This window comes from Streptococcus sp. HSISS3 (genome assembly GCF_000448605.1).
In the GTDB taxonomy this organism is placed as follows: domain Bacteria; phylum Bacillota; class Bacilli; order Lactobacillales; family Streptococcaceae; genus Streptococcus; species Streptococcus raffinosi.
Genome location: NZ_CM002130.1, coordinates 1,458,647 through 1,516,317, shown reverse-complemented (window position 1 = coordinate 1,516,317; position 57,671 = coordinate 1,458,647). Strand labels below are relative to the sequence as shown.

The 57,671-nt window shown below is 41.5% G+C and carries 50 protein-coding genes, 2 pseudogenes, 1 riboswitch and 1 other annotated feature (2 of these 54 running past the window's edge); of the genes and pseudogenes, 45 read left to right on the top strand and 7 right to left on the bottom strand.

Features of this window, described 5'->3' with window-relative positions; genetic code table 11:
• The 7 genes and pseudogenes from HSISS3_RS07135 to HSISS3_RS07105 all read left to right on the top strand — a co-directional run.
• A protein-coding gene (locus tag HSISS3_RS07135; RefSeq protein ID WP_021152220.1) for a Na/Pi cotransporter family protein crosses the window boundary here: on the top strand, positions 1-664 show its final stretch. The gene continues 968 nt to the left of window position 1, outside the view; only the last 664 of its 1,632 coding nucleotides appear in the window; its start codon lies beyond the left edge, outside the window; it ends in the stop codon at positions 662-664.
• A gap of 85 nt (positions 665-749) precedes the next feature.
• Positions 750-1,898, top strand: a complete 1,149-nt coding sequence (nagA, locus tag HSISS3_RS07130; protein ID WP_021152219.1) for an N-acetylglucosamine-6-phosphate deacetylase — start codon at positions 750-752, stop codon at positions 1,896-1,898.
• Between the two features lie 109 nt (positions 1,899-2,007).
• The gene (locus tag HSISS3_RS07125; RefSeq protein WP_021152218.1) at positions 2,008-3,249 is read left to right on the top strand and encodes a YkvI family membrane protein; all 1,242 of its coding nucleotides are present in this window, start codon (positions 2,008-2,010) and stop codon (positions 3,247-3,249) included.
• A 458-nt stretch (positions 3,250-3,707) separates the two neighbouring features.
• Entirely contained in the window at positions 3,708-4,625 is a 918-nt protein-coding gene (gene glyQ, locus HSISS3_RS07120; protein ID WP_002886077.1) for a glycine--tRNA ligase subunit alpha, read from the top strand.
• Positions 4,626-4,906: 281 nt separating this feature from the next.
• Positions 4,907-6,943: a glycine--tRNA ligase subunit beta gene (glyS, locus tag HSISS3_RS07115; protein ID WP_021152217.1), complete on the top strand. Its 2,037-nt coding sequence runs from the start codon at positions 4,907-4,909 to the stop codon at positions 6,941-6,943.
• A 33-nt stretch (positions 6,944-6,976) separates the two neighbouring features.
• Positions 6,977-7,233: pseudogene (locus HSISS3_RS07110) on the top strand (DUF896 family protein).
• A 166-nt stretch (positions 7,234-7,399) separates the two neighbouring features.
• Positions 7,400-8,791, top strand: a complete 1,392-nt coding sequence (locus HSISS3_RS07105) for an amino acid permease (RefSeq protein ID WP_021152216.1) — start codon at positions 7,400-7,402, stop codon at positions 8,789-8,791.
• Between the two features lie 70 nt (positions 8,792-8,861).
• Here HSISS3_RS07105 and HSISS3_RS07100 read toward each other — a convergent pair whose 3' ends face one another.
• Together HSISS3_RS07100 and HSISS3_RS07095 are read right to left on the bottom strand one after the other, a co-directional pair.
• The gene (locus tag HSISS3_RS07100; RefSeq protein WP_021152215.1) at positions 8,862-9,497 is read right to left on the bottom strand and encodes a hypothetical protein; all 636 of its coding nucleotides are present in this window, start codon (positions 9,495-9,497) and stop codon (positions 8,862-8,864) included.
• Positions 9,498-9,636: 139 nt separating this feature from the next.
• Positions 9,637-10,392, bottom strand: coding sequence for a peptidylprolyl isomerase (locus HSISS3_RS07095; protein ID WP_021152214.1), 756 nt, complete (start codon positions 10,390-10,392; stop codon positions 9,637-9,639).
• Between the two features lie 287 nt (positions 10,393-10,679).
• Here HSISS3_RS07095 and HSISS3_RS12110 point away from each other — a divergent pair, with 287 nt between their 5' ends.
• From HSISS3_RS12110 to HSISS3_RS06980, 23 genes are all read left to right on the top strand, one after another.
• Complete coding sequence (locus HSISS3_RS12110; RefSeq protein ID WP_021152213.1) at positions 10,680-12,086, top strand: MFS transporter; 1,407 nt, start codon at positions 10,680-10,682, stop codon at positions 12,084-12,086.
• Positions 12,087-12,151: 65 nt separating this feature from the next.
• Positions 12,152-12,937 (top strand): hypothetical protein, encoded by a 786-nt coding sequence (locus HSISS3_RS07085; protein WP_021152212.1) that lies wholly within the window; start codon positions 12,152-12,154, stop codon positions 12,935-12,937.
• Between the two features lie 95 nt (positions 12,938-13,032).
• Entirely contained in the window at positions 13,033-13,476 is a 444-nt protein-coding gene (locus HSISS3_RS07080) for a hypothetical protein (protein ID WP_021145863.1), read from the top strand.
• Positions 13,477-13,651: 175 nt separating this feature from the next.
• Positions 13,652-14,701, top strand: a complete 1,050-nt coding sequence (locus HSISS3_RS12335; RefSeq protein ID WP_021145862.1) for a hypothetical protein — start codon at positions 13,652-13,654, stop codon at positions 14,699-14,701.
• 5 nt (positions 14,702-14,706) lie between these two features.
• Positions 14,707-15,405, top strand: a complete 699-nt coding sequence (locus tag HSISS3_RS07070) for a PoNe immunity protein domain-containing protein (protein WP_240472082.1) — start codon at positions 14,707-14,709, stop codon at positions 15,403-15,405.
• Between the two features lie 172 nt (positions 15,406-15,577).
• On the top strand, positions 15,578-16,801 hold the full coding sequence (locus HSISS3_RS07065) for a hypothetical protein (RefSeq protein ID WP_021145860.1): 1,224 nt from the start codon (positions 15,578-15,580) through the stop codon (positions 16,799-16,801).
• A 116-nt stretch (positions 16,802-16,917) separates the two neighbouring features.
• A complete protein-coding gene (locus HSISS3_RS07060) occupies positions 16,918-17,823 on the top strand; it encodes a LysR family transcriptional regulator (protein WP_002886225.1) in 906 nt (301 codons plus the stop codon).
• Positions 17,824-17,831: 8 nt separating this feature from the next.
• Complete coding sequence (gene lspA / locus HSISS3_RS07055) at positions 17,832-18,305, top strand: signal peptidase II (RefSeq protein ID WP_021152209.1); 474 nt, start codon at positions 17,832-17,834, stop codon at positions 18,303-18,305.
• Positions 18,277-19,167 (top strand): RluA family pseudouridine synthase, encoded by an 891-nt coding sequence (locus HSISS3_RS07050; protein ID WP_021152208.1) that lies wholly within the window; start codon positions 18,277-18,279, stop codon positions 19,165-19,167. The genes lspA and HSISS3_RS07050 overlap by 29 nt, the downstream gene beginning before the upstream one ends.
• Before the next feature lie 218 nt (positions 19,168-19,385).
• The gene (pyrR, locus tag HSISS3_RS07045) at positions 19,386-19,907 is read left to right on the top strand and encodes a bifunctional pyr operon transcriptional regulator/uracil phosphoribosyltransferase PyrR (protein ID WP_008533999.1); all 522 of its coding nucleotides are present in this window, start codon (positions 19,386-19,388) and stop codon (positions 19,905-19,907) included.
• Between the two features lie 189 nt (positions 19,908-20,096).
• Entirely contained in the window at positions 20,097-21,374 is a 1,278-nt protein-coding gene (locus HSISS3_RS07040; RefSeq protein WP_002889465.1) for a solute carrier family 23 protein, read from the top strand.
• A gap of 24 nt (positions 21,375-21,398) precedes the next feature.
• Complete coding sequence (locus HSISS3_RS07035; protein ID WP_008534002.1) at positions 21,399-22,325, top strand: aspartate carbamoyltransferase catalytic subunit; 927 nt, start codon at positions 21,399-21,401, stop codon at positions 22,323-22,325.
• Positions 22,326-22,489: 164 nt separating this feature from the next.
• Positions 22,490-23,578: a carbamoyl phosphate synthase small subunit gene (locus HSISS3_RS07030; RefSeq protein ID WP_002889463.1), complete on the top strand. Its 1,089-nt coding sequence runs from the start codon at positions 22,490-22,492 to the stop codon at positions 23,576-23,578.
• A 230-nt stretch (positions 23,579-23,808) separates the two neighbouring features.
• Positions 23,809-26,988, top strand: coding sequence for a carbamoyl-phosphate synthase large subunit (carB, locus tag HSISS3_RS07025; RefSeq protein ID WP_021152207.1), 3,180 nt, complete (start codon positions 23,809-23,811; stop codon positions 26,986-26,988).
• Between the two features lie 310 nt (positions 26,989-27,298).
• The gene (locus HSISS3_RS07020; protein WP_021145854.1) at positions 27,299-28,057 is read left to right on the top strand and encodes a class I SAM-dependent methyltransferase; all 759 of its coding nucleotides are present in this window, start codon (positions 27,299-27,301) and stop codon (positions 28,055-28,057) included.
• Between the two features lie 49 nt (positions 28,058-28,106).
• On the top strand, positions 28,107-29,360 hold the full coding sequence (locus HSISS3_RS07015; RefSeq protein WP_021152206.1) for an efflux RND transporter periplasmic adaptor subunit: 1,254 nt from the start codon (positions 28,107-28,109) through the stop codon (positions 29,358-29,360).
• Positions 29,353-30,057, top strand: a complete 705-nt coding sequence (locus HSISS3_RS07010) for an ABC transporter ATP-binding protein (protein WP_002889458.1) — start codon at positions 29,353-29,355, stop codon at positions 30,055-30,057. The genes HSISS3_RS07015 and HSISS3_RS07010 overlap by 8 nt, the downstream gene beginning before the upstream one ends.
• Positions 30,058-30,066: 9 nt before the next feature.
• On the top strand, positions 30,067-31,275 hold the full coding sequence (locus tag HSISS3_RS07005; protein ID WP_021152204.1) for an ABC transporter permease: 1,209 nt from the start codon (positions 30,067-30,069) through the stop codon (positions 31,273-31,275).
• Between the two features lie 112 nt (positions 31,276-31,387).
• Positions 31,388-31,524, top strand: a sequence feature (ribosomal protein L10 leader region).
• A 31-nt stretch (positions 31,525-31,555) separates the two neighbouring features.
• The gene (rplJ, locus tag HSISS3_RS07000) at positions 31,556-32,059 is read left to right on the top strand and encodes a 50S ribosomal protein L10 (RefSeq protein ID WP_021152203.1); all 504 of its coding nucleotides are present in this window, start codon (positions 31,556-31,558) and stop codon (positions 32,057-32,059) included.
• 75 nt (positions 32,060-32,134) lie between these two features.
• The gene (gene rplL, locus HSISS3_RS06995) at positions 32,135-32,503 is read left to right on the top strand and encodes a 50S ribosomal protein L7/L12 (RefSeq protein WP_021145847.1); all 369 of its coding nucleotides are present in this window, start codon (positions 32,135-32,137) and stop codon (positions 32,501-32,503) included.
• A gap of 290 nt (positions 32,504-32,793) precedes the next feature.
• Positions 32,794-33,051, top strand: a complete 258-nt coding sequence (locus HSISS3_RS06990; protein WP_021152202.1) for a type II toxin-antitoxin system Phd/YefM family antitoxin — start codon at positions 32,794-32,796, stop codon at positions 33,049-33,051.
• Between the two features lie 218 nt (positions 33,052-33,269).
• Positions 33,270-35,006 (top strand): ABC transporter ATP-binding protein, encoded by a 1,737-nt coding sequence (locus HSISS3_RS06985; protein ID WP_021152201.1) that lies wholly within the window; start codon positions 33,270-33,272, stop codon positions 35,004-35,006.
• A gap of 71 nt (positions 35,007-35,077) precedes the next feature.
• Positions 35,078-36,805: an ABC transporter ATP-binding protein gene (locus HSISS3_RS06980; protein WP_021152200.1), complete on the top strand. Its 1,728-nt coding sequence runs from the start codon at positions 35,078-35,080 to the stop codon at positions 36,803-36,805.
• Positions 36,806-36,844: 39 nt separating this feature from the next.
• Here the strand turns inward: HSISS3_RS06980 and HSISS3_RS06975 are convergent, their stop codons facing one another.
• Together HSISS3_RS06975 and queA are read right to left on the bottom strand one after the other, a co-directional pair.
• Positions 36,845-37,309: a YcxB family protein gene (locus HSISS3_RS06975; protein WP_042771920.1), complete on the bottom strand. Its 465-nt coding sequence runs from the start codon at positions 37,307-37,309 to the stop codon at positions 36,845-36,847.
• Positions 37,310-37,405: 96 nt separating this feature from the next.
• Complete coding sequence (gene queA / locus HSISS3_RS06970) at positions 37,406-38,449, bottom strand: tRNA preQ1(34) S-adenosylmethionine ribosyltransferase-isomerase QueA (RefSeq protein ID WP_021152198.1); 1,044 nt, start codon at positions 38,447-38,449, stop codon at positions 37,406-37,408.
• A gap of 151 nt (positions 38,450-38,600) precedes the next feature.
• Here queA and HSISS3_RS06965 point away from each other — a divergent pair, with 151 nt between their 5' ends.
• Positions 38,601-39,302, top strand: a complete 702-nt coding sequence (locus HSISS3_RS06965; RefSeq protein ID WP_021152197.1) for a glucosamine-6-phosphate deaminase — start codon at positions 38,601-38,603, stop codon at positions 39,300-39,302.
• A gap of 165 nt (positions 39,303-39,467) precedes the next feature.
• Here HSISS3_RS06965 and HSISS3_RS06960 read toward each other — a convergent pair.
• Positions 39,468-40,761 (bottom strand): annotated as a pseudogene (locus tag HSISS3_RS06960) (GHKL domain-containing protein).
• Positions 40,761-41,471: a LytR/AlgR family response regulator transcription factor gene (locus tag HSISS3_RS06955; protein WP_021152194.1), complete on the bottom strand. Its 711-nt coding sequence runs from the start codon at positions 41,469-41,471 to the stop codon at positions 40,761-40,763. Before HSISS3_RS06955 ends, HSISS3_RS06960 begins: the two are co-directional and overlap by 1 nt.
• Positions 41,472-41,623: 152 nt before the next feature.
• Between HSISS3_RS06955 and HSISS3_RS06950 the strand changes: the two genes are divergently transcribed.
• From HSISS3_RS06950 to HSISS3_RS06910, 9 genes are all read left to right on the top strand, one after another.
• Positions 41,624-42,535, top strand: a complete 912-nt coding sequence (locus HSISS3_RS06950; protein WP_021152193.1) for an ABC transporter ATP-binding protein — start codon at positions 41,624-41,626, stop codon at positions 42,533-42,535.
• A 9-nt stretch (positions 42,536-42,544) separates the two neighbouring features.
• Positions 42,545-43,258: an ABC transporter permease gene (locus HSISS3_RS06945; protein ID WP_042771918.1), complete on the top strand. Its 714-nt coding sequence runs from the start codon at positions 42,545-42,547 to the stop codon at positions 43,256-43,258.
• A 190-nt stretch (positions 43,259-43,448) separates the two neighbouring features.
• A complete protein-coding gene (locus HSISS3_RS06940; RefSeq protein ID WP_021152191.1) occupies positions 43,449-44,432 on the top strand; it encodes an oxygen-dependent tRNA uridine(34) hydroxylase TrhO in 984 nt (327 codons plus the stop codon).
• Positions 44,433-44,549: 117 nt separating this feature from the next.
• Positions 44,550-45,233 carry a VIT1/CCC1 transporter family protein gene (locus HSISS3_RS06935; RefSeq protein ID WP_008534034.1) on the top strand — a complete coding sequence of 228 codons (684 nt, stop codon included), beginning with the start codon at positions 44,550-44,552 and terminating at the stop codon, positions 45,231-45,233.
• Between the two features lie 84 nt (positions 45,234-45,317).
• On the top strand, positions 45,318-46,037 hold the full coding sequence (locus HSISS3_RS06930; protein WP_021152190.1) for a 16S rRNA pseudouridine(516) synthase: 720 nt from the start codon (positions 45,318-45,320) through the stop codon (positions 46,035-46,037).
• A 195-nt stretch (positions 46,038-46,232) separates the two neighbouring features.
• Positions 46,233-47,375 (top strand): amidohydrolase, encoded by a 1,143-nt coding sequence (locus tag HSISS3_RS06925; protein ID WP_021152189.1) that lies wholly within the window; start codon positions 46,233-46,235, stop codon positions 47,373-47,375.
• 279 nt (positions 47,376-47,654) lie between these two features.
• Complete coding sequence (locus tag HSISS3_RS06920) at positions 47,655-48,020, top strand: hypothetical protein (RefSeq protein WP_021145825.1); 366 nt, start codon at positions 47,655-47,657, stop codon at positions 48,018-48,020.
• A 39-nt stretch (positions 48,021-48,059) separates the two neighbouring features.
• The gene (locus HSISS3_RS06915; protein ID WP_021152188.1) at positions 48,060-48,851 is read left to right on the top strand and encodes an alpha/beta fold hydrolase; all 792 of its coding nucleotides are present in this window, start codon (positions 48,060-48,062) and stop codon (positions 48,849-48,851) included.
• Positions 48,852-49,011: 160 nt separating this feature from the next.
• Positions 49,012-50,328 (top strand): FAD-containing oxidoreductase, encoded by a 1,317-nt coding sequence (locus HSISS3_RS06910; RefSeq protein ID WP_021152187.1) that lies wholly within the window; start codon positions 49,012-49,014, stop codon positions 50,326-50,328.
• A 270-nt stretch (positions 50,329-50,598) separates the two neighbouring features.
• On the opposite strand, the gene HSISS3_RS06905 is transcribed toward HSISS3_RS06910, so the two are convergent.
• Positions 50,599-51,162, bottom strand: a complete 564-nt coding sequence (locus HSISS3_RS06905; RefSeq protein ID WP_021152186.1) for a nucleotidyltransferase family protein — start codon at positions 51,160-51,162, stop codon at positions 50,599-50,601.
• Between the two features lie 262 nt (positions 51,163-51,424).
• Here HSISS3_RS06905 and mvk point away from each other — a divergent pair, with 262 nt between their 5' ends.
• The 5 genes from mvk to mgtA all read left to right on the top strand — a co-directional run.
• Positions 51,425-52,303 carry a mevalonate kinase gene (gene mvk / locus HSISS3_RS06900; RefSeq protein ID WP_008534042.1) on the top strand — a complete coding sequence of 293 codons (879 nt, stop codon included), beginning with the start codon at positions 51,425-51,427 and terminating at the stop codon, positions 52,301-52,303.
• Positions 52,285-53,229 carry a diphosphomevalonate decarboxylase gene (mvaD, locus tag HSISS3_RS06895; RefSeq protein WP_021152185.1) on the top strand — a complete coding sequence of 315 codons (945 nt, stop codon included), beginning with the start codon at positions 52,285-52,287 and terminating at the stop codon, positions 53,227-53,229. Before mvk ends, mvaD begins: the two co-directional genes overlap by 19 nt.
• Entirely contained in the window at positions 53,222-54,217 is a 996-nt protein-coding gene (locus HSISS3_RS06890) for a phosphomevalonate kinase (protein ID WP_021152184.1), read from the top strand. Before mvaD ends, HSISS3_RS06890 begins: the two co-directional genes overlap by 8 nt.
• Before the next feature lie 48 nt (positions 54,218-54,265).
• Positions 54,266-55,270, top strand: a complete 1,005-nt coding sequence (fni, locus tag HSISS3_RS06885) for a type 2 isopentenyl-diphosphate Delta-isomerase (protein ID WP_021152183.1) — start codon at positions 54,266-54,268, stop codon at positions 55,268-55,270.
• Between the two features lie 576 nt (positions 55,271-55,846).
• Positions 55,847-56,002, top strand: a riboswitch (M-box (ykoK) riboswitch).
• Between the two features lie 224 nt (positions 56,003-56,226).
• Positions 56,227-57,671, top strand: the 5' portion of a protein-coding gene (mgtA, locus tag HSISS3_RS06880) for a magnesium-translocating P-type ATPase (RefSeq protein WP_021152182.1). 1,216 nt of this gene lie beyond the right edge of the window; only the first 1,445 of its 2,661 coding nucleotides appear in the window; its start codon is at positions 56,227-56,229; its stop codon lies off the right edge, out of view.

Below are 57,671 nucleotides of genomic sequence, written 5' to 3'. Positions count from 1 at the left end.
CAAAGCACTTTATTTGGACCGTTTGCTCATCACGCAAGCACCAGCCATTGCCCTTGGTAATGCCAAGAAAGAATTGGTGCATTTGGCGTCATATGCTATCCAGTCTTTGGAAGCTTCATATGCTTTCTTTGATAAGGGAGATGAAAAATACTTTGACAAGGTTGAAAAATATGAAACAGCTGTTAATAGTATTGACGAAGAGTTGACAACTTACTTGATTGATATTTCTAACGAGTCACTTAGTGTTTCTGAAAATGAAATCTTGGCAAGTGTCCTTGATTCTGTTCGTGACTTGGAACGTATTGGTGACCTTGCAGTCGCTAGTGCTAGTCTTTCACAACACATTCATAGCAAGGGAATTGAATTCTCTGAAACAGCCAAGGCGGAACTTGCGGATGTCTATAACCGCACTCATCGTATTATACTTGACAGTATTCGTGTCGTTGTGGACGATGATAAGGTGCTTGCTGGTCAAGTTATCCTCCGTCATGAAGAGTTGGAAAAACTTGCAAAACAATTGCGTAAGATTCATACCAAACGCCTTAATAATGGTGAATGTACTGCGCAGGCAGGTATCAACTATGTTGATTACTTATCGCATTACACACGTATCGCAGACCATGCCATTAACCTTGTTGAAAAGGTTACAGAAGGTGTGATTTAATATGGAAAGTCGAGAACATTTCTCGGCTTTTTTTGATATAATGAAGGCGTATTGAGAACATAGAAAATTGATGAGAGGTAGTCCTATGACTTATTATATTGCAGCCAAACGATTTTATTTTGATCATAAGGTCAAAGAAGGTGGCTACTTAGCAGTCACAGATGGTCGTTTTGCTGAGTGGACAAAAAAGGCACCAGAAGGTGCAGAGGTGCTAGATTACAGTGACTATCAAATTGCTCCTGGTCTTGTGGACACCCACATTCACGGATTTGCGGGTTATGATGTTATGGACAATTCGGCGGAAAGTCTCTTAGGTATGAGTCAGGCCTTGCCTTCAGCAGGTGTGACCTCTTTCTTGCCGACAGCCTTGACCGCACCATTTGAGGAGTTGAAGGCTATTTGTCAAACGACAGCTGAGACGGCTGGTAAGGAAAGAGGCGCAAAAATTCAAGGACTCTTCTTTGAAGGGCCTTATTTCACTGAAACCTACAAGGGTGCTCAAAATCCAAAATACATGGGCAATCCAAGCCTTGAACAGTTGCAAGCCTGGCAAGAAGCGGCTCAAGGAAAGTTAATCAAATTGGCCTTGGCTCCTGAGCGTGAAGGAGTGGCTGATTTTATTAAAGAAGCGACTAAACAAGGTGTGACAATTGCCTTGGGACATTCCAATGCGACTTATGAAGAAGCCGTGGCAGCAGTGGAAGCTGGTGCTTCGGTCTGGGTTCACGTTTATAATGGGATGCGTGGCTTTAGTCACCGTGAGCCTGGTATGGTTGGTGCAGCCTTTGATAGTCCAGATACCATTGGTGAATTGATTGCGGATGGGCACCATGTTTTACCAGCTGCCTGTAGCGTCCTTATCAAGCAGAAGACGCCTCAAAATGTTGCCCTGATTACAGACTGTATGTCTGCAGGAGGACGTCCCGATGGCGACTATATGCTGGGTGAGCTTCCTGTTATTGTGGAAAATGGCACGGCTCGCCTTAAGGAAGGTGGTAACCTGGCTGGTTCTATCCTGCAACTTAAAGATGGTGTCAAGCACGTCGTTGATTGGGGTCTGGTGACGGTTGCTCAATCTTTACAAATGGCGAGTCATGTTCCAGCTAAATCTGTTGGTCTTGAAAATGTTTGTGGTAGTCTTAAAGCTGGTCTAGCAGCCGATTTCATCGTTTTAGATGACTCTTTGGAGTTACAAGCAACTTTTATCGATGGTCGTAAAGCTTGGGAAAAGTAATGGTCTAAGCAGTGCTTTTATATAAAGGTGCTGTTTTTTCTTATTTTTTACAGAATTGTAACAGTAAAGGTGTAAAATAGAAATACTTTTTATTTTTACAGGAGGTAATATGTCAAAACGTATTTGGAGCATTGCTCTGGCCTATGTCGGTGTAATGATTGGCGCAGGAGTATCTTCAGGACAGGACCTCTTGCAGTATTTTGTCAGCTTTGGAGCCTGGGGTCTGATAGGTGTTATTGTCTTAGGAGTTCTACATGTTGGTTTTGGCCGTTTGATGATTGCTCTGGGAAGCTATTATCAATCGGACGATCATTCGGTCGTTCTTGCTGAAATTAGTCATCCTGTTATATATCGCATTTTGGATATTGCGCTCATTATCACCTGCTTTATCTTTGGTTTTGTGATGACGGCTGGTGCAGGAGCCAATTTGAATCAACAATTTGGCATGCCATTTTGGGTAGGAGCTTTTCTCTGTACGGCCTTGACTATTGTGGTCAGCTTTTTAGATTTCAAAAAAATCATCGGAGTTATCGGAGTCTTTACCCCTATGATTTTGGTAATGATTGCTGTTATCTTTATGACCAATGTTTTAGGGCGCCACTGGGATTTTGAGGAGATGAATAGGATTTCACAAACTATTCAATCCCCCTTTTCAAGCGTTTGGATGTCTGTCGTCAATTATTTTGCTGTTTGTGTCATGTCTGCCATCGCTATGGCCTTCGTTATGGGGGGCTCCATTTTCAAAATTAATGAAGCTGAAAAGAGTGGTGCCTGGGGTGGCTTCATGGTTGGTGTGATTTTCTTTATCACGACCCTGATTCTTTTTGCTAATAGTGACAAGGTTGTCAAGTCAGATGTGCCTATGTTGGCTATTGCTAAGGAAGTTAATCCTGTCTTTGCAACCCTCTATGCTTTCGTGATTTTTGGTTTGATTTTCAATACTGTTTTTAGTCTCTATTATGCTCTAGGCAAACGCTTTGCAGCTGGTAGTGAAAAACGGTTCAAGTTTTTTGTGACTGCTTTTTCTCTCAGTGGTTTCCTTGTATCCTTTATGGGTTTTCGTCAATTGGTCGCAGTCATGTATCCCATTATCGGTTATATGGGATTACTGATGTTGGTTGTCTTGGTTGTCGCAAGTTATCGTAAAAAAGCAAAGATTCGCAAGGAAAAAGAAATCCGAAATCATCTTTTAGCTATTGTCGAGAAAGCTTATGATCCTGATCAAGATTTAACGCCTCAGGACAAGGAAAAGGCAGAACAACTTCGAGATGCTTCAATCATTGACAATCAAACACTCCGTGAGGATTCCCATGCTCATGTTCGTCAGGAATTGGGGATTGATGAGAAGTAGAATTAGAATTCTATTTTACAAGTTTATCTATTTCTGCTATAATACTGACAAGAAAGAAAGGCTTATGGCGTTTTTCTAGCGAGCTTGGGATAGTGAAAGCCAAGTAGGGCAAAGTAAGCAAGTGGCGCTTTCTCTTAGCGAAGAGCTGAGTAAAGTAAAATAAAATGAAGTAATAAATTAGGGTGGAACCGCGTTTCTGACGCCCCTAGGTCATATGACTTGGGAGCAGAGACACGGTTCTTTTTGTATTCCAAGTCACAAAGATAAAATTAAGGAGTATTCAATGTCTAAAAAACTAACCTTCCACTGCGTCAGTGGCAGATACCTCCTTACAGTCGGACTGCCCCACTCTCAGCGCTAGGGTGCCTGGGCTAGACGCAGTACTAACTCGTCTTGCCTCGTATAATCGACGAGGCAAACTCGTGTCGCAAGAATCATTTTTAATCAAGGAGTATTCAATGTCTAAGAAATTAACATTTCAAGAAATTATTTTGACTTTGCAACAATACTGGAATGACCAGGGTTGTATGCTCATGCAGGCTTATGATAATGAAAAAGGTGCGGGAACTATGAGTCCTTACACTTTCCTTCGTGCCATTGGTCCTGAGCCATGGAATGCGGCTTATGTGGAGCCATCTCGTCGTCCAGCTGATGGTCGTTATGGGGAAAACCCAAATCGTCTCTACCAACACCACCAATTCCAAGTAGTTATGAAGCCATCTCCATCAAACATCCAAGAGCTTTACCTTGAGTCTTTGGAAAAATTGGGGATTAATCCTTTGGAACACGATATCCGTTTCGTTGAAGATAACTGGGAAAACCCATCAACTGGTTCGGCTGGTCTTGGTTGGGAAGTTTGGCTTGACGGTATGGAAATCACTCAGTTCACCTACTTCCAACAAGTTGGTGGATTGGCAACTGGTCCGGTAACTTCTGAAGTTACGTACGGATTGGAACGTTTGGCTTCTTACATCCAAGAAGTAGATTCAGTTTATGATATTGAGTGGGCTCCAGGCGTTAAATACGGAGAAATCTTCCTTCAACCAGAATACGAACACTCAAAATACAGCTTTGAAGTTTCTGACCAAGATATGCTTCTTGAAAACTTCGAGAAATTTGAAAAAGAAGCAGGACGTGCTTTGGAATTGGGCCTTGTTCACCCAGCCTATGACTACGTTTTGAAATGTTCACACACCTTCAACTTGCTAGATGCACGTGGAGCAGTATCCGTTACAGAACGTGCCGGCTACATTGCCCGTATCCGTAACTTGGCCCGTGTCGTAGCCAAAACTTTCGTCGCAGAACGTAAGAAACTTGGTTACCCACTTCTTGACGAAGCCACACGCGCCAAACTCCTAGCAGAAGAGGAAGAATAAAAAGAGTTACAAGAATGGAAAATGGGCAAACAAAGTGAGCCCACATGGCTACCCAGAGGCAAGTCGAAGACTTGCTAAAGGGATAGGCACCGCCGTACTGGTATATGGGGATTTTCGAAACGTTAGGTTCAAAAATCAGTTGGCTAAATCCACTTTGATGGACTGTTGGAAATCGATGCCAAGGAGACATAAGATTTCCCTACAGCCTCACAAAGTTAGTTAGCAACGTCCCCAGTACCTAAGGTGCCTATCAACAAGAAGAATTTTGTAAAGGAAAAAACATGACAAAAAACTTATTAGTAGAACTTGGACTTGAAGAGTTGCCAGCCTACGTTGTCACACCAAGTGAAAAACAACTCGGTGAGAAAATGGCAGCCTTCTTGGATGACAACCGTCTTTCATACGAAAGCATTCAAACCTTCTCAACACCACGCCGTTTGGCCGTCCGTGTGATTGGTTTGGCTGATCAACAATCTGATTTGACCGAAGATTTTAAAGGACCTTCTAAGAAAATCGCCTTGGATGCAGATGGAAACTTCTCAAAAGCGGCTCAAGGATTCGTCCGTGGGAAAGGTTTGACTGTTGATGATATCGAATTCCGTGAAGTCAAAGGTGAAGAGTACGTTTATGTCACTAAGCACGAAGCTGGAAAACCAGCTAAAGAAGTCTTGGCTGGCGTTCCAGAGGTGCTTGCTTCATTGACTTTCCCTGTCAGCATGCACTGGGCTAACAATACATTTGAATACATTCGCCCAGTTCACACCTTGACAGTTCTTTTGGGCGACGAAGCGCTCGACCTTGATTTCTTGGATATCAAGTCAGGTCGTGTGAGTCGTGGACACCGATTCCTTGGACATGAAGTGGAAATTACTAATGCGGATTCTTATGAAGAAGACCTTCGTACCGTTTACGTGATTGCGGATAGCAAAGAACGTGAAAATATGATTCGTGAGCAAATCAAAGCCATCGAAGCAGAACAAGGTGTTCAAGTTCAAATCGAAGAAGGGCTTTTGAATGAAGTCTTGAACTTGGTCGAATACCCAACTGCCTTCATGGGAAGTTTTGATACTAAGTATTTGGATGTTCCAGAAGAAGTTTTGGTGACCTCAATGGAAACGCACCAACGTTACTTTGTTGTACGTGACCTTGATGGTAAACTTAAACCAAACTTCATCTCAGTCCGTAATGGTAACGCTGAGCACTTGGAAAATGTTATCCGAGGAAATGAAAAAGTATTGGTTGCACGTCTTGAAGATGGTGAATTCTTCTGGCGTGAAGACCAAAAACTTAAGATTGAAGACCTCGTTGCTAAATTGGCGAACGTAACCTTCCATGAAAAAATTGGTTCTCTTTCAGAACACATGGCGCGCGCTGGTGTCATTGCAGCGTCACTAGCTGAGCAAGCTGGTTTGACTGCTGAAGAAACGGCAGCCGTCGCTCGTGCAGCTGAAATCTACAAATTTGACCTCTTGACTGGTATGGTCGGAGAGTTCGATGAATTGCAAGGAATCATGGGTGAAAAATACGCTCTCCTTGCTGGTGAAGATGCTGCGGTTGCTACAGCTATCCGTGAGCACTACCTTCCTGATTCAGCAGACGGAGCCCTTCCAGAGACTAAGGTTGGTGCTATCCTTGCGCTTGCAGATAAATTGGATACCCTCCTTTCATTCTTCTCAGTAGGCTTGATTCCATCAGGTTCCAATGACCCATATGCGCTTCGTCGTGCAACACAAGGGATTGTTCGTATCTTGGATGCCTTTGGTTGGCATATCCCTATGGATGAGTTGATTGACAGCCTTTACGGACTTTCATTTGATAGTCTTTCATATGACAATCAAGCAGAAGTCATCAACTTCATCAAAGCGCGTGTGGACAAGATGATGGGACGCACTTCAAAAGATATCAAAGAAGCCGTTCTTGCTGGTTCAAACTTTGTCGTGGCTGATATGCTTGAAGCAGCTGACGCCCTCTCAGAAGCTGCTAAGGCTGATGGTTACAAAGCAGCTGTTGAATCACTTTCTCGTGCCTTCAACTTGGCAGAAAAAGCAGGTGCTTCAGTAGCAGTCGATGCCAGTCTCTTTGAAAATGATCAAGAAAAAGCTCTTGCTAAAGCGATTGAAGAGCTTGAATTGACTGGTTCAGCTAGCGACAAATTGGCTCAACTCTTTGCTCTTAGCCCAGTCATTGATGCTTTCTTTGACAATACTATGGTTATGGCAGAGGATGAGGCTGTTAAAAACAACCGTTTGGCCCTTCTTGCAGGTCTTGTAGCTAAAGCTAACGCTGTTGCAGCTTTCAACCAATTGAACACAAAATAATGACCTGATGACAGGTAGAAAGTAGGTCTTATTATGACACCTGAAAAAATCGCTCGTATCAATGAGCTTGCTAAAAAGAAAAAACCGAAGGTTTGACTCCAGAAGAAGAAGTGGAGCAAGCAAAACTTCGTGAAGAGTACATTGAAGGCTATCGTCGTTCAGTTCGTCACCATATCGAAGGAATTAAAGTGGTTGACGAAGAAGGTAACGATGTGACACCTGAAAAACTACGTCAAGTACAACGTGAAAAAGGTTTGCATGGCCGTAGCCTTGATGATCCTGAATCATAATAACCATTAACAAGGGTTTGGAGATTTCCAAGCCCTTGTTTTGGAGTGTAAAATTCTGAATATTCTGTATAAAATTGACCGGTTATGCAAAAAATGGTAAAATATAAGTTATGTTAAAAATGGTAGGACTCAATGAGTCTTGCTTAATAGAATTGGAGTGAAAAAAATGTCGCAAAAGCAACATCATAAAGACGACGACAACCAGACTGAGAATGGGATGGTGCGTGGTCTTCAAAACCGTCACGTCCAGCTGATTGCCATCGCTGGTACAATCGGTACAGGTCTCTTCCTCGGGGCGGGGCGTTCCCTTTCCCTAACAGGACCTTCAATCATCTTAGTATATATACTAACTGGTATCTTCATGTATCTTATGATGCGAGCTATCGGTGAGATGCTCTATATGGATCCTGACCAACACACCTTTATCAACTTTATTACCAAATACCTTGGTAAAGGTTGGGGATTCTTCTCGGGTTGGTCTTACTGGGTATCACTGATTTTCCTTGGAATGGCAGAAATTACGGCCGTCTCGACCTATGTGCAATATTGGTTCCCAAGTTGGCCTGCCTGGCAGATTCAGATTATCTTCCTGATTATCTTAAGTTCGGTTAACCTGATTGCAGTTAAGATTTTCGGGGAAGTTGAGTTTTGGTTTGGAATGATCAAGATTATCACCATTCTTGCTCTTATCGCAACAGGTATCTTCATGGTAGCAACCAACTTTGAAACGCCTGCTGGACATGCTAGTCTTTCCAATATTACACAAGGCTTCCAGATGTTCCCTAAAGGTTGGGTAAGCTTTGTCATGACCTTCCAAATGGTCTTCTTTGCCTATCAAGCCATCGAATTTGTAGGGATTACAACTTCTGAGACAGCGAATCCACGTAAGGTCTTACCAAAGGCAATCAAGGAGATTCCGATTCGTATTGTCATCTTCTATGTGGGTGCCCTCATTGCCCTCATGGCTATCTTCCCATGGCAAAAACTTCCAGTTAATGAATCACCGTTCGTAACGGTCTTCCAAATGGCTGGTATCAAGTGGGCAGCAGCCTTCATTAACTTTGTTGTCTTGACAGCAGCGGCTTCATCATTGAACTCAACACTTTACTCTACAGGTCGTCACCTCTTCCAAATTGCTAAGGAAACACCAAATAGTAAAGTCATGAAAGCTTTGAAGCTAGATACTTTGTCACGTAATGGTATTCCTTCACGTGCCATCATTGTTTCAGCCATTGTGGTATGTGTTTCAGCCTTCATCAATGTCTTGCCTGGTGTATCTGATGCCTTTGCTTTGATTACCGCATCATCATCAGGGGTCTACATCGCTATCTATATCTTGACTATGCTTGCTCATCTCAAGTACCGTAAATCTCAAGAGTTCATGGCAGATGGCTTCCTTATGCCAGCCTATAAGATTCTTAATCCATTGACTATCCTTTTCTTCATCTTTGTTTTTGTTTGTCTCTTCTTGCAAAAGTCAACAGTTGTCGGAGCTATTGGAGCAACCATCTGGATTGTCGTATTTAGTATCTATAGTAACTGGAAACACAGTAAATAAATCATTTAGCTCACCTTTATGGTGAGTTTTTTGTTGTCAAAAAAAGGACACAAGGTGTCCCAGTTATTAGTTATGCAATACTTTCTTGGTTTCCATGGTGAAAGAATCCACCTAAGAGGCCCTTGCTACGATGGAAAATAGCAGGCTTATGATCGTTGTGTGAACGACCATTAACATCAAGTTTAGCCCATTCAAGAGCCTGGTAGGCATTTCGGTCTGAAACTGTAGATGTCCCGATATAGCTATAGATACCTGCTTGAGCAAGAATAAAACCTTGCAGTTGGCGAATATGCTCATCATTGAGGACTTCAGAAAAATGAATCATAACTGTCTTATAAGTTAAAGCTTGGACAGACTCGACGATTGGTGACTCTGCTAAGAGGTGCAAAAGTTCTTGATGCTTAGTAAAGTACTTATCATAGTCCATTGGAAGAATGATAGTATGGGCAATCCAATCTTCCAAGTTGGCTTTGGCTTTTTTACTGAGACCTTTTGCTGTGATACTGAGGTCATCTATATTGAAAGGAAGTTGGTCGATGTGAGCAGTGTTTGAACCATAAGCCTTCCTGAAAAGCGGTGTACTTGATAGAATATGTCCAGTGGGAGAAATAATAGCCAAGGCAGTTTCCTTGGTTTGGTAACCAAGCTCGTGGCATTCCATGCTAGCGTATGTGTCTTTAAATTCAATAATTGCTCTTGTTTTCATCGTGTAACTCTCTTTCTGTTAGTTTATAAACTAACAATAGTTTATCACGAGTCCTTAACGAGGTCAAGAATTAACCTCCAAAAATAAAAAATTTCAAGTCATCAAAAAACTTCGAGAATCAATTCCCGAAGTTTTTTTACTAGAATTTGTAGTCTTTCACAATTTTGATGGCGTTAACCGTTACCGTTTCTTTTGGTTTGTTGTTTTGATCGACTTCAAGATTGGCAATGGTATCAACGACATCCATCCCTTTGATGACTTGTCCAAAGACGGTATATTTGGTATCACCGGCTGGGTATCCACCTTTTTTGTAGGCGTCAATAATAGGTTTTGGATAACCAGCACTTGAAAGTTGTTTACTTTGGTTATCCTTGTTTTGAACGATGAAGAATTGGCTACCATTTGAATCCTTAGCACCAGTATTTGCCATGGCAAGCGCTCCTCGAATGTTGTAGAGGAATGGTGTTGGCTCAAGAGCGAAGCCTTTCTTCCAGATAGATTCGCCACCAGTACCGTCACCTTTAGGATCACCACTTTGAATCATAAAGTCTTGGATGACACGGTGGAAGGTAAGACCGTCGTAGTATTTATCCTTGGCATGCTTCAAGAAGTTTTCAGAAGCCTTAGGAGCCAGAGTAGGGAAAAGCTTAACAGTTATATCGCCCTTCGATGTCTGGAGGATAACTTCGGCCTCGTCCTTTCCAACCTTGTCTGACAATTGAGGAAAGGCGTCTTTACCAGATTTTTGAGCTTTTTCTAATTGTTTCGTGTATATCTTATTGTCAACGTAGGCATCTCCACGAATGGCACGTGCAATATTTTCACGGTAGACAAATCCTAAGCAAGCAATAACAAGTACAAGGACTAAAAGAATGTACTTTTTAATGTTTTTCATATATAACTCCTTTGATGCATTATACCTATTATTGTAGCAGAAAAAACCTTTTGGGAAACGGTTAACAGAGGTTTGTAATTATGGTAAAATAGAAACATCAACAAGAAAATGAACAGGGACTAGATATAGGGAAAGGTTGTTTCACTCAAACAGCGAGCGAGGCATAACTTTTGAAAGACGTAGGATGCTCACGGATAAGCAAGCTGTGTGTCTATGTTTTACTTATGGAAAACGTCACTAAGCTGAGGGGTCCATTTGTTTTCATTTCTTGAAAAAAGGAGATTTTTATGTCAACTAAAGCAGAATGGGCTGAACTCTTTGAGTCGGTTCATGGGCGTAAACCTAGCCCCCAAGAATTTTTGTACGCTAAAGCAGCTGATTTTGATACTAGCGCTTTGATTGCTCAAGCGGCATCTGTAGATGCCCCAGCTAAGGAGCCTGCTACTGAAGAAGCACCTGCAGCACAAGTCGTTTCAGATACTGAGGAAGTCGCTCAAGAAGACGATATCGCTGATGTTGCTGAAACAGTTGAAGATGCTGTCGCTGAACAAGCAAGCAATGAATCACCATTTGGAACAGCAGCCTTCTCAGAAGCGCCTGCTCAACAACCAACACCACAATTTGATTCAAGCATGTTTGAAAAGGCTTCTATTCCGACAACTCAAGGATTTGGAGCAGTTCCTAATCCAGCACCTAGCTCAGCAGACAAACCTGTCTTCAACCTTATCTTGCCGATTGTTGCGATTGCCCTTTCAGTAATCTTTGCCATCTTGTCATGGTTTGTTAGTCCTGCTTGGCTCTTCATCATCTTGACAGTCCTTGCCCTAGCTTTGGCGGTGGTTTCACTTATCTTTAGCCTTAAATCAAGCAAGAAATTGCTCTCTATCATTGCAACGGCAGTAGCTGGAGTCATGCTCTTTGTCTCTATTGGTGGTTTGATTTTCCAAATTTCTCAAAACTCAAATGACAATGCAGGCTCAAGCAAAACATCAAAAGTTGCTGACAAAGATGATGAAGATGATGACAGCGATTCAAAATCTGATTCAAAATCTAATTCAAAATCTAATTCAAAAGGTGACTCAAAATCTGATTCAAAATCTGACTCAAAAGGTGATAGCACTGACGTCAACGATTACATTGACAAAAATGCTAAATTTGACTGGAATGAATCTAAGTTCAAGAAATTGAAAGCTGGAAAAGACTCTGCTAAGTCAATTATGAAGACTTATGGTAAAGCATCAGATGCCCAAATGTCAGGTGATGACTTGAGCATGACTTATTCTGGCAAAGACTATAGTGAACATGTTTACCTAACCTTTAAGAAACAGTATGATGGTACCTTTATCTTGTCACATGCTTCAGGAAACTTCCCTACAGATGCTGTACAAACTGATGACTCATACAAATCTGACTGGACGAAAGAACAGTTTGATGCTCTTAATAAGGGAGATTACAGTAATCCATCAAACGGAACAAAACTCGAAGATATCCTTAAGGATCACCCTAAAGCTTCAAACGCTGAGTACACCATCTCAACCGTTCGTGAAGGTGAGTTCAAGAAAGAATTGAGCGTTTCTTATAACGACTTTAAAGCTGAAGATGGTAAACTTAAGAGTGTTTACTTGTCATTTGACACTACAGAAGATGGTGATACATTCTACCTTACTTATAAATCAGGTCCAGATGGCGATTAATTAAGCTGATTAAGGAAACAGGAGGGGAGACCTTCCTGTTTTTTCGTAATAAAAGGAGAAAACTTTTGAAATTCTTGAATTACACATATGAGCAAAGTCAGTCTATTGTCACTAAGGAGACTGTAGAAAAACTCAATCAAAAAGGTAGCTGGAAACGTTTTATTGGTTTATTTATCACTTCAATCCTTCTTTACTTTTCTTCTATTGCCACACCGATGTTTATAAAGGGCTTGACCGTTGAACAAGATCCTACATTTTCTTGGATTCAGTGGCCCATGATTATCTTGTATGTAGTCATGTATCTGGTCTATCTGCTCTTTTCAATAAGGCACAGAAAAAGCCCGATGAAGCTGAAATTTTGCACCTACTTTTATATGGTGATTTTACTTGCTATCTTTACGGTATGTGCTGGTATAATGATGATGACACGACGAAATATTGTCAGTATATTATCGGGTGCCATGTTTCTTCTTTCCATTTATTATTTGATTCGAACGGTTCCCCGTAAACTGAAAGAAGCCGTTCAAAATCAGACAGAGTTTAGCCCCATGGTAGCACTTGTGACTGAAAAGATTTCGGATGGCTTGGTCTTTTTAGGTGGAACGGGGATTACAGCCGGACTTGTGCTGTTTGACCGCTCCACTGGGAGTAATTTAAGAGGGAGCATTGATGCGGTGTTGTTGCCTATCATGCCTGCCATATTTGTCTTTGCGACTTATGTCTTTTCCATTGATTTGCTACGAGGGTATTACCTCTTTAAATATTCTGAACAATATAGAGAGCAGTTTGGCTACTCAGCTAAGGACTGGTATGGAGAGAAGTCGAAGGAGTATAGGAGGATGCTGGGTTAGGGTGCTTCGAGAAGACCAACAGGTTTTGAAGTGAATTATAAGATTGATGGGGAAGAATTTTCTAAAAAATTACCTAATATAAATGGAGAATAAAAATGAAACAATTTGAAGATAAATTTATGGAAGTTCAGGCTAGTATGATTTCGCTTGCATCGGAATATGTTCGTGCTCAAGCTGAAAAGATATTTATCTATGCAATAGCTGATAGCTTATACAGTTTCAATGTGTTTTATAAAGTTAATGGACATGTTGTCCATAAACATGAAGTGAACGAATATTTACAAGAAGGTTTAAAAATAGATACCACCTTACAGACTTCATTGTTAAGGGAAGGAGTGAAAGATGTAAAAAACATGGTTAAAGTTTGCGGTGAATATCATCGTGAACATCCCACAGAAATGTGGCTCGTCTACGATGCTGAAACGAATAGTTTGAAATCGAAGTATAGTTATGAGGGACGATACGATAAGGATGAAGAGTTGTTGCCTCGAAAAGAATTTGAAAAATGGTTTGAGGAAGTTAAAGAGAGTCAAGAATAGGTAGTAGCATTAGAATTTAACCACCTCTGAGGTGGTTTTCTTGTGGCCTGGAGATGGTATAATTGAATAGTTGGCTATTGTCTAAAAGCTAGACGACTTTGCTCGTGGTTTGGCTCGTGTTGGGACTTGAGGTGCTGGTCTTAGCAAGGATATCGCTCTGAGTGTCAAGAACAAGTTGACTCACCTCGGTGCGAACGTTTCTGATGACCTTGCCCGTCTGTCAGGAAAGGTTGAGGATGCCTTTGCCTATGCGGATGGTGCTGTCTCAAAGAATATCGGTAAGCACAATGCTCGTGTCTATCAGTCAAATGGTGGCAACTGGGATGAAGTGGCGTCTGGAATCCTTGGTGGTTCAGGTGCAGGACGTAAAGCAGCCGCAGAGTTTAGCGACGATGCTAACCAGGCCCTTGCCAAACATGGTGATGAAGTCAGCCAAGCCCTCAAAGAAACTGGCGAACAATCAGGCAAACGTGCAAGTGCAGAATTTGGTGGCGAAGCAAGTCAAGCTCTTGCCAAACATGGCGATGAAGTCAGCCAAGCTCTCAAAGAAACTGGCGAACAAGCTGGTAAGCATGCAAGTGCTGAGTTTGGTGGTGAAGCTGTGGAGAACAGTATTGGGCACAACAATACTGTTTCAGACGCTTTTCAAAATAGTCCTGAGGTTCATTGGGATGGTACTAAGTGGGAAAGTCATACCGATGACATTCATCGAAAGATGCTTGAAGATAATGTGCCATTGACTTCTGAAGTGCACACTATTGATGAAATTGCCAAGCAACAGGCAGAAATCTTAAAAGTTCAGAATGGTGAAGAAGCCCTATCAACAAATCTTAAGAAGGGTAACTTCGGTGAAATGGTTCAGGATGAGTACTATCGTCAGTTTGGTTACGACCGTATAAGCAAAGATATGGTAACTGATCTTGGTGAGGGAGGTCACCAAGGAATTGACGGTGTTTATTACAATCCTAATGGTCATCCACCGTATATCATCGCTGAAGCGAAGTATAATACATCAAGATTGAGCAAAGGATTAGCAGACGGAACTGATCAGATGGATTATGAATGGATTGATAAACGCTTAGAACAAGCGGTTGGTGAGGAACATGTAGCAGCTATTCAAGATGCTGTGGAATTTGGTGATGTCCAAAGTCATCTGTTTAATCTTAAACAAGGCGGGCATATCATTATTAATCAGTTGGATGATATGGCTAAGAAAATAAAATGAGGAATATGATGTTTAGAGATAAATATAAAGATGTAGAGTATTTTGAAAAAAGACTAAATTTTAATTTGAAAACATTTGAGAGGAGAGAAGGAAAAGAACACAAAGAACGTGTCTTACCGCAATATATAAATAAATATTATTTAACTCAGTCGGGTTATGCTGAAAAATTATTACGAATAAATTATTCTCTAGGACATTCCCTAGATGAAGTATTTAAATGGTTTAAAATTAGTCTCAATTATTATCAGAAATACTATCAAACTAGAGGGAGTATTTACACATTAATTGATTACCTATCTCTTGCTGTTCTGTTCGAAGACCGCAAAGAAGAATTTATCGAAGATGTTGAGAAAATCTTTAGTAAGTATCTGTCTTTCGTAGATTCGAGCGAGCAGTATGAGGACGGCTTTATCGAAACACTTGCCCTCTACTTGTTAAAGGGCGATGTTGAGAATTTCCATTCTCATTTGGAATACCTGAATATGATTGGAGACGATGCGGATAGTGTCATCGAGGCGCAGAAGTTCTGGTATTATGCTCACTCTGAGGCATCGTGGTACGGTACACATAAGACAGAGGATGCTTACTACGGTTACTGGAGTTTTGATACAGCCGCACTCTGTAAAATCCGTGGCATCTATGACCAACGCTTCAAAGACTTGGATTTTTTCCCTTATGACTTGCTAGTTCAAGAAGAACAGTAACATTGACTAAACCACCCTCGAGGTGGTTTTCTTTCATCCATTTTCTATGAGATAGCTTGTCACTTAAGCACTTCAGGCAGTCTCAAAAAATTCTCTCTTATATCCGACCTTATTTTCATAAGACCAGATTAAAGTATGATAAAATAAAGAAAAAGAGATAAAGGAGTCAGCTATGGCAACTAGAGAAGAATGGGTGCGTCACTTTGAGGACGTAAATGGTCGTAAACCAAGTCCTGAGGAGTTTATGGAGGCCAAGAAAGAGGATTTTGTCATCGCTACTGAGGAGGAAGTTGCCCAAGTGTCTGAGCAAGTTGAAGCTCAGCAGGTGGATAGTTCTGCAGCTACTGAAGAGGTGTCTGCTGACTCAGAAGCGCAACCAGCTGAAGGTCCAGTGGTACTTGAGGAGGAAGCTCCTAATCACATGCCTGAGTTGAATCTGGAGAAAGAGCAAGAAATAGAGGCTCCAAAGGCAAGTCAGATACCTCTGGAAAACCCTTATTACAAATCTAAAGAAGTCAAAAATAATACTTTTGTCAACATCGTTCTTCCGATTATTATCCTAGTCTTGGGGCTTATATTTGCCGTTTTGGCTTGGACACTTCCAATCGGTTTCATCTTTACCTTCTTTGCTTTCTTCCTTATCATTTTGGCGATTGTGACTATGGCGCTGAGTGTGAAGTCAACACGCAAGACCTTATCTATCATCGCTCTGGTTATGTCAATCATCTTCTTTACGACGTCACTTAGTGGAACAGGCTATCAAGTGGTCAAGTATATCATTAAACATGCCGATCAGTTTGAGGCTGATAGTCGTTACAGAGCAAATGAATACATTGATAAAGATTATAAATTTGACTGGACAGAGGATCAGTTTAAGGAGTTGAAGGTTGATTCTTTGACTTTGGATGAGGTCCTAGATGCTCACGGTAAGGCTACGGATGCCGAGTGGGGCAATGATGGTGAGACACAGACACTAGATCTTACTTATGCAAAAGAGGGAAGGGGTAGTGATAACTTTGTCCGTTTGACCTTCAAGTCTAAAGATGGTACTTACATCCTAGAGCATGCTTCTGCAGACTTTGGCTATGATAAAGTTAAGGAAGTTAGTGACTATCAAAGCAACTGGACAAAAGAGGATTATGATAAGCTAACGGTGGGTACGCAAGCAGACTTGCTTAAGGGAACACGCCTCTCAGATGTTGTCTCAAACCACTCTGAGGCTAGCTTTAGTACGCATGAGCTGACTCAGACTGATGAGGGAGACCTCACTCAAAAAGTATCGCTTAGCTTCTACGATTATAGTCCCGACAGTGGTAAACTTAAGACAGTTCACTTAACGTTTGACTACGACAAACGTGAAAACGAGTACTTCTTAACAGATAAATCAGATGAATAAGGCTACTTTCTTAGCCACTCAAGCCCGGGGTCGCCTGGGCTTTTTTAGTCTCAACAAAAGAAGATAAAATTTGGTATAATAAAAATGATTGATTTTTCAAGAAAGAAGTGTCACACATGAACATACAACAACTACGTTATGTGGTAGCTATTGCCAACAGCGGTACCTTCCGTGAGGCTGCCAGCAAGCTCTTTGTGAGTCAACCTAGCCTTTCGGTAGCAATTAAGGATTTGGAGCAAGAGCTGAATTTTCAAATTTTCACCCGTACAACGACGGGGGCTGTCTTGACCAGTCAGGGAATGACTTTTTACGAGCGTGCGCTTGAAGTGGTGCGCAGTTTTGATAGTTTTGAAAATCGCTATCTCAATGCTTCTGAGAAGGGCAATCAGTTTTCGATTGCCAGCCAGCACTATGACTTTTTGCCGCCTTTGATTACGACTTTTTCAGAGCGTTATCCTGATTACAAGGATTTCCGTATCTTTGAGTCTACGACCATTCAGATTTTGGATGAGGTAGCCAAGGGACACAGTGAGATTGGGATTATCTATTTGAATCGTCAAAATAGCAAGGGAATCCATCAAAATATGGACAAGCTTGGTCTTGAGGCTATTGATTTGATTCCGTTTAAGACGCATATTTATCTCCGTAAGGGGCATCCTCTGGCTAAAAAAGAAAGTCTTGTCATGGAGGACTTGGCGGCCTTGCCTACAGTGCGTTTCACTCAGGAGAAGGACGAGTATCTTTACTATTCTGAAAACTTCGTGGATACGTCAGATTCTTCTCTGATGTTTAACGTGACAGACCGTGCGACTTTGAACGGTATCTTGGAACGTACGGATGCCTATGCGACGGGATCTGGTTTCTTGGATGCACAAAGTGTGAACGGGATTACGGTTATTCCGCTTGAGGATAATTTGGATAATAAGATGGTTTATGTCCGTCGTAAAGGGATTAACTTGTCATCTTGTGCTCTCAAGTTTGTCAATGTTATGTTTGACTACTTTGACACTTATAAACCATAGGAGGACTTATGCGTAAGGTTGTGATTCCTTTGGCTATTCTGGCCCTGATTGGTTTGGATCAGTGGGTCAAGCATTGGGTTGTGGCAAATATTGCTCTAAACCAAGTCATCAAGGCTATACCGGGACTTTTTAGTTTGACCTATCTACAGAACCGTGGTGCCGCCTTTTCGATTTTACAGGATCAGAAATTTTTCTTTGTGATTTTGACGGTTCTGGTGATTGGTGCGGCTCTGGTTTATCTGGTTAAGAATTATCAGAAGAGTCTTTGGCTGGTCCTATCTTTGGTTTTGATTATCTCAGGTGGTATTGGAAACTTTATTGACCGTGTGCATCTAGGGTATGTGGTTGATATGGTTCAGCTAGATTTTATTGATTTTGCAATATTTAACGTGGCAGACTCCTATCTAACGGTGGGCGTGTTGCTCTTGATTTTAATCTTATGGAAAGAGGAAAATGGAAGTCATCATAAAAGAGGCGGGTAATCGTCTGGATAAGGCCTTGGCAGATTTGACAGAATTGTCACGCAGTCAGGCCAATGAAGCCATCAAGGCTGGAACGGTCTTGGTTAATGGTAAGTCGGCAAAGGCTAAGTATGCGGTTAAAGAGGGTGATGTCATCACCTATGAATTGCCAGAAGAAGAGGTCTTGGAGTACAAGGCTGAAGATATTCCTTTGGATATTATCTACGAAGATGCGGATGTGGCAGTCGTTAACAAGCCTCAAGGCATGGTGGTCCATCCATCAGCTGGTCACACATCTGGGACCTTGGTTAATGCACTCATGTATCATGTCAAGGACCTCTCGTCTATCAATGGTGTGGTTCGTCCAGGAATTGTCCACCGTATCGACAAGGATACGTCTGGTCTTCTTATGGTTGCTAAGAATGATAAGGCCCACAATGCTTTGGCGGCTGAGCTTAAGGACAAGAAGTCTCTGCGCAAGTATGTGGCTATCGTGCATGGCAATCTGCCTAACGACCGAGGCGTGATTGAAGCTCCGATTGGGCGTTCAGACAAGGACCGCAAGAAGCAAGCGGTAACGGCCAAAGGGAAGCCTGCGGTAACTCGCTTTACTGTTTTGGAACGTTATGGCAACTATACTTTGGTGGAGCTGCAGCTAGAAACAGGTCGTACCCACCAAATCCGTGTGCACATGGCTTATATCGGTCATCCAGTGGCGGGGGATCCTCTATATGGGCCTCGTAAGACCCTCAAGGGCCACGGACAATTTCTACATGCCAAGACCCTTGGTTTCACGCATCCTACGACTGGAGAATTGGTCGAATTTACAGCGGAAGAACCTGCTATTTTCAAGGAAACCTTGGAGAAGTTGAGAGAAGCTTAACAGTTATTAAACGGATAGTCTTTCTTGGGAGAGGCGTCCGTTTTTTTCTTGTAAAAGAGTCTGAAATTTGCTATAATTTACCTAATTAAATAAGTCCTTTAATCACTGTCCAGAGAGGCAGGCAAGGAGCCATGAGAAGTGTACGGGTGAACTGTACTCATATTTTTGTGTATCTCCTTGTTTCAAGGGGATTTTTTTGTATTTAGAAAGGTTCTTTTATGAAGAAAAAAGAAATCGTCGATGACGTAACCATGAAGCGTGCTATTACACGTATCACTTATGAGATTATTGAGCGAAACAAGAATCTCGACAAGATTGTCTTGGCTGGTATTAAGACACGTGGTGTTTATATTGCTCAGCGTATTCAAGAGCGCTTGAAACAGTTGGAAAACCTTGATGTGCCGTTGATTGAGCTTGATACTAAGGCATACCGTGATGATGTTAAATCTGAACAGGACACATCCCTTATTCCTATCGAAATTGATGGTACGGATGTTATCCTTGTAGATGATGTGCTCTACACAGGTCGTACGATTCGTGCTGCGATTGATAATATCGTTAGTCATGGACGTCCGGCACGTGTCGGTTTGGCTGTCTTGGTTGACCGTGGTCACCGTGAATTGCCAATCCGTGCAGATTATGTTGGTAAGAATATCCCAACAAGTGAGTCAGAACAGATTGAAGTTTTGGTTTCTGAAGTTGATGGCAAAGATAGTGTCAACATTATCGATCCAAGCTAAGTTGGCTGACAGATAGGGTGAAACGCCTTTGTATCTTGTTTAATTGAACACGGGACTCATTTCTTAGGAAAAAAGATAAGTCTCCTAGCACTCTTTGGAGTGCCTTGTCGACTTCCTATTTTTCTGCAGAAATGTTTGGCTACGCCAAAACGTCCCTTTGTATCTTGTTTTAAGGAGTCCTTTGATATCGTGAATAACGTAAAATATGATGTGAATGATATGCCGAAACCTGGTTTGTTGGTTGGTTTGTCATTCCAGCACTTGTTTGCCATGTTTGGTGCTACGGTGCTTGTGCCGATTTTGGTTGGGATTGATCCTGCCATTGCTCTTTTCTCATCTGGCTTGGGAACTTTGGCTCACTTGACGGTGACTAAGTATAAGATTCCAGCTTATATGGGGTCTAGTTTTGCCTACATTGCGGCTATGCAGATGCTTATGAAGTCTGATGGTATTGCGGCGGTGGCTCAAGGTGCCATGGCTGGTGGTTTGGTCTACTTGATTGTTGCCTTGATTGTTAAGTACGCAGGAAATAACTGGATTGATAAGGTCCTTCCGCCAATCGTGGTCGGTCCTATTATCATTGTTATCGGTTTAAGTCTTGCGGCTAATGCTGTTAAGGATGCGACAATGGTTAATGACACCTATAGTGTCTTCAGCCTTGTAATTTCTATGGTGACTCTCTTTGCGGTTATCCTCTTTAACATGTATGGCAAGAAAATTGTTGGTGTTATTCCAATTTTGTTGGGCTTGATAGTTGGTTATATTTTCTCAGTGGTTTTTGGTTGGTTAACGGGACATGAGTTTGTTCAATTTTCAAAAGTTGCGGCTGCTCATTGGTTCCAAGTTCCAAGCTTTGATATTCCGTTTGTGAATTACGACTTCAAGTTTTATCCAAGTGCGATTTTAACTATGGCTCCGATTGCCTTTGTGACAATGACGGAACATTTTGGCCATGTCATGGTTCTAAACAGTTTGACTGGTCGTGATTACTTCAAAGATCCAGGTCTTGACCATACCTTGTCTGGAGATGGTTTGGCACAAATCATTGCTGGTTTCTTTGGAGCTCCTCCGGTAACTTCTTATGGTGAAAATATTGGGGTTATGGCCCTCAGTAAGGTCTACTCAGTTTACGTTATTGCAGGTGCAGCAGTGATTGCGGTCTTGATGAGCTTTATCGGTAAGGTATCTGCTCTCTTGAGTTCCATCCCAACGGCTGTTTTGGGTGGTATTTCCATTGCCCTCTTTGGGGTTATCGCTGCTAGCGGTATGAAAATTTTAGTTGAACATAAGATTGATTTTGATAATAAAAAGAATCTCTTGATTGCTAGTGTTATCTTGGTATCAGGTATTGGTGGTTTGATGATTGACCTTGGTGGTCTTCAAATTACTGGTGTGGCAAGTTCGACTATTCTCGGTATCTTGCTTTACCAAATCTTGCCAGACCCTAATAAAGGTAGCAAGGATTAGTTAATCATTTTAAAAGGAAAAACTATGGCGATTGCAGATGGAAAAGTGTCACTCAAGCATTTGGTGACCATGGAAACCCTCACGAATGAAGAGGTCTTGGGCCTGATTCGTCGAGGTGGAGATTTTAAAAATGGCAGAGCTGATTTCCAGCTGGATCGACAGTATTTCGCTGCCAATCTCTTTTTTGAAAATTCAACTCGAACCCACAAGTCCTTCGAAGTGGCTGAGAAGAAACTTGGTTTGGATGTGATTGAGTTCGATGCTGGAACAAGCTCAGTGAATAAGGGTGAAACCCTATATGATACGATTTTGACCATGTCTGCTTTGGGTGTGGACATCTGTGTGGTTCGTCACTCGGAAGTTGATTACTATAAGCAGTTGATTGATAGTAGAACCATTCAGACCTCTATTGTCAATGGGGGTGATGGTTCTGGGCAACACCCAAGTCAGTGTTTGCTTGATTTGATGACCATTTACGAAGAGTTTGGAACTTTTGAAAATCTTAAGGTTTGTATTGCCGGTGACATCACTTATTCTCGTGTGGCTAAGTCAAATATGCAGATTCTCAAGCGTTTGGGTGCTCAGCTGTATTTTGCTGGTCCTGAAGTTTGGTACTCTAATGAATTTGATGTCTATGGTCAGCATGTCGCCATTGACGATGTGATTGAGGACCTGGATGTGCTCATGTTGCTTCGTGTTCAGCACGAGCGTCATGGGGATGACAAGGGATTTTCAAAAGAAGAATACCATGCTCTCTATGGTTTGACTGAAGAACGTTATGCCAAGTTAGCAGACCATGCTATCATCATGCACCCTGCTCCGGTTAATCGTGATGTGGAGATTGCTGATAGCTTGGTGGAAGCGCCTAAGGCTCGTATCGTTGCTCAGATGCAAAATGGGGTCTTTGTCCGTATGGCAATTATTGAAGCTATTTTAAATGGCAAAGCGTAAACAACGTTAACAGATTCCAGAGAGAATCAGACGAAAATGAACACGGGCTAAATCTTCGAAAAATAGCTAAATCTTTCTAGAAGCTAGAGCTTCTCTGTCAGATTTGCTTTTCATTCAGATTTTTAACGCCCTTTGTATCTTAGTGAAAGGAACAATTTACTATAATGGCAAAACGTTTACTTATTTTGGAAGACGGCACAATTTTTGAAGGTCAGGCCTTCGGTGCTGATGTGGATGTGACGGGTGAAATCGTCTTTAATACTGGTATGACAGGTTATCAAGAATCTATCACTGACCAGTCTTACAATGGTCAAATCTTGACCTTTACCTATCCACTTGTTGGTAATTATGGGGTTAACCGTGATGACTATGAATCAATCACACCTACAACTAAGGGTGTGGTGGTATCAGAGGCTAGCCGTCGTGCCAGCAACTGGCGTAACCAAATGACTTTGGATGAGTTTTTGAAGGCTAAAAACATCCCTGGTATTTCTGGTATTGATACACGTGCCTTGACTAAGATTATCCGTCAACACGGTACCATGAAGGCAACTATGGCTGATCCTGGTGACAGTATTGAGCACTTGCAAGATCAATTACGTGCCACTGTTTTGCCTACAAATAATATTGAACAGGTCTCTACTAAAACAGCTTACCCTGCACCTGGTGTTGGTAAAAACATTGTTTTGGTTGACTTTGGTCTTAAACACTCTATCTTGCGTGAATTTTCAAAACGTGACTGTAATGTGACGGTTGTCCCTCACAATATTACGGCTGAAGAAATTCTCCATCTTAATCCCGATGGTGTGATGTTGTCAAATGGTCCTGGTAACCCTGAAGATGTGCCATATGCACTTGATATGATTCGTGGCATCCAAGGTAAAATTCCAATTTTCGGGATTTGTATGGGTCACCAGTTGTTTAGTTTGGCGAATGGTGCCAAGGCTTACAAGATGAAGTTTGGTCACCGTGGCTTTAACCATGCGGTTCGTGAAATTGCGACTGGTCGTGTTGATTTTACCAGCCAAAACCATGGTTATGCTATTGACCGTGACACGCTTCCAGATTGCCTCATGGTAACACACGAAGAGATTAACGATAAGTCAGTTGAAGGTGTTCGTCACCGTGACTTCCCTGCCTTTTCAGTGCAATTCCACCCAGATGCAGCACCTGGTCCACACGATGCTAGCTATCTCTTTGATGAGTTCTTGGAATTGATTGATGCTTTCCAAGCTGAAAAAGCACGTCGTTAATTGCAACTGTCTAGTGACTATAATGGGGTGCGATTCTTGTTTGCCCCAGTCTACTACCTTATTTAATGACAACCAGAGAGTTGTCAAATAGAAAGGAGAAGATACAAGTTCACGAAAGTGAACACGCCCTAAGGACGGTGTGAAAAAGAGAAACGGTGACTAGACGCTTAGGCGTCGTCGTCACGTTTCCTATTTTCACTGGGTCCTTAACGGGCTTTGTATCATAAATTATGCCTAAACGTTCTGATATTAAAAAAATTATGGTTATCGGGTCTGGTCCTATCATCATTGGTCAGGCTGCTGAGTTTGACTATGCTGGTACGCAAGCCTGCTTGGCCTTGAAAGAAGAAGGCTACAGTGTTGTTCTTGTCAACTCTAACCCTGCGACTATCATGACTGATAAAGAAATCGCAGACAAGGTTTACATTGAACCTATCACACTGGAGTTTGTGACACGTATTCTTCGTAAAGAACGTCCTGATGCTCTCTTGCCAACACTTGGTGGACAAACTGGTTTGAATATGGCCATGGAATTGTCTAAAGCTGGTATTCTTGATGAGCTTGGCGTTGAATTATTGGGGACAAAATTGTCTGCCATTGACCAAGCCGAAGACCGTGATCTCTTTAAACAATTGATGGAAGATTTGCATCAGCCAATTCCTGAATCTGAAATTGTTAATACGGTGGAAGAAGCAGTGGCTTTTGCTTCAAAAATTGGTTATCCAGTTATTGTCCGTCCTGCCTTTACCCTTGGTGGTACCGGTGGTGGTATGTGTGCCAATGAAGAAGAACTTCGTGAAATCGCTGAAAATGGTTTGAAGTTGTCACCAGTAACCCAATGTTTGATTGAACGTTCTATCGCTGGTTTCAAAGAAATCGAATACGAAGTAATGCGTGATGCTGCTGACAACGCTCTTGTGGTTTGTAACATGGAAAACTTCGACCCAGTTGGTATTCACACAGGGGACTCAATCGTATTTGCCCCAACGCAAACCTTGTCAGATATTGAAAACCAAATGCTTCGTGATGCCAGCTTGAAGATTATCCGTGCCCTTAAGATTGAGGGTGGCTGTAACGTGCAGTTGGCGCTTGATCCTAATAGCTTCAAGTACTATGTTATCGAAGTAAACCCACGTGTGTCTCGTTCATCAGCTCTTGCTTCAAAAGCAACAGGTTACCCAATCGCTAAATTGGCGGCTAAAATCGCTGTTGGTTTGACACTTGATGAGATGATTAACCCAGTCACTGGTACAACCTACTCAATGTTTGAACCAGCCCTTGACTACGTGGTTGCCAAAATCCCACGTTTCCCATTTGATAAGTTTGAACATGGGGAACGTCGTCTTGGTACTCAGATGAAAGCGACTGGTGAAGTTATGGCCATTGGTCGTAACATTGAAGAGTCTCTTCTTAAAGCTTGTCGTTCGCTTGAAATCGGTGTTCACCACAATGAAATGCCTGAACTTGCCGAAGTAACAGATGATGCCTTGGTGGAAAAGGTTGTTAAAGCGCAAGACGACCGTCTCTTCTACCTTTCTGAAGCTATCCGTCGTGGTTATACTGTCGAAGAATTGTCAGAGTTGACTAAGATTGATATTTTCTTCCTTGACAAATTGCTCCATATCTTCGAATTGGAACAAGAATTGGCTACTCACGTAGGCGACATTGCTGTTTTGAAAGAAGCCAAACGCAATGGTTTCTCTGACCGTAAGATTGCGGAACTTTGGAACCAAACAGCTGACCAAGTCCGTGCCACTCGTTTGGAAAATCATATCGTTCCTGTTTACAAGATGGTTGATACTTGTGCAGCCGAGTTTGAATCTTCAACACCATATTTCTACTCAACTTACGAGTGGGAAAATGAATCTATCAAGTCTGATAAAGAATCTGTTATCGTTCTTGGTTCAGGTCCTATCCGTATCGGACAAGGGGTTGAGTTTGACTATGCAACGGTTCACTCTGTTAAAGCTATCCAAGCTGCAGGTTACGAAGCTATCATTATGAACTCTAACCCTGAAACAGTTTCAACAGACTTCTCAGTTTCAGATAAATTGTACTTTGAGCCATTGACCTTTGAAGACGTGATGAACGTCATCGAATTGGAACAACCTAAGGGTGTTGTGGTGCAGTTTGGTGGTCAAACAGCTATCAACTTGGCTGAGCCATTGTCTAAAGCAGGTGTGAAAATCTTGGGTACTCAGGTTGCTGATTTGGACCGTGCCGAAGACCGTGACCTCTTTGAACAAGCTCTTATTGACCTCAACATCCCACAACCACCAGGTCAAACAGCGACAAATGAAGAAGAAGCGGTTGAAGCAGCTCGTAAGATTGGCTTCCCAGTCCTTGTTCGTCCGTCATACGTTTTGGGTGGACGTGCCATGGAAATCGTGGAAAATGAAGACGACCTTCGCTCTTACATGCGTACAGCCGTTAAGGCGAGTCCTGACCACCCAGTCCTTGTCGATAGTTATATCATTGGACGTGAGTGTGAAGTAGATGCCATTTCTGATGGTAAGGATGTCTTGATTCCTGGTATCATGGAACACATCGAACGTGCAGGAGTTCACTCAGGGGATTCAATGGCAGTTTACCCACCACAAACCCTTTCTAAGAAAATCCAAGAAACGATTGCTGATTACACTAAACGTTTGGCTATCGGTCTTAACTGTATTGGTATGATGAATATTCAGTTCGTTATCAAGGGCGAAACGGTTTATGTAATCGAGGTGAATCCACGTGCCAGCCGTACCGTGCCATTCTTGTCTAAGGTAACGGATATTCCAATGGCTCAGGTGGCTACAAACTTGATTCTTGGTAAATCTTTGGCAGAGCAAGGTTACAAAGATGGCCTTTATCCTGAAAGCAAACACGTTCATGTCAAGGCTCCAGTCTTCTCATTCACAAAATTGGCTAAGGTAGATAGCCTCCTTGGACCTGAAATGAAATCAACTGGTGAAGTTATGGGTACAGATGCAACGCTTGAGAAGGCCCTCTACAAAGCCTTTGAAGCTTCTTACCTTCACTTGCCAACCTTTGGTAATGTTATCTTTACGATTCATGACGATACCAAAGAAGAAGCCCTTGGTTTGGCCCGTCGTTTCGATGCTATCGGTTACGGCATCTATGCTACTGCAGGCACAGCTAAGTTCTTGAATGAACATGGTGTTCAGGCAACACTTGTGCACAAGTTGGGTGAAAATGATGACAACGACATCCCAGCCCTTGTTCGTTCAGGTAAAGCGCAAGCTATTGTCAATACTGTTGGTAACAAACGTACTTATGACGAAGATGGTGCAGCTATCCGTAGCTCAGCTATTGAAGCAGGTATCCCACTCTTCACAGCGCTTGATACAGCAGATGCTATGGTGCGTGTGCTTGAAAGCCGTAGCTTTACAACAGAAGCTATCTAATTATGAAAGAGAGTCTCAGCTTTGCTGGGGCTTTTTTAGTGAAGATAAAACTTCCGAACGTCTGAGACTAATCGCTTCAGGCGTTTTAATCACTGCCAGAAGTCTCGGTTTAAGCTGATGAGGTTTGCAAAAAAACTCTTTCATATTCCCTACAGAGTTTTATCTTTCGTGTCATATTTAAACCTAGTTGATTGCTGTAATGAGTCTCAGCCTTGCTGGGGCTTTTTTCTTACACAAATGTAAGCTAGAAAGTTAAAAATGAAAGCTAAGACCATGGTTTAGGCTACTTAAATTCTGCTATACTAGAAACATGATTATTACGACATCTTTACGTGAAAATGAGGAATTGATTGCCCGTGCCCAAGCCTTAGCTCTCGACCTCGGAGCTGACTACCAGCCTCGGCGCAAGCTATCTTTGGCGAAATGTTTAGAGCGCTTTGGACCGTTCTATCTTCTATACAAAGACAGACTATCTTTTATCAATGCGGATGCTAGTGAATTGACCTTCCATCCAGATACGGCTGCCCTAAGGATTACGGCCCCCCATGACGCTTTAGTCAGTCTTTTAGGCAAGTCTCCCAAGACTATTCTTGACACGACCATGGGTTTGGCTTCTGATAGCTTAGTGATGGCAGCAGTGGGAAATCAGGTGATTGCCCTTGAGAGTCAAGATGTGATTTTTCAGGTGGTTTCTCGTGGTCTTGCCTCTTATCAGACGGATGATAAGCAGCTTGAAAAGGCCATGAGTTCTATTAAGGCTATTAAGAGCGATAGTTTGTCTTTTTTGAAGGCTCAAGCTGACAATTCTTTTGACATCATCTATGCTGATCCTATGTTTTCAGAGACCATTAAGGAATCGGAAAATCTTGAGGCTATCAAGCCTCTGGCCAATGGCAGTCGTCTGACAGAAGAATGGCTAAATGAGGCTAAGCGTGTTGCACGGGAAAAAATTATCATCAAGGCGCATTTTCGTGATACCGTTTTTGAAGAACTTGGGTTTGAACGTCAGGTTCGTCCCAATCAAAAGCTACACTATGGTGTACTGGAACTCATTGACAGGGAATCTTAAAAATATTACAATTGTTACATCTATACAATACAATTAGAAAGAGAGACGTATGCGAAAGAGAATCAGTCCAAAGCTATTTAAAAATAAGAAAAGAGTTTGGATCATTGGAGGCATAGGGATTCTTGTCCTATTGATCCTGATTTTTAACCTTTTGGGAGGAGGTGGCCAAGGGAACAAGGCTGCTGAAGGTCCTACAGCAAGTAAGGTCATCAAGGGACAGCTGGCCTCCTCGACCCTCCTAACGGGTATGGTCAAGGCTCAGTCAGAGCAGTACGTTTATTTTGACAATACCATTGGTCGTAACGCCACTGTAACTGTTTCTGCAGGTGAAGAAGTGAGTGCTGGTCAGCAGTTGGTTCAATATGATAGCACATCTGCCCAAGCAGCCTACGATATTGCAAGTCGTGCCTATAACAAGGCTGTTCGTGATCGTAATTATTTCCAACAGTATGGAACAGCTCCTGCAGCTTCAGCGCAAACTAGCGAGGATACAGACGAAGATGATTCGACAGCTGCAGTGACAGCTCAACAGCGTCAGCAAACCGAAGCCAGTAATTACCAAACCTTGCAAGATTATAATGATGCCGTTGCTAATGCAGCCTCAGAACTCGAAAAGGCTCAGGATGTACTTAATCAAACGGTCATTGTTTCCGATGTGAATGGAACAGTCGTAGAAGTGGCAGACTCTGTGGACCCTGCTTCCAAAGAGAGCCAGACCCTTGTTCACGTGACTAGTGAAGGTCAATTCGAAATTCAGGGAACCTTAACCGAGTATGATATGCCAAATATTTCAGTGGGGCAAAAGGTCAAGATTACGTCAAAAGTATACCCAGACCAAACCTGGACAGGTAAAGTCAATTATATCTCCAATTATCCGAAGCAAAATGCCAGCCAGTCAGCTAATGCTTCGGGAAATTCAGGTCAAACGGGTTCTCAATATGAATACAAGGTTCAATTGACCAGTCCTATCGGTAAGCTCAAACAAGGCTTCAATGTGTCTCTTGAGGTTACTAAGGACGAAGATGCTTTATTGGTTCCTGTAACTGCTGTGACTAAGAAAGGTTCTGACAACTATGTCTGGGTTTACGACGAAGACAGTCAGAAGATTAAGCAAGTCAAAGTCAAGCTTGGCAATGCGGATGCTAAACAACAAGAGATTGCATCAGGGCTTAAAGAAGGCCAAAAGGTTATCACCAAGGCCGATAAATCCTTTAAGGATGGTGAGACTCTAAAGGACGTGACAGATGCTAAGGGTAAAAAGTCCAAAGACACCAGTGGAGAAGAGGTGAGGTCTAGTGACTAAGCCAGCGCTTATGGTTTTAAAAGGCATTACCAAGTCCTTCAAAAATGGACCTGAAACTCTGCAAGTCCTTAAAGGCATTGATTTATCAGTTGAGGAAGGGGACTTTGTGGCTATCATGGGCCCTTCTGGTTCAGGAAAGTCAACGCTTATGAATATTATTGGACTCCTTGATCGACCGACATCTGGTTCCTATCAACTCGAGGATGAGGATGTGGCTGAACTCTCCGAAAACCGCTTGGCTAAGGTGCGAAATAATCAGATTGGCTTTATCTTTCAACAGTTTTTTCTCCTACCAAAGCTAAGCGCCCAAAAGAATGTGGAGCTTCCCTTAATTTATGCTGGAAAATCTCCGAGTGAACGTAAGCAAAAAGCGCAACAATTCTTGGAAAAAGTCGGTTTGTCTGACCGTAGCCATCACCTACCATCAGAGCTATCGGGTGGACAAAAGCAGAGAGTGGCTATTGCGCGTGCACTGTCTAATAATCCAGCAATCATTTTAGCAGATGAACCAACGGGTGCCCTAGATACCAAGACGGGAATGCAGATTATGGAGCTTTTAACCCAGCTGAATCGTGAGGGGAAAACCATTATTATGGTTACCCACGAGCCAGAGATTGCAGACTATGCCCGACGTAAGATTGTCATCCGTGATGGGGAAATTACCCAGGACACGACGGATAGCGTTCGAATTGACTAGGAGGTAAGTATGGAAAATTGGAAATTTGCTCTTAGTTCTATTCGGTCACACAAGATGAGGTCCTTTTTGACCATGTTGGGTATTATTATTGGTGTTGCTGCTGTCGTGCTCATCATGGGTCTAGGAAACGGAATGCGTCAGAGTGTAACTGATAGCGTGACAGGTGATAAGGATATTGTCCAAGTCTACTATGAGGCTAAAGGGGAGGAACTAGACCCTGCCTATGCTGATTTGGCAAAGCCAACCAAACCAGTCAAAGAAGTTTGGTTGGAGCAGGTGGTGAGACAGACGCCAGGTGTGGATAGTTATTTTGTGACCAACAACCTGACAACCTCTATCTCTCTTCAGAAAAAGACCGTGAAGAATGTTAATATCACAGGTGCCAGTCAGGGCTACTTTAAAGCTAAAAAGTTAGAAATGTTGACAGGACGATCTCTGCAAGACAATGACTATAAAACCTTTTCACGCGTTGTTGTCATCGATCAGCTGGTAGCTAAAAAACTCTTTGAAACGACTGACGATGCCCTTAACCAAGTCATTACTATAGGAAATAATGATTATCGAGTGGTTGGTGTCTACAAAAATAAAGACACTGCAATCGGTGCCTATGGTGAAATTGGAACAGCTCTTGTGGCTAATACCCAGTTAGCGGCTGAAAATAACACTGATGCTATTGGCCAAATTTTTTTCCATGTGACCGATGTGCAAAATAGTAGTGCCATTGCCAAGGAGGCTGCCAAGCAATTGACGCAGTTATCTCAGGATGACAATGGGCAGTATAAGGCGGCAGATATGAGTGCGACCTTAAATCAGGTGAACACAATCTTTGGAACCATTACTACCGTTGTCGGAGCAATTGCTGGCATTTCACTCTTAGTCGGTGGCATCGGCGTTATGAATATCATGTTGGTTTCGGTAACTGAGCGGACTAGAGAGATTGGTCTGCGCAAGGCGCTTGGAGCTACCCGTCGCAAGATTCTGACCCAGTTTTTAATTGAGTCCATGGTTCTGACAATCTTAGGAGGTCTGATTGGACTTGGTTTTGCAGCCCTAGTCGTTGGACCAATTGGAAGTGCTATGGATCTGAAAGCAAGTGTCTCTATCGGTGTGGCTATAGGAAGCATTGCCTTTTCAGCAGCTGTGGGGATTATTTTTGGGCTTCTCCCAGCCAATAAAGCTTCAAAACTCGATCCTATCGAAGCGCTTAGATATGATTAGAAATAACCTCTTGGAATCTTTGGATTTTAAGAGGTTTTATGTTCTTTAAACATAAAATATAAAAAATGACATTTTTTTCTTGACGTCTGATTTAGGTCATGATATTATATATAAGGTTTGAAAAAACTGACCTAAGACAGTTGGGGAGTTAAACTCATAAACATCCAACCGAGGCACAAAACGTAACTATTTTTTTGTAACGTATTGTACTTTCGTGTCTAGGTTTAGGTGCGATTTTTTTGTACCTAGCCCAAAAATAAAAACGGAGGTAAAACTACTAATGAGTGAAGCTATTATTGCTAAAAAAGCTGAACAAGTTGCCATCGTCGCTGAGAAAATGAAAGCAGCATCATCTATCGTTGTTGTTGACTCTCGTGGACTTACAGTTGACCAAGATACAGTTCTTCGTCGTAATCTTCGTGAATCAGGCGTTGAATTTAAAGTTATCAAAAACTCAATCTTGACTCGTGCAGCTGAAGAAGCAGGTCTTGAAGACCTTAAAGAACTTTTCGTTGGACCATCTGCAGTAGCATTCTCAAACGAAGATGTTATCGCACCAGCAAAAGTTATTAGCGAATTTGCTAAAGACGCAGAAGCTCTTGAAATCAAAGGTGGTGTTGTTGACGGTGCGTTCACTTCAGTCGAAGAAATCAACGCTCTTGCATCACTTCCAAACAAAGAAGGTATGCTTTCTATGCTTCTTTCTGTACTTCAAGCGCCAGTGCGCAACGTTGCATACGCTGTCAAAGCGGTTGCAGAAAGCAAAGAAGACGGTGCTGCATAAGCCCATCTTCACAACTCGTAGCCTAAGCTACGTTTAAAACATTATATTTTAAAAACACATTTGGAGGAAATCACAATGGCATTGAACATTGAAAACATTATTGCTGAAATTAAAGAAGCTTCAATCCTTGAATTGAACGACCTTGTAAAAGCTATCGAAGAAGAATTTGGTGTAACAGCTGCTGCTCCTGTAGCTGCTGCTGCTGGTGGTGCTGCTGACGCTGGTGCTGCTAAAGATTCATTCGACGTTGAATTGACATCTGCAGGCGACAAGAAAGTTGCTGTTATTAAAGTTGTTCGTGAAATCACAGGCGAAGGTCTTAAAGAAGCTAAAGCTATCGTTGACGGTGCACCATCAGTTCTTAAAGAAGGTGTTGCTGCAGCTGAAGCTGAAGAACTTAAAGCTAAACTTGAAGAAGCTGGAGCTTCAGTTACTCTTAAATAATAAGGTAACGACTCAAGTCGCTTAATAAAGAAAACCAGGGCATAAGCTCTGGTTTTTTATTGCGATAAACGATTATGTGAAACTGATAAATTGATTCGGTTTCCTGCCAAAAATCCTGCCAAAAATTCTTTGGTAGTTTTTTGTTTTTCTATTTTAGACTGGTTTTGTTTATCATGTCCTCTACAAGGATGTACTTTAATTGTCTTAGAATCGCTTTCTAGGACAACTATATCCTATTTACTGGTTTTCTCGCAAAAAAATGCTATGATAAATCTAAGGAGAGGATTATGATGCAGATTAATCTTGAAAATTTAGTTCCCATTTCTGAAGCTAACCAAAATTTTTCTAAAGTTGCTCGTATGGTCGACAGCAAGGGGACTGCAGTGATTCTAAAAAATAATAAGCCCAAGTATGTATTGGTAGAATATGACACCTTAATTAAAAATGAACAAGGTGGGACAGAAGTTGCAGAGCAGGTCACAGTCGACGATGTGGCTAACTCTGTTTTGTCTCGTCATTTAGATGCCTTCAAGGAATTAGCGAAATGAAGCGATAAAACAGATAATTTAGTGATAGCAAGATAGATAGAAAACCAGGGCATAAGCTCTGGTTTTTTCTGTTGCTTTTAATATTTTCATTTGTTAGAATGTAGGTAATGTGCGTGCTTGTCACGCCCTTTTTCTGTGTCTTTTACGGCTTTAGTGGTTGTAAATAACTATAAAAATCTTAAAGGCATGGTAAATGCTAAAAAGAAAAGGAGACATTTATGGCTTATATTTGGTCTTATCTCAGACGTTATCCTAAGTGGCTAGTAATGAATTTTACGGCAGCCATTTTATTTGTTATTGCTAACTTGGGCTTGCCGACGGTTCTTGCCAGAATGATTGATGAGGGAATAAACCGTGGTGATGTTGATAAGCTTTACGCTTATGCTTGGGTCATGTTTGGTGTAGTTTTGACTGGGATTGTTGGTCGTGTGCTCTTGGCCTATGCGGTTGGTAAGTTAACGACCACGATGGTGCAAGTCATGCGTAATGACATTTATGCTAAGCTTCAGGAGTATTCCCACCACGAGTATGAGCAGATTGGGGTATCCTCTTTGGTGACTCGTATCACATCAGATGCCTTTGTTCTCATGCAGTTTGCGGATCAAGTTCTTAAGCTAGGGGTTATCACTCCTTTGATGATGGTTTCCAGTGTCTTCTTGATTTTGACGACCAGTCCATCTTTGGCTTGGATTGTGGCTATTTCCTTGCCTTTCCTAGCCGTAGTTGTCTGGTATGTGGCGATAAAGACTCGTCCACTATCAGAAAAGCAACAGGCAACTCTCGACAAGATTAACCAGTATGCTCGTGAAAATCTGACTGGACTTCGTGTCATTCGAGCTTTCGCTAGAGAAGATTTCCAAGAGAAGAAGTTTGCCTCTGAAAATGCTGTCTATGCGGATAATTCAAATAAACTTTTCAAATTGACTGGTTTGACCGAGCCACTTTTTGTGCAAATCATCATCGCTATGATTGTGTCTATTGTTTGGTTTGCTCTTGAGCCATTAGGCTCTGGAAGTTTAGCTATCGGGGACTTGGTTGCCTTTATTGAGTACAGCTTCCATGCGCTATTGTCCTTCCTTTTTCTAGCCAATCTCTTTACCATGTATCCTCGTACGGCGGTGTCTAGTGAACGTCTGCAGGAAATTATGAACATGCCGATTTCTATCAATCCAAATGAAGATGGCGTGACAGAGACTGAAACTAAGGGATATTTGGAATTTGACAATGTGACCTTTGCCTATCCTGGTGAAACGGAAAGTCCTGTGCTGCACAATATTTCCTTCAAGGCTAAACCTGGTGAAACCATTGCCTTTATCGGATCTACGGGTTCAGGAAAATCATCACTTGTACAGTTGATTCCACGCTTTTATGATGTAACACTTGGACGCATTCTTGTTGATGGTGTAGATGTCCGTGACTACAATCTTAAGGCTCTTCGTCGTAAGATTGGCTTTATTCCACAAAAAGCCTTGCTCTTTACAGGAACTATCGGTGAAAATATCCGTTACGGTAAGGAAAATGCCAGTCATGAGGAATTGAATCAAGCTACTGATGTGGCTCAGGCCAAGGAATTTATTGAAAGTAAGGAAGAACGCTACGATTCTCACTTGGCTGAGGGTGGCAGCAACCTTTCTGGGGGACAAAAGCAGCGTTTGTCAATTGCACGTGCAGTGGTTAAACGTCCTGATGTCTATATCTTTGATGATTCCTTCTCTGCCTTGGACTACAAGACTGATGCGACCTTGCGCCGTCGTCTTAAAGAGGTTACTCAGGATGCGACAGTCTTGATCGTGGCGCAACGTGTGGGAACTATCATGGATGCTGACCAGATTATTGTTCTGGATAAGGGTGAAATCGTTGGTCGTGGCCGTCACGAAGAGCTTATGGAAAGCAATGAGATTTATCGTGAAATTGCCAATTCTCAATTGAATCAAAAGAGTCTTACAGAAGATTAGAAGGAGGTCAAAATGAAGAATAATAAAAGAAAACAACTCATTCCTCAAGTTTTGGCCGTCTTTGGTCCTACTTGCAGGCTTATCGTTTGCCACTTTACTTAGCTATTTTCCTGAAAATTGTTAGTGTCATCATGAGTGTTCTTGAACCTGTTGTGATTGGATTAGCCATTACGGAACTGACTAAAAATACACTGGACATGTTCAAGGGTGTGGAAGGTGCCCATATCAACGTTTCCTATGTTGGTGTGGTTCTGGTCTTTTATCTCTTGCGTGGTCTCATTTATGAGTTAGCTTCTTACTATTCCAACTATTTCATGACCAATGCTGTGCAAGCAACGGTTCAAGATATGCGAAATGAGATGACCGAGAAAATCAATCGTACCTCAGTGTCATACTTTGATAAGCACCAGTTTGGAGACCTCTTGGGACGCTTTACCAGTGACGTCGAGACAGTTTCGAATGCCTTGCAGCAGTCCTTTTTGCAGGTAGTTAATGCGGTCTTTACTTTGGCCTTGGTTATCGGGACAGTGCTTTACCTTAATCTTCAATTGGGAGCTATAGTTGTCATCACTATTCCGATTACATTCTTTGGTGCCCGCTATATCATGAGTAAGTCTCAGCCCTACTTTAAACAACAAGCTGATGCCTTAGGTACTCTTAATGGTTTTGTTCAAGAAAATCTGACCGGCTTCAATGTGCTTAAGCTATTTGGCCGTGAGGATAGATCCTTGGACGACTTTAAGAAAATTACGGAAGACCTTCAGAAGGTAGGCTTTAAGGCTAATTTCATTTCAGGACTCATGATGCCGGTTCTTAACGGTTTATCTGACTTGACCTATCTCATTGTCGCTGTTCTAGGTGGTTTGCAAGTTTTGGCTGGTCGCTTGACGATTGGTAATATGCAGGCCTTTGTTCAGTACGTTTGGCAGATTAATCAACCTATTCAGAACTTGACTCAGTTAGCTGGACAATTGCAGAGTGCTAAGTCTTCTTTGGACCGTATTTTCCAACTGATGGATGAACCAGACGAGGCTAATGATGCTACTGAAGTGCTTGAAGGAGATTTGACCGGTCAAGTTAGCTTTAAGCATGTGGACTTCCAGTATGTGGCTGATAAACCTTTGATTCGTGACTTTAATCTTGAAGTCAATCCTGGTGAAATGGTCGCTATTGTCGGCCCAACTGGTGCCGGAAAATCAACGATTATCAATCTTCTCATGCGTTTCTATGATGTGACTGCAGGTTCTATCTCGGTTGATGGTCATGATATTCGTAACTTATCACGTCAGGATTATCGTAAACAGTTCGGTATGGTGCTTCAGGATGCTTGGCTCTTTGAAGAAACTATCAAGGAAAATCTTCGCTTTGGTAATCTTGAGGCGACTGACGAAGAAATCGTTGAAGCCGCTAAGGCTGCCAATGTGGACCATTTTATCCGTACCTTGCCTGGTGGTTACAACATGGAAATGAACCAGGAATCAAGCAATATTTCACTGGGACAAAAGCAGCTTTTGACCATTGCCCGTGCGCTTTTGGCTGATCCAAAAATCTTGATTTTGGACGAGGCAACTTCATCAGTTGATACCCGTCTGGAACTCTTGATTCAAAAGGCCATGAAGACCCTTATGCAAGGTCGAACAAGCTTTGTCATCGCTCACCGTTTATCAACTATTCAAGAAGCAGACAAGATTTTGGTCCTTAAAGATGGTCAAATCATCGAACAAGGGAACCATGAATCCCTCCTTGCAGATAAAGGTTTCTATTACGATTTGTATAATAGCCAGTTTGCGGAGAAATAAACAGAAAATGCCCCCAGTTTTAACTGGTGGGCATTTTGTTTACTTTTTATGTTTTAAACTTCTGATAAATTGGATTTCTTCTTCGGTAAGATCCTTCTTAACAAATGGATTACCAAAGTTTTTTCCAGTCATCATGAAAATGTCGTATTTAGTTTCATAAATATCAGTAATGTCTTCATAATTAAGAGTTAATGTCCCTCTCTTTGTGGTGACGGTAACATGGTCTTCTTCAAAGGTAAAAGTCGACTCAAGATCCTGCATTAGAGGATTCTTGTTATAGGTCCGATTCATTTTCATGTTAATCAAGTAATACATAGCAACCAAAAATAGAGATGCTAAGAAAATACCGTAAATTGGTAGACCATTTGCAACACAGTATATCAGAATCAGAATAGGCATAATAATCAGATAAGCCATTGAAAATTTATGTTGTCTAAAAATTTTCCAAGAAAATCTAAGGTAAAGGTCCCTAGTCATTGTGCTTTTAATTGTGAATGGTAACATTTTTCCCTCCTTACCAAGCATTATAACATAGGAAAAATGTAAATGAAAATAAGGTTAAGAATGCTGTTACATTTTTAACCTTATTCTTTTTAATATTTATTTCTCAGCACGTCGTGTGACGAACATGGCATCTCCGAAACTGAAGAAGCGGTAGCGTTCTTGGACGGCGTGTTTGTAGGCATCGAGGACAAATTCACGGCCAGCAAAGGCTGAAACCAACATGACCAGAGTTGATTTTGGAAGGTGGAAGTTGGTTGAAAAGGCGTCTACGACTGTGAATTGGTAGCCTGGTTTGATAAAGATATTGGTCCATCCTGAGTCGGCTTGGAGTTTGCCATCGTATTTATTGCCGATTGTTTCCAGTGTTCGGATAGAGGTTGTTCCAACAGCAACAATGCGACCTCCAGCGGCTTTGACACTATTGAGGGTATCGGCAGCTTCTTGGCTGAGGGTGTAAAACTCTGAGTGCATTTCATGTTCGTCAACATTCTCAACAGAAACAGGTCGGAAGGTTCCCAGTCCAACGTGGAGGGTGAGGTATACCAATTTTACGCCTTTGGCTTCAATCTTTTGAAGCAATTCAGGAGTGAAATGGAGACCAGCTGTTGGAGCAGCGGCAGAGCCATTTTCCTTGGCATAGACCGTTTGGTAACGGTCACGGTCTTCTAATTTTTCATGGATATAAGGTGGCAATGGCATCTCACCCAAGCTTTCCAAAACCTCAAGGAAGATACCGTCGTAGCTAAATTCTACGATACGCCCACCGTGATCCAGTTCCTCAGTGACGGTGGCAGTCAAGCGCCCATCACCAAAACTAACCGTAGCACCTACTTTAAGACGTTTGGCTGGCTTAGCCAAAACTTCCCATTGATCTCCTTGGGTATTTTTCAAAAGGAGAAATTCCACGTGGCCGTGGGTATCAGGCTTTTCACCATAGAGACGGGCTGGAAGCACACGTGTATTGTTCATAACCAAGGCATCGCCAGGATTAAGTTGGTCGATGATGTGGTCGAAGTGGGTGTCAGTCATTTCCTTGGCTACAGGGTCAATGACCAAGAGTTTAGAGGCATCACGTTGCTTCAAGGGAGTTTGGGCAATCAGTTCCTCTGGCAGTTCAAAATCAAAATCGTTTGTATTCATTTGTTTCCTCGTTTAAAAATGTTCAGCCTTTTTATTATAGCACGATATAGGACGACCGTCATTAAACTTGTCGAGTGAAAGCGCTTGACAAAAAGGTTAAAAAAGAGATAATAAAGAAAAATGGTATATACCAATTAGCGAGGTGTGAAAAATGAAAACGATTATTGTAAAAAATCAACTTGAAGGAGGAAAGGTTGCCTTTGACCTTTTAAAAGAGAGCCTTGCAGCGGGTGCTCAGACATTGGGATTGGCGACAGGTAGTTCCCCTATTGCCCTTTACCAAGAGATGGTTGAGAGTGACGTGGATTTTTCAGAACTTTACAGCGTCAATTTGGATGAGTACGTCGGACTAGCACCAGACCATGAGCAGAGCTATCATGCCTTTATGAAGGCTCAACTCTTTGATGCTAAGCCATTTAAGGAGAGCTTCTTGCCTGACGGCATGGCTGAGGACTTGGAGCAGGCGGCTAAGGATTACGATGATGTCTTGGCACACCATGCTATTGACCTGCAAATCCTAGGAATCGGAAGTAATGGGCATATTGGTTTTAATGAGCCAGGTACGCCTTTTGATAGTCAAACCCATGTGGTCGACTTGACTGACAGCACCATTGAAGCCAATAGCCGTTTCTTTGTCAGTCGTGATCAAGTCCCTACGAAGGCTATTTCGATGGGAATTGCTTCTATTATGGCTGCTAAGAAGATTATCTTGTTTGCCTATGGCGACAAGAAGGCAGATGCCATTTTCAAGATGGCCAAGGGTCCTGTGACAGAGGAAGTACCAGCTAGTGTTTTGCAAAATCATCCAGATGTGACTCTTATCTTGGATGAGGCAGCTGCTGCAAAATTGTAGGATAATACATGAGTCGAGCAGATGCGAGTTAGGTAATCAGAAAGTTATAGAAAAAAACAGGTTGAGCTAGTGCTACTCAACCTGTTTATTAATGAATAAATATAATATAGATTTTGACCTCAAATATTTACGTTACCTAATTATTACTCATTTTTCATCAATTACCTAAAGTTCTTTAGTCGGAATAGTCCCTATTTTTATTGGTAATAAAATCTCTATTTGATATTGTCCATCTTTTATAAAGCGTTTGATTTTACCTTGATATTCTTGAACAAGAGCATCAATATTTCGCAACCCCCAGCCATCTTTTTGACGGGATTTACGAGTAGATTTTTCTTTCTCATCAAAATTATTTCTAATATTGATAAAAATATTTTGTTGAAAGTATCGGATATTAAGTGATAAGCTTCTTTCCTTATTTGGTAGTCTGAGACAAGCTGCAATACTATTGTCTAGGCAGTTTCCTAATATAACAGCTAAAATATCTGGTTGAATAGATAATTCTTGTGGTACAAAGCAATCAATTTCCATTTCTATCTCATCTTTTAAATGATGTAGTTTTTGATTAAGTAAAAATTAATAGTTTGATTTTTAGAGTAGAAAGTTTGTTCACCTACTATACTATCTGTTAGTGAATAAAGATAATCTTTTGCCTCTTCAGGATTTTTCTCTAAAAGCGATAAAAGAGTCAAATGTTTATTTTTAAGTCATGCCGAAGGCTTTGGAGACGTTGATACTCTTCTTGAGATTGTTGTATTTCTCGAACTTGGAACTGTAGTTGTTCTTTTTCCAATTGGTTTTGGTAATATTGCTGCTGTTGACGAGCAAGGTACAGATTAAAATAAAGAGAGGAGAGCGTCAATACAATGAGAGATGAGAGAGAAATGATTGACAGGTAATCTGCTCCAAATACCCCTCCTTGAATGGCAGATATTGTAAAAGCAAAGAAAATAGATAAAAGAGGCACGATAAACTGATAAAGCCAGTTTCCCTTAGAAGTAGCAATACGAAGCTTTTGATGGGATAGGAGAAGCTTTCGTAAAATAAGAGTTATTCCTGTAGATAAGATGAAACTTATTCCGAGATACAAACTAATGGCTTCTAAATTTTTTGATAGTTCCCCTAAAGGTAAAATTAGTTGGATTCCTTGGTTTAGGACAGCCCCTGCTAACAAACTTAGACTAGTTTGTAAAAGAATCCAGAAGGAAGACTGGCGAATAGGATAATCAAAATTGAGGCCGATTAGATAGTATTCTAAAATGTTTAGAAGGAGATTACTGACCAAAAAAATACGACTTTCAGAGAATAGGAACACGAGTTCCCCATGAAAAATCAATATGAAAAAAAGGGCTACTAAAGGCTTCTTTTTCATATTGATTTTGGACAATGGTCTATAAAATAACATACTTGCTAGAAATAAATCGTACAAGATACTGATTATTCGTAATCCTACTAACATTAAAAATGCCTTTCACTTAGATAGCTGTAATACTTTTCTTTAAAAGAAAACTGAAACTTTCTACTAATTGGGAGTAGGTGTTCTTCAGTCCCATTTAGTAAAATAGTAACTGTTTTTGAGTCAAAGTCTTTGATGTATTTGGGGTTTAAAATATAGGAAGCATGAATTTGAATAAAATAATTAGGGAGTTTTTCCAAAATCTCTTTTGTTTTTAGTAGAGACTTGTAGGTACCTGTCTTTGTGTATATAAATACTGAACGTTTATCTTTCTCAAAAAATACAATATCGCTTGAAGGAACAGAGTAATTGTGTTTACCAAATGAGAAGGTGAAAAGTGCTTGGCCTATATCCAAAAAACGCAAAATACGATCCAATACTTTCGTTAACTTTTGAGGTTCTATCGGTTTTACGATATAGTCAAAAGTCTGAACTTCGAAGACTTGCTCCATATAATCACGGTAACTTGTCACAAAAATAATAGGAATGAAAGGATTAAATTTTCTAATCTTCTGTGCTATGTCAATTCCATTGATTCCTGGCATATTAATATCCAAAAAGACACAGTGGATGTCTGGCGTTAGCTGATTTAACAGTTTTTGTGGATTTGTATAAAGTTTTGTTTCTAGAGGAAATTTATCATAAGAAAGTAAATAATGTTCTAATTGACTAGCATCTCTATCAGAGTCATCACAAATAGCAACTTTTAACATTGAAAACCTCCTCACTCATTTCTGTATGTTAATTATAACGTTAAATTGGTCAATTATGACATAATCATAAGACTCTCTTAAGGTTATTATACAATAACCCTATCAAAAATGAAGTATGCTGGAAAATCTTTACAATACGGAGAAATAAAATTATGACTTTTGAGCCGCTCACCATTGAAAATCTAACAAAATCATTTGATAAACAACATTTTGCTAATAACCATATCTTTTTAGAGCTAGAAGCTGCAAAAATCACAGCTCTTATAGGACATAATGGTGCTGGTAAATCAACTCTTTTAAAGCAAATGATTGGTTTTATTAAGCCTGATCAGGGAGATGTTCACTACGGAGATATTTCTTTTATACATAACCGTAAACAAGCTCGAACAATGATGAGTTATATGTCACAACAGTATGCACCACTTGAAAAGTTAACTGTTGAGCAAAATTTAGAGATGATTGGAAGAATGAGAGGATTAAGTACCTCAGAACTCCAAAAAGAAATTGAGCACCTTCTAGCAGATCTGGAAATAGAAGAATATCGTGATAAACAAGGGAAGAATCTTTCAGGAGGCTTAAAACGGCTTACATCTTTTGCCATGGCATTAATTGGCACTGCTGATATCATGCTTCTTGACGAACCAACCAACGATGTTGATCCTGTACGTCGTGAAAAACAGTGGCGATTATTACAAAAACTGGCTTATAAAGGACACACTATTATCATTGTTACCCACAATCTACTAGAAGTTGAAAAATATGCGGATAATTTTGCTCTTTTTAACCATGGTAAATTATTAAAATCTGGTCCAGTACACCAAATGTCTTATAAAAATCATTATCAAATTTCTTTCAATTTTGTTAGTAAAGAATTTTTAAGTCTATTCGAACATTTTACGATAGCCAATGGTTGTGTTTGTCAGATGGAAATTGAGGAAAGTGAATTAACCCGAATACTCATTCAAGTTAAGGAAGGTCTAGAAAAAGGGCTTATTTCAAACCTTTCAGTTAAGATGAAAACATTATCTATTTCCGATCTTTATAAAGAGGAGCTTGTTAACTGATATGACTCAATTTTTTACTTACTTCGTTGGAACTATCTTCGACAAAAAAATCTATTCATTCTATTCACACTAGCTCAAGTGCTTTTGTCCGTTTCACTTCTTTTTGGGTATCCGTTGGTAATTGGTAAGATGGACACAACAACTGCTTACTATCTTGCCTCTGGATCAGTTTTAATGGGAGTTATTTCTATTGGCTGTACGATTTCATCTCCTGTTATAGCTAATGCCAAGTCAGAAGGTCATGTGGACTATATTCGAGCTTTACCTATTCCTAGAATTCTAATTTCTTTAGCTGACCTATGTATATGGTTAATTGCTATTTTACCAGGTGTATTCTTCTCTTTTTTATTAGGCTGTCTTCGCTTTTCTGTACAATTAAATTTGTCAATTTTGTCTGTTTTTGTGATGTTGCTTATTTGCCTAACAATGATTAGTCTAGGATTTTCAATTGCTTATATTTTTTCCCAAAATATTGTCACGCTAATGTCTCAGCTTATTTTAATGATTGGTCTTATGTTTTCACCAATCATGTACCCGGCAGGTCGTCTTCCAGATTGGTTAGATCAACTTTATTTTCTACTTCCATTTGTCCCTTCTGCGAATCTTCTTAGAGCTAGCTTTTATAGACATGGAACTGTTTCGCTTGTAGATATAGGTGTTCTTGTTTTCTGGATTTTTCTGACACAACTGCTTATCTTAGGAACACTACAGAAAGAATTGTAATACTATCTTGTCGAAAAATAATCCCACGAAACTCAGGTTGAGGCATCTGGCACTCAGCCTTTTTCTTCTGTGAAAATGTGCTTCCAAACAAATCAATTGCCTAGTCCTCTTTGATAGCGCTATAATAATTAAGTTGACTTTGACTATCAAACAACAACTATAGATATTTCATAAAGAAAGAGGACATTCAATGGCAAAACCTATTCGAGTATTGCTTTATTATAAATACCTTCCCATCGAAAATGCTGAGCAATTTGCGGCTGACCACTTGGCTTTCTGTAAGTCAATCGGTCTAAAGGGCCGTATCCTAGTCGCTGACGAGGGGATTAATGGAACGGTTTCTGGTGACTATGAAACCACTCAAAAATACATGGACTACGTTCACAGCCTTCCAGGGATGGAGGACCTCTGGTTCAAGATTGATGAGGAAGAAGAGCAAGCCTTTAAGAAGATGTTTGTTCGTTACAAGAAGGAAATCGTCCACCTTGGTTTAGAGGATGATAACTTTGACAGCGACATTAATCCACTTGAAACTACAGGTGCTTACTTGTCACCAAAAGAGTTTAAAGATGCTCTTTTAGATGAGGACACTGTTGTCCTTGATACACGTAACGACTATGAGTATGACCTTGGTCACTTCCGTGGAGCCATTCGTCCAGACATTCGCAACTTCCGTGAATTGCCACAATGGGTCCGCGACCATAAAGAAGAGTTCATGGACAAGCGCGTGGTTGTGTACTGTACTGGTGGTGTCCGCTGTGAGAAATTCTCAGGGTGGATGGTCCGTGAAGGCTACAAAGATGTTGGCCAATTGCATGGTGGTATTGCGACTTACGGAAAAGATCCAGAGGTTCAAGGGGAGCTTTGGGATGGTAAGATGTATGTCTTTGACGAGCGTATTGCCGTTGACATTAACCATGTAGACCCTATCGTTGTCGGTAAGGACTGGTTCGATGGCACGCCTTGCGAACGCTATGTCAACTGCGGTAACCCATTCTGTAACCGTCGTATCCTTGCTTCAGAGGAAAATGAAGATAAATACCTCCGTGGTTGCTCACACGAATGCCGTGTCCACCCACGTAACCGTTATGTCTCTGAAAATGGTTTGAGCCAAGAAGAAGTTGTCTCACGCCTTGCGGCTATTGGTGAGAGTTTGGATGTAACACCAGCCTAAGTTTAAATAGAGAAGAAGTTGAGAGAAATCTCGGCTTTTTCAAGCTTCTTATTTGTAATCATTCTAAATAACTGCTATAGTAATATTTAGAATGATTCTAAATAAGGAGTAATAAATTTGGAAGATAAGAATTTTGCAGAACGTTTAAATATTTTGAGAGCTGGCGTCTTGGGGGCCAATGATGGTATCATTTCCATTGCGGGAGTGGTTATCGGTGTGGCTAGTGCGACATCAAACATTTGGTTTATTTTGATTTCAGCCTTGTCAGCGATTTTTGCCGGTGCCTTTTCAATGGCAGGTGGCGAATATGTCAGTGTGTCAACGCAAAAAGATACCGAAGAAGCTGCCATCGCTAAGGAACAGGCTCTCTTGGATCGTTCACCTGATGCAGCTAGAGAGAGTTTGTATCAAACCTTCCTCAGTCAGGGGGATTGCGAAACAGCAGCAGAAGTCAAGGTCAATCAAGCCTTTAGTAAAAATCCTATCAAGGTCTTGGTTGAAGAAAAATATGGCGTTGATTTAGAAGAAATCACAAATCCATGGCATGCTGCCGTATCTAGTTTCTTTGCTTTTTCAGTGGGTTCTTTGCCACCAACATTAGCTATCCTGCTTTTCCCTGAGCCTTACCGTATCCCTGTAACGGTGGTTGTGGTTGCACTTACCTTGCTCTTGACTGGTTATGTTAGTGCCAAGCTTGGAAAAGCACCTGTTAAACAGGCGATGTTGCGTAACTTGACAGTAGGTCTCTTGACCATGCTCGTGACCTTTGCAGTAGGTCATATCTTCCCTGTGAATGTGTAACGGTTAACAAGATGATAAGTCTACCTTTTGTAGGTAGGCTTTTTTAGTCTACAAGACTGGACTTATCCATGGTACAATAGGGCTATGCGTTTAGATAAATTATTAGGACAGGCTGGCTATGGTTCTCGCAATCAGGTCAAGAAGCTCATTCGTAGTCGGCAAGTCTATGTGGATGGTGTCTTGGCTGAACGGGATAATCTTAATGTGGATGCTAGTCTCCAGACCATCACAGTTTCTGGAAAGGAACTGGAACATTCGCCAGAAGTTTACTATCTCATGAATAAGCCATCAGGAGTGGTATCAGCTCGAAGAGACAAGGAACACCAAACGGTCATTGATTTGATTAAGCCTGAGGATCAGCGAGAAGGGCTTTATCCTGTAGGGCGTTTGGATAGAGATACAGAAGGTCTGGTGCTGATTACCAACAATGGACCCTTGGGCTTTGTCCTGCTTCACCCACGTTATCATGTGGCTAAGACGTATTATGTTGAGGTCAATGATGTTCTTGGGCCTGATGCACCTACATTTTTTGAGTCAGGTGTTGTCTTTGAGGATGGTACTGTTTGTAAACCGGCTCAGCTGAAAATTCTGAGTTCAGCTAGTGACAAGAGTTGTGCTCAAATCACGATTTCAGAAGGCAAGTTTCATCAAGTGAAAAAGATGTTCTTGGCTTATGGGGTCAAGGTGACCTACCTCAAACGTATTTCCTTTGGAGATTTTGTCTTGGACGAAAAGTTACCAAGGGGAAGCTATCGTCCATTGACCGAGGAGGAAAAGAGCATCTTAAAAAAGTATTTAAACTGAGCCATTTTAGTTTTTGGTTATTTGGGTTATGTTACGGTGGAAGTGCTAGCTATAAGTAATAGTTATGGTATCCCATAAGTAATTTTAACTATTCATTTGGTCAATACAGTGGTATGATAGAAGTAATTTAATCGGCAAGCTTAGTTAACGCAACTTCATGTACTGTTTTAGGACAGTGAAAGAGGGAGGTCTATTATGACAGATGTATTTTACGAGGATTTAGCAAAGACACGTCAGCAAATTCATCAACATCCAGAAGTTTCTGAAGATGAACACGAGACAACCATTTTTTTGAAAGGGTATTTGAGAAAATTAGGTATTGAACCTTTAAATTATCCTTTAAAGACAGGACTGATTGCTGAAATTGGGTCAGGCCATCCGATTATTGCTTTACGTGCTGATATCGATGCGCTTCCAATTCAGGAAAATACTGGACTTTCTTATGCCAGTGAAAATGGAGCCATGCACGCATGTGGTCATGATTTTCACCAAACCTCTCTCCTTGGAGCAGCACAGATTTTAAAAGAAAGAGAAGCGGAGCTGAAAGGGACAGTTCGCTTGATTTTCCAACCAGCTGAGGAAAATTTCCAAGGGGCTTACCAGATTATTGAAGTGGGCGGTATTGACGGTGTGTCAGCTATCATCGGTTATCACAACAATCCTCACTTGAAACCGGGACAGATTGGTCTTCGTTCAGGTGCGATTATGGCAGGTGTGGAGCAGTTTAGGGTTGACGTCAAGGGTGTTTCTTCGCATGCGGCTCGCCCTGATTTGGGTGTGGATACAGTTTTGGTTACTACGACCATCATTAACAACTTGCAGCAAATCGTAGCTCGAACGATTTCGCCTTTTGACTCAGCTGTTTTGTCAGTCACTCATATCGAAGTTGGCAATACTTGGAATGTTCTGCCAGCATCAGGCTTTTTTGAGGGAACAATTCGTACTTTTGATCCTAAGATTCGTGAGGATGTCATTGCTCGTTTTGAAAAGGTCGTTCAGGCAACAGCAGACCAATTTGGTGCTCAGGCTGAGATTGTTTGGGGCAATTCTCCTTTTGTGACTTACAATGATTTGACGCTCACACCTCTCATCTTTGAACATTCTAAGGCTTTCGCAGAAGTGATTGAAACCTTGCCATCAACAGGTGGCGAAGATTTTGCGACTTATCAGAAGGCAATCCCAGGTGTTTTTGCCTTCATTGGTTCTAATGGTGACGATGATGCTGCCGACTGGCACCATGATGATTTCCTTGTGAAAGACGAAGCCTTACCTGCAGCTGTTAATTACTATGTGGAAAACGCCCTCTTCCTACTTGATTATTTTAAGGATAACCACTAATCCTTGGAGGATATACCATTGAAGCGTCCAGCCGGTTGGTTGGGTGCTAATTGATAGATAAGAACAGAGGAGCCACGCCATGATTGGTGTGACTCCTTTTTGATATTCAGTGTTTTACCGTTTGATATGGCTATAGCTACTAAGCTTGATAATGGTAAAATGACTCCTAATTATAGATTTGTTTTATGGTATAATGAGTAGGTAAATACTATAGTAATGACTACTAAAAATGCTTATTTGTTCTTGCTTTTGCATGCAATTTATTAGGAGGTTTTTATCATGGCTAATCATATTCGTGTTATGGTGTCGATTGTTATGGCTCAGCTGATTGTCCTTTATCTAGGACTTCAGATGGCTCTACCATTTACTAAGGTTCTAACCACGGTAGGTGTGGTTGCTTTTCTCGAGATTGTTTATCATGTGGTGATAGCTCGTAAGATTGGAGCAAACATTTCTTTCAGAGTGTTTTGGCAAACGTTTAAAAAGGTCCTTCGAAAAAATGCTGCCTTTTTAATTCTATTAGGGGTTGCACCGATTTTCTTCAAAAGTGAAGACTTCATGGCTTTCATAACCTGGCAGCTTTTCTTTGTCGTCTTGGTGAGTGATGTCATCATGGCTTCAAATGATATGCCATTATCTCGATAAGACCTAAAACCTAGACATTTCAATGAAAGACTGTCGGTAATGTTTACCATTCAAAGAAATCATTTGTCGGACCCAGGTGTAGATTATGTCACTTTTGGTAAGGGAGACAAAAATCTCATTATCATTACGGGATTAAGTTTGCAACGTTTAAGTGATCTGTCCAATCTTGCCACTTACGCCTTGTTTTATCAATATGCTAAGGAGTACAAGGTCTATATTTTTGATAGAAGGGACCATATCGAAGAAGACATTACTATTGAGAATATGGCTGATGACCTCTATCATTCTCTGGAAAAATTGCATATTACTAATACCTCTATCATAGGTATATCACAGGGGGGGATGATTGCTCAGCTATTTGCTATCAAGTATCCTCAAAAGGTGAAAAAGCTAGTATTAGCGCTGACACTCTCTCGTAATAATACCATCAGTAGAGAAACCGTTGGAGGGTGGATAGAGATGGCAGAAAATGGAGAAATGGACCAGCTCAATAAGGATTTCATGAGTAAATCATTTTCGTCACCTGTTTTAAAGAAATTATATGTGATTAACAGATTATTTTTGAAGTCTGTAAGTACAGAAAAACGCCATCGATTTGTTTGTTTAGCCAAGTCAATTCTAGCCTTTGATTGCTATAGTTCGCTTGATAAAATTACTTGTCCGACCCTTGTTCTGGGAGCCAAATACGATTTAGTTCTGGGTGTGGATGGCGCCAGGGAGCTGGCAAATGGCATTCCAAACGCTTCTTATTATGAATTTGACAAATTGGGGCATGCGGCTTATATTGAAAGCAGACGCTTCAACAAAGTTTTATTAGAATTCCTGCAATAAATCACTCAGAAAACTCATTTTTAAAGAGTCTTTATATCTCCAGTGATATAAGATATTAAAGCGGTTATGGCAAAAGCTGTAGCCTTTTTATTTTCCAGTTCAGATATGTGCAGTCTGAAAAATTAAATGATAGAATGGCAATAGATAGGAGGATACAGAAATGTTGAACTATGATTTGATTGTTATCGGTTTCGGTAAAGCCGGTAAGACTCTGGCTGCTAAGATGAATGCAGCTGGTAAGAAAGTTGCTGTTATCGAGCGCAGCAAAGCCATGTATGGTGGTACTTGCATTAATATTGCGTGTATCCCAACCAAGACTATGATTGTTGCGGCCGAAAAGGGCTGGTCATTTGACGATACTATGAAAGAACGTGGTGCGGTGACTGGTCGTCTTAACGCTAAGAATTATAAAATGTTGGCCGATAATGGCGTTGATGTCATTGATGCAGAGGCACATTTCGTGTCAAATAAGGTTATTGAAGTAGTGGCAGGTGATGACCTCCAAGAGCTTACAGCTGAGACTATTGTCATCAATACAGGTGCTGTGTCTAATGTCTTGCCTATTCCTGGCTTGACAACAGCTGAGCATGTCTACGATTCAACTGGTATTCAAACCCTTGAAGCCTTGCCTAAACGTTTAGGTGTCCTAGGTGGTGGTAATATCGGTCTTGAATTTGCTGGCCTTTATAACCGTTTGGGAAGCCAAGTGACTGTCTTGGATGCAGCGACTAGCTTCTTGCCACGTGTAGAGCCATCTATTGCTAAGTTGGCCAAGGAATACATGGAAGAGGATGGTATTGTCTTCGAACAAGGTGTTAAAACATCTGAAGTTAAGAATGACGGTGATGAAGTTGTCGTTGTTACTGATAAAGGAGACTTCCGTTTTGATGCGCTCCTTTATGCGACAGGACGCAAGCCTAATATTGAACCTCTTCACTTGGAAAACACAGATATTGTCTTGACTGAGCGTGGTGGTATCCAGGTTAATAAGCATTTGGAAACAAGTGTTCCGGGTGTCTTTGCAGTGGGTGATGTCAATGGTGGCCTTCAGTTCACTTATATTTCATTAGATGATTTCCGTATTGTCTTTAATTACCTTACAGGCGATGGCAGTTATAACCTTGAAACACGTGGAGCTGTTCCAACCGCTATGTTCCTCAACCCACCTTTGGCACAGGTTGGTCTTACTGAAGACCAAGCCAGAGCAGCAGGTGGACCAGTTGCTGTCAAGGAACTTCCAGTTGCTGGCATGCCTCGTGGTCATGTAAACGGTGATTTGCGTGGTGCCTTCAAAGCTGTGGTAAATCCTGAAACTAAGGAAATTTTGGGAGTGACCCTCTTTGGTCAAGAGTCTCATGAAATTATCAATCTAATTACCCTAGCGATGAACCATCACATTCCATATACAGATTTGGCTAAACAAATCTTTACTCACCCAACTATGGCTGAGAACCTAAATGATTTGTTTGCGATTTAACATGAAAAGAGCCGAGAAGCTCTTTTTTTATGTAGAAGAAAAGTTTTTTTAAGGCTTTCCTTAGGTGAGTACGGTCATCAGCGACCTTCTTCGAAGTTCCATGACTAATTTTTGAGCCCCTTCACTTTTTAATTTCTAGGCTCAGGCTAAAACAGTTCCCCGAACTGTTTTACTCTCAAAAATTCCGAGTTTCTGAAACTATTAAGTTTCAGGAACTTTTCTCACAGCGGAAAGTCTTGTAAAAAAGTAAATCTCAAATCATAGTTTAATCTATTCGATAAATTCTATAGAAATGTTTGGCCAGACTGTGTTCCAATTTTTCTTTTTTACCCTCTCGTTATAGACCGTTTGTCTTTCTTTATTTGAAAAGTAATGTGGTGTGGGTGAGACTCTGAAGTTAACTAAATCGTCTATTCCAAAAGGAATAAAAACCTCTAGTTTCTGATTGTCATTTAGTCTAGCGGCTATGGCAGTACATTTTTCGGGAAATTTTAAGACAGCATCTGTAGAGCTAATATACTTTTCAGTATTAGGGCTATGTATATTCATATAATACTGATTTTTTATTTCCCAATTGTATTCAGGATATCTTCTCTTTATTTGATTTTCTATTTCAACAGTTTGTTCATATGATATGTTTTTATCAAAGAAAATGACATCGATATCTGAGAAATTGATATTTGAAGATGTATTTCCGGTGCTTAAGTAGTCCCAAATATAATTGCGTATAGTTCCAGCACAAAGCCAACAGTCATTAAGTTGAAAAGAGTGGATAATCTTTAATAGTGCCATTAGTTCGTAGTTCTGTTTAATTAGTTTTTTGACATCAATCATTTTAAAACCTCATTGGTATTGTACTAGTTTAAGATAGAAATATCAAAATAAGACCAGATCTCTAATACACAGCGACACTCTAGGTTAGATGTCGCTTTTTTTGCGCTTTGATGATAAGATAGAAGTGCTATAAGAAAATTCTTTAGATTGGTGCTCTTTGTCTGCATTGAATGCTTGATAGACCTTGAGTCACCACTAAAAACCGTATGAAAAACGTAGAAAGACACTCGCTTGCCAGTTGGTCTGTGAGTGTGTGTAACTTATGACTAAGAAAGTAGGAGTGGGCAAGGCCCACAGTAAGATTATTTTGATGGGGGAGCACTCGGTCGTTTATGGTCATCCTGCCCTTGCTCTCCCTCTCAAGGACATTGAGGTTGTCTGTCAGATTCAGGCGGCTGATACTCCTTTGACGCTCAAGGCTCAGGATCCCTTGACGACAGCGATTTTTTCAGCGCTTAATTATCTGGAAATCAAGAATCAGCCTATCAGCTATGCTATTAAGTCTAGCGTCCCTGAAAAGCGTGGCATGGGATCGTCTGCAGCGGTTGCCATTGCAGCGATTCGTGCGGTTTTTGATTATTTTGAACAGGAGCTTAGCCGAGAGACCTTGGAAATGCTGGTCCATCAGGCGGAGACCATTGCCCACAGTAAGCCCAGCGGTTTAGATGCCAAGACTTGTCTGAGTGACCGAGCTATCAGCTTTACCCGTAATATTGGCTTCAAGGAAATCGAGGTTGATCTAGGTGCCTATCTAGTTATCGCAGACACGGGCATTCATGGAAACACCCGTGAGGCCGTGGAAAAGGTTGAGGCTATTGGACTAGATGCCTTATCAGACCTAAATCAGCTAGGCGAATTAAGTCAGAGGGCGGAAGGAGCCCTCAAGGCCAAGGATCAAGAGCTTCTTGGGCAGCTTATGTCGCAAGCTCATAATCACCTTAAATCTTTAGGTGTGTCCTGCGATTTGTCTGACCTGCTCATAGCGACTGCTCTGGAACAGGGTGCGCTCGGGGCCAAGATGTCAGGCGGAGGACTGGGTGGCTGTATTATTGCCCTGACAAGTACTAAGAATCAAGCCCAAACGATTGCTAAAAAACTTCAAGAAAAAGGAGCGGTAAACACGTGGATAGAAAGCCTGTAAGCGTCAAATCGTACGCAAATATTGCTATTGTCAAATACTGGGGTAAGGCGGATGCCAAGCGAATGATTCCTTCAACTAGTAGTATTTCACTGACTTTGGAAAATATGTATACGGAAACCAAGTTGTCTTTTCTGCCTGAGGATGCGACCAGTGATGTTATGTATATCGATGACGAGCTCCAAGGGGAAAAAGAAACAACCAAGGCCAGCAAGGTTTTAGATCTCTTCCGTACTAATCCAAACCAACATGTCAAGATTGAAACTTGGAACAATATGCCAACAGCTGCGGGTCTATCATCAAGTTCCTCAGGACTTTCTGCCCTAGTTAAGGCAGCCAACGAGCTCTTTCAAGTCGGAAAAACGCAGTCTGAATTAGCGCAAATTGCCAAGTTTGCTTCAGGATCATCATCACGTTCTTTCTTTGGACCATTGGCAGCCTGGGACAAGGATAGTGGTGAGGTTTACCAAGTTGAAACAGACCTCAAATTGGCCATGATTATGCTAGTTTTAACAGACCAAAAGAAACCCGTATCAAGCCGAGACGGTATGAAATTGTGTACCGAAACATCGACCTCCTTCCCAGAGTGGATTAAACAGTCTGAGCTAGATTACAAGGATATGTTGGCTTATCTCAAAGCAAATGATTTCCAAGCGGTCGGCGAGCTTACTGAAGCCAATGCCCTTCGTATGCACCAAACCACAAGTACGGCCAACCCTCCATTTTCATACCTAACTGAAGCCTCATACCAGGCTATGGATAAGGTTAAGGCCCTCCGTGCCTCTGGTGAGCAGTGTTATTTCACGATGGATGCAGGGCCAAATGTTAAGGTGCTTTGTCTGGAAGAAGACCTGGACCGCCTAGCAGACCATTTCCGTAAGGATTATCAGGTCATTGTTTCACGCACCAAGGAGTTGCCAGATGCCTAAGCCCTCAGTCAATCAGGTCACAGTAAAAACAGGTGGAAAGCTCTACATTGCTGGAGAATATTCAGTCTTAACACCTGGTCAAACGGCCCTAATCCAATTTATTCCTATTTTCATGTCAGCCGAGGTCAAGGAAGCGTCACGTACTCAGTTGTCTTCAGACATGTTTGACTATAGTGTGGGCCGTGAGCTAGACGCAAATTACGCCCTCATTCAAGAGGCCTTGAATACTTTTGAAGTCTATTGTGGTGAGAAATTGCCTAGTCTGGACCTTTCCATCACAGGAAAGCTGGAACGAGATGGGGTTAAATTTGGTATCGGTTCTTCGGGTTCTGTTGTGGTATTGACCCTCAAGGCCTTGACAGCAGCCCTTCAGAAAGACTTATCTAAAGACATTCTCTTTAAGCTAGCCAGCTACACCCTCCTCAAGCAAGGAGATAATGGTTCTATGGGGGACCTAGCTTGTATCGTATACGAGGATTTGGTTGCCTATCGTTCCTTTGACCGTGCAAAAATAGCAGAGTTAATAAATCAAGTGACCTTATCAGAGCTTTTGGAAAAAGACTGGGGCTATGGTATCAGACCTGTAGTACCAGCTCTCAAAGCTCATTTTTTGGTGGGGTGGACCAAGCAAGCTGCTATTTCAAAAGACATGGTTAAAATGGCCAAATCTCACATATCAAGCAAGTATTTAAGTGAAACCGAAGTTGCCGTCCAAGATGCCATCAAGGCTCTGGAAACAGGAGATAAGACCTTGCTTAAGAGCAGCCTCCAAGCCGTCAGTGACCAGTTGGAATCGCTTAGTCCAGATATTTATGTGGACAAGCTGAAAAAACTCAAAGAAGCTGAACAAGGACTTGATGCTATTGCTAAGTCTTCTGGAGCAGGTGGTGGTGACTGTGGTATCGCCTTTGCCTTTGACCAAGCCAGCCGAGATATTCTAGTTAAGCGCTGGCAGCAAGAAGGCATAGAGCTTTTGTATGAGGTTTAGAGGTCAGCTTAGTAGACATTATCACGCAAGAAAGTAAAGAAATAACCTATGACAAATCGTAAAGACGATCACATCCGTTATGCCCTCAAGTACCAGTCGCCCTACAATAGTTTTGACGATATGGAACTTATCCACAAGTCCCTACCGACTTATGATTTAGATCAGATTGACTTGTCCACACATTTTGCGGGACGAGATTGGAATTTTCCCTTTTATATCAATGCCATGACAGGTGGTTCTGCTAAAGGTGGGGCTGTCAATCGAAAACTTGCTGAGGTGGCCAGTCGAACGGGTATTCTTATGGTGACAGGTTCCTACAGTGCTGCTCTAAAGGGAGAGGCACCAGAATCTTTTGACTATCGGCAAGAGTTTCCAGACTTAGACCTTGCGACCAATATCGGTGTGGATAAGTCTGTGGACCTGGGCATTAAGACAGTGGAAGCTATGGACCCAGTCTTTTTACAGCTCCATGTTAACCTTATGCAGGAGCTTCTCATGCCTGAGGGAGAGCGTATTTTCCATACCTGGAAGGAAAATGTGGTGGCTTATGCACAGAAAATAGAGTGCCCACTTGTCCTCAAGGAGGTCGGCTTTGGTATGGATGTGGAAACCATTCGTTACGCCATGTCTCAGGGCATCAAAACTGTGGATATCTCAGGTCGTGGTGGAACAAGCTTTGCCTATATTGAAAATAGTCGAGGCGGCAACCGTGATTACCTCAATGACTGGGGACAAAGTACGGTTCAGACCCTCTTGCAAGCTCAAGATCTTCGTGAAGATGTGGAAATCTTAGCCTCTGGTGGCGTGCGCAACCCACTTGATATGGTTAAATGTCTGGTCTTAGGAGCAAAAGGCGTTGGCCTCTCACGAACAGTCCTTGAATTGGTAGAACGCTACCCTGTGGATAAGGTTGTGGCTATTGTTAATGGCTGGAAAGATGACCTTCGTCTCATCATGTGTGCCCTTGATTGTCGAACTGTTGATGAGCTCAAGTCTGTGGATTACATCCTCCACGGTAAGTTACAAGGGACTTATATCAAACAAAGAAAGTAGGAAAGAGCCAAGTGCTCTTTTTTAATTTTTAAAGATGGGAAATCAATTTCGTTAGATCATGACGGCAGTGGTGATTATTCAGGTCTTGGTTCAGATGTAGCTCCTGTAACTCTTAAAGAAGTAAAAGTCGATGGTGATAAAATCAATGGCAAGGTGTATTATAGAGGTGATGATTTTTACGGTGACATCACTTTAACCCCTGTTAAAGAATGATATAATTGCCATGATGATTTGACTTGTTTCTAGCGAGCAAAGCGAGCATTTAACGAGATTTTCCGCTGTGAGAAAGTTCTTGAAATACTTGTATTTCAAGAACTTGGAATTTTTGAGAGTAAAACAGTTTGGGGAACTGTTTTAGCCTGAGCCTAGAAATTAAAAAGTGAAGGGGCTCAAAAATTAGTCATGGAGCTTCGAAGAAGTTCGCTGATGTCCGCACTCACTTAGGGAAAGTCTAAAAAAATCCATTTTACAAAAGAATATCTTACAAAAAAGAGCGGAAGCTCTTTTTTTATTACCCACTCAAGCAAAAAGTAACTTTTCCCCTTGACAAGTTACTGCCTTAGGAGTATTATTTTCAGTGAAATACGGTAGGTGAGGCTACCACAAGGATACGGATGACTACCGCAAAGCAGTGGAGACACTATTCGTTGGTCAACAGTCCTGATCGCCAAGGTCAAGACTAAGCTCATTTCATCGCCTTGCGGAGCTAAAGCTTGAACGGTCCATTTTTTGACAGAATCTATTAAAAAATCAACCTCGAGTTTATAGAGTCTTACCTGTATATGGGTAGGACTCTTTTCTTTTATCTGAGGTCCACCCACTATGTAAAAAAATGAAAGGAGAAACCTATGAGACTAATCGACGATCACCCCGAACCGCACCTAACCAGTCAATCGCTGATTAGTGTCTTAGGGACTCCATAAGTGATTGACTCCTGATTAAATAAGGAGATTCCAATGTCAACAAATAAAGAAAGACTTATTGCTGCTCTTCAAGAGCCACTTGAAACAACCCTTACTCGCTACAAGACTCATTTGGATGGCTTGAAGGAAGACCAAGTAGAAGAAAACCGTGACCTTTATGGGGAAAATGTCATAACCAAAGGACAAGAGGATTCTATCATCAAAAAGATTTATGAATCTATCATCAATCCCTTTACTGTTATTCTCTTAGTCATTGCTCTGGTTTCCTTTATCACCAATGTCTGGCTTGCTAAACCGGGTGAAGAAGACCCAACGACTTCTATCATCATTGTCACTCTAGTTTTGATATCTGGTGGTATCCGTTTTATTCAAGAACTTCGTAGCGACAAGGCTGCCAGTAATTTGTCTCGCATGATTGTCAATACAGCAACAGTACTTCGAGATGGCAGTGAACAAGAAATCCCAATTGATGAAATTGTGGTTGGAGATGTGGTCAAACTAAGTGCGGGAGATATGATTCCGGCTGATGTGGTCTTACTAGATTCTCGTGATTTCTTTGTTCAACAGTCTGGCTTGACAGGTGAAAGCGATGCTGTGGAAAAAGCTTGTCTGGCTAAAGCAGATGGTCAAAATCTAGAGAGCCTGCTTGAAAGTGAGAGCCTTGCTTTCATGGGAACTAATGTTATCTCTGGTCGTGCAACAGCCTTGGTTTTAGTTGTTGGTGATGAAACCATGATGGGAGCAATTGAGCAGACCATCAATACTTATGACGAACCAACTTCATTTGAACGTGAGATGAATTCCATTTCTTGGCTCTTGATTCGACTCATGTTGGTTATGGTTCCTGTTGTTTTTGTGATTAACGGTTTAACAGATGGGGACTGGCTTGAAGCCGGCGTCTTTGCCCTTAGTGTGGGAGTCGGTTTGACCCCAGAAATGTTGCCGATGATTATCACAGCCAGTCTTGCCAAGGGTTCTATCATTATGGCCAAGGAAAAGGTGGTCATCAAAAAGCTTAATGCTATTCAAGACCTAGGGGCTATCGACATCCTTTGTACGGATAAGACAGGAACCCTGACTCAGGATGAAATCGTTCTTGAGTACCCTCTTGATATCCATGGTGACCTTGACCTATCAGTACTTCGGAGAGCCTATCTTAATTCTTATTTCCAAACTGGCTTAAAAAATCTTATGGACCGTGCCATTATTAGCCGAACTGAAAGAGAAGCTAAGAAACATGACATCGTTCGTGACCTTGACCAGACCTTCCAAAAGATTGATGAGCTACCTTTTGATTTTGAACGTCGTCGCATGAGTGTCATTGTTAAAGACACTGATGGATTTGTTAGTATGGTGACAAAAGGTGCCCTTGAAGAAATGCTCTCTGTTTCTAACTATGTGGAATACAAGGGAGACATTATCCCATTGACTAACGATGTTCGTGAGGAAGTCCTTACGGAAGTTGCACAGTTGAATGA

Coding starts and splice junctions, on each gene's coding strand:
- nagA (WP_021152219.1), top strand. CDS start 750: ATGACTTATTATATTGCAGCCAAACGATTTTATTTTGATCATAAGGTC.
- HSISS3_RS07125 (WP_021152218.1), top strand. CDS start 2,008: ATGTCAAAACGTATTTGGAGCATTGCTCTGGCCTATGTCGGTGTAATG.
- glyQ (WP_002886077.1), top strand. CDS start 3,708: ATGTCTAAGAAATTAACATTTCAAGAAATTATTTTGACTTTGCAACAA.
- glyS (WP_021152217.1), top strand. CDS start 4,907: ATGACAAAAAACTTATTAGTAGAACTTGGACTTGAAGAGTTGCCAGCC.
- HSISS3_RS07105 (WP_021152216.1), top strand. CDS start 7,400: ATGTCGCAAAAGCAACATCATAAAGACGACGACAACCAGACTGAGAAT.
- HSISS3_RS07100 (WP_021152215.1), bottom strand. CDS start 9,497: ATGAAAACAAGAGCAATTATTGAATTTAAAGACACATACGCTAGCATG.
- HSISS3_RS07095 (WP_021152214.1), bottom strand. CDS start 10,392: ATGAAAAACATTAAAAAGTACATTCTTTTAGTCCTTGTACTTGTTATT.
- HSISS3_RS12110 (WP_021152213.1), top strand. CDS start 10,680: ATGTCAACTAAAGCAGAATGGGCTGAACTCTTTGAGTCGGTTCATGGG.
- HSISS3_RS07080 (WP_021145863.1), top strand. CDS start 13,033: ATGAAACAATTTGAAGATAAATTTATGGAAGTTCAGGCTAGTATGATT.
- HSISS3_RS07070 (WP_240472082.1), top strand. CDS start 14,707: ATGATGTTTAGAGATAAATATAAAGATGTAGAGTATTTTGAAAAAAGA.
- HSISS3_RS07065 (WP_021145860.1), top strand. CDS start 15,578: ATGGCAACTAGAGAAGAATGGGTGCGTCACTTTGAGGACGTAAATGGT.
- HSISS3_RS07060 (WP_002886225.1), top strand. CDS start 16,918: ATGAACATACAACAACTACGTTATGTGGTAGCTATTGCCAACAGCGGT.
- lspA (WP_021152209.1), top strand. CDS start 17,832: ATGCGTAAGGTTGTGATTCCTTTGGCTATTCTGGCCCTGATTGGTTTG.
- HSISS3_RS07050 (WP_021152208.1), top strand. CDS start 18,277: ATGGAAGTCATCATAAAAGAGGCGGGTAATCGTCTGGATAAGGCCTTG.
- pyrR (WP_008533999.1), top strand. CDS start 19,386: ATGAAGAAAAAAGAAATCGTCGATGACGTAACCATGAAGCGTGCTATT.
- HSISS3_RS07035 (WP_008534002.1), top strand. CDS start 21,399: ATGGCGATTGCAGATGGAAAAGTGTCACTCAAGCATTTGGTGACCATG.
- HSISS3_RS07030 (WP_002889463.1), top strand. CDS start 22,490: ATGGCAAAACGTTTACTTATTTTGGAAGACGGCACAATTTTTGAAGGT.
- carB (WP_021152207.1), top strand. CDS start 23,809: ATGCCTAAACGTTCTGATATTAAAAAAATTATGGTTATCGGGTCTGGT.
- HSISS3_RS07020 (WP_021145854.1), top strand. CDS start 27,299: ATGATTATTACGACATCTTTACGTGAAAATGAGGAATTGATTGCCCGT.
- HSISS3_RS07015 (WP_021152206.1), top strand. CDS start 28,107: ATGCGAAAGAGAATCAGTCCAAAGCTATTTAAAAATAAGAAAAGAGTT.
- HSISS3_RS07005 (WP_021152204.1), top strand. CDS start 30,067: ATGGAAAATTGGAAATTTGCTCTTAGTTCTATTCGGTCACACAAGATG.
- rplJ (WP_021152203.1), top strand. CDS start 31,556: ATGAGTGAAGCTATTATTGCTAAAAAAGCTGAACAAGTTGCCATCGTC.
- rplL (WP_021145847.1), top strand. CDS start 32,135: ATGGCATTGAACATTGAAAACATTATTGCTGAAATTAAAGAAGCTTCA.
- HSISS3_RS06990 (WP_021152202.1), top strand. CDS start 32,794: ATGCAGATTAATCTTGAAAATTTAGTTCCCATTTCTGAAGCTAACCAA.
- HSISS3_RS06985 (WP_021152201.1), top strand. CDS start 33,270: ATGGCTTATATTTGGTCTTATCTCAGACGTTATCCTAAGTGGCTAGTA.
- HSISS3_RS06975 (WP_042771920.1), bottom strand. CDS start 37,309: ATGTTACCATTCACAATTAAAAGCACAATGACTAGGGACCTTTACCTT.
- queA (WP_021152198.1), bottom strand. CDS start 38,449: ATGAATACAAACGATTTTGATTTTGAACTGCCAGAGGAACTGATTGCC.
- HSISS3_RS06965 (WP_021152197.1), top strand. CDS start 38,601: ATGAAAACGATTATTGTAAAAAATCAACTTGAAGGAGGAAAGGTTGCC.
- HSISS3_RS06955 (WP_021152194.1), bottom strand. CDS start 41,471: ATGTTAAAAGTTGCTATTTGTGATGACTCTGATAGAGATGCTAGTCAA.
- HSISS3_RS06950 (WP_021152193.1), top strand. CDS start 41,624: ATGACTTTTGAGCCGCTCACCATTGAAAATCTAACAAAATCATTTGAT.
- HSISS3_RS06940 (WP_021152191.1), top strand. CDS start 43,449: ATGGCAAAACCTATTCGAGTATTGCTTTATTATAAATACCTTCCCATC.
- HSISS3_RS06930 (WP_021152190.1), top strand. CDS start 45,318: ATGCGTTTAGATAAATTATTAGGACAGGCTGGCTATGGTTCTCGCAAT.
- HSISS3_RS06925 (WP_021152189.1), top strand. CDS start 46,233: ATGACAGATGTATTTTACGAGGATTTAGCAAAGACACGTCAGCAAATT.
- HSISS3_RS06920 (WP_021145825.1), top strand. CDS start 47,655: ATGGCTAATCATATTCGTGTTATGGTGTCGATTGTTATGGCTCAGCTG.
- HSISS3_RS06915 (WP_021152188.1), top strand. CDS start 48,060: ATGTTTACCATTCAAAGAAATCATTTGTCGGACCCAGGTGTAGATTAT.
- HSISS3_RS06910 (WP_021152187.1), top strand. CDS start 49,012: ATGTTGAACTATGATTTGATTGTTATCGGTTTCGGTAAAGCCGGTAAG.
- HSISS3_RS06905 (WP_021152186.1), bottom strand. CDS start 51,162: ATGATTGATGTCAAAAAACTAATTAAACAGAACTACGAACTAATGGCA.
- mvk (WP_008534042.1), top strand. CDS start 51,425: ATGACTAAGAAAGTAGGAGTGGGCAAGGCCCACAGTAAGATTATTTTG.
- HSISS3_RS06890 (WP_021152184.1), top strand. CDS start 53,222: ATGCCTAAGCCCTCAGTCAATCAGGTCACAGTAAAAACAGGTGGAAAG.
- fni (WP_021152183.1), top strand. CDS start 54,266: ATGACAAATCGTAAAGACGATCACATCCGTTATGCCCTCAAGTACCAG.